The sequence below is a fragment of the Delftia sp. PE138 genome (assembly GCF_018320755.1).
Taxonomy (GTDB): Bacteria; Pseudomonadota; Gammaproteobacteria; order Burkholderiales; family Burkholderiaceae_C; genus Comamonas; species Comamonas tsuruhatensis.
On the sequence record NZ_JABEPN010000001.1, the window covers coordinates 507,258 to 564,928 of the forward strand.

Annotated in this window: 48 protein-coding genes (2 of these 48 cut by a window edge); 36 read left to right on the forward strand and 12 right to left on the reverse strand. The window is 66.4% G+C overall.

The genetic code is table 11. The features are described 5' to 3' along the window. Positions 1-1,717 carry the 3' portion of a glutamate synthase-related protein gene (locus HFGMBDPB_RS02215; RefSeq protein ID WP_016445556.1) on the forward strand. It extends 3,014 nt beyond the left edge of the window, so 1,717 of the gene's 4,731 nt are visible here — the last part of the coding sequence; the start codon falls outside the window, past its left edge; the stop codon is at positions 1,715-1,717. Positions 1,718-1,786: 69 nt separating this feature from the next. After that, a complete protein-coding gene (locus HFGMBDPB_RS02220) occupies positions 1,787-3,262 on the forward strand; it encodes a glutamate synthase subunit beta (RefSeq protein WP_016445557.1) in 1,476 nt (491 codons plus the stop codon). A 210-nt stretch (positions 3,263-3,472) separates the two neighbouring features. On the opposite strand, the gene tatC is transcribed toward HFGMBDPB_RS02220, so the two are convergent. From tatC to galE, 10 genes are all read right to left on the reverse strand, one after another. Further along, the gene (tatC, locus tag HFGMBDPB_RS02225; protein ID WP_016445558.1) at positions 3,473-4,297 is read right to left on the reverse strand and encodes a twin-arginine translocase subunit TatC; all 825 of its coding nucleotides are present in this window, start codon (positions 4,295-4,297) and stop codon (positions 3,473-3,475) included. A gap of 150 nt (positions 4,298-4,447) precedes the next feature. Next, positions 4,448-4,945: a Sec-independent protein translocase protein TatB gene (tatB, locus tag HFGMBDPB_RS02230; protein ID WP_016445559.1), complete on the reverse strand. Its 498-nt coding sequence runs from the start codon at positions 4,943-4,945 to the stop codon at positions 4,448-4,450. 21 nt (positions 4,946-4,966) lie between these two features. Continuing rightward, positions 4,967-5,206, reverse strand: a complete 240-nt coding sequence (gene tatA, locus HFGMBDPB_RS02235) for a Sec-independent protein translocase subunit TatA (RefSeq protein ID WP_016445560.1) — start codon at positions 5,204-5,206, stop codon at positions 4,967-4,969. A gap of 155 nt (positions 5,207-5,361) precedes the next feature. Further along, positions 5,362-5,724 carry a histidine triad nucleotide-binding protein gene (locus tag HFGMBDPB_RS02240; protein ID WP_016445561.1) on the reverse strand — a complete coding sequence of 121 codons (363 nt, stop codon included), beginning with the start codon at positions 5,722-5,724 and terminating at the stop codon, positions 5,362-5,364. 42 nt (positions 5,725-5,766) lie between these two features. Then, entirely contained in the window at positions 5,767-6,798 is a 1,032-nt protein-coding gene (locus HFGMBDPB_RS02245; protein WP_016445562.1) for a patatin-like phospholipase family protein, read from the reverse strand. Positions 6,799-6,817: 19 nt separating this feature from the next. Next, positions 6,818-7,210 (reverse strand): DUF4870 family protein, encoded by a 393-nt coding sequence (locus tag HFGMBDPB_RS02250; RefSeq protein ID WP_013800783.1) that lies wholly within the window; start codon positions 7,208-7,210, stop codon positions 6,818-6,820. Continuing rightward, positions 7,207-7,620, reverse strand: a complete 414-nt coding sequence (locus HFGMBDPB_RS02255) for a phosphoribosyl-ATP diphosphatase (protein WP_016445563.1) — start codon at positions 7,618-7,620, stop codon at positions 7,207-7,209. The genes HFGMBDPB_RS02250 and HFGMBDPB_RS02255 overlap by 4 nt, the downstream gene beginning before the upstream one ends. Further along, positions 7,617-8,015 (reverse strand): phosphoribosyl-AMP cyclohydrolase, encoded by a 399-nt coding sequence (gene hisI, locus HFGMBDPB_RS02260; protein WP_174538852.1) that lies wholly within the window; start codon positions 8,013-8,015, stop codon positions 7,617-7,619. Before hisI ends, HFGMBDPB_RS02255 begins: the two co-directional genes overlap by 4 nt. 244 nt (positions 8,016-8,259) lie before the next feature. Beyond that, positions 8,260-9,060 (reverse strand): imidazole glycerol phosphate synthase subunit HisF, encoded by an 801-nt coding sequence (hisF, locus tag HFGMBDPB_RS02265; protein WP_013800786.1) that lies wholly within the window; start codon positions 9,058-9,060, stop codon positions 8,260-8,262. A gap of 76 nt (positions 9,061-9,136) precedes the next feature. Further along, positions 9,137-10,147, reverse strand: a complete 1,011-nt coding sequence (gene galE / locus HFGMBDPB_RS02270) for a UDP-glucose 4-epimerase GalE (RefSeq protein ID WP_212644833.1) — start codon at positions 10,145-10,147, stop codon at positions 9,137-9,139. A 234-nt stretch (positions 10,148-10,381) separates the two neighbouring features. Here galE and HFGMBDPB_RS02275 point away from each other — a divergent pair, with 234 nt between their 5' ends. From HFGMBDPB_RS02275 to hisA, 28 genes are all read left to right on the forward strand, one after another. Continuing rightward, on the forward strand, positions 10,382-13,201 hold the full coding sequence (locus HFGMBDPB_RS02275; protein WP_212644834.1) for a bifunctional glycoside hydrolase/polysaccharide deacetylase family protein: 2,820 nt from the start codon (positions 10,382-10,384) through the stop codon (positions 13,199-13,201). Further along, positions 13,167-17,015: a tetratricopeptide repeat protein gene (locus HFGMBDPB_RS02280; protein ID WP_212644835.1), complete on the forward strand. Its 3,849-nt coding sequence runs from the start codon at positions 13,167-13,169 to the stop codon at positions 17,013-17,015. The genes HFGMBDPB_RS02275 and HFGMBDPB_RS02280 overlap by 35 nt, the downstream gene beginning before the upstream one ends. Before the next feature lie 25 nt (positions 17,016-17,040). Further along, complete coding sequence (locus HFGMBDPB_RS02285; RefSeq protein WP_212644836.1) at positions 17,041-17,592, forward strand: penicillin-binding protein activator LpoB; 552 nt, start codon at positions 17,041-17,043, stop codon at positions 17,590-17,592. A 22-nt stretch (positions 17,593-17,614) separates the two neighbouring features. Next, a complete protein-coding gene (locus HFGMBDPB_RS02290; RefSeq protein ID WP_016445569.1) occupies positions 17,615-18,994 on the forward strand; it encodes a PelD GGDEF domain-containing protein in 1,380 nt (459 codons plus the stop codon). Then, a complete protein-coding gene (locus HFGMBDPB_RS02295) occupies positions 18,987-20,009 on the forward strand; it encodes a hypothetical protein (RefSeq protein ID WP_016445570.1) in 1,023 nt (340 codons plus the stop codon). Before HFGMBDPB_RS02290 ends, HFGMBDPB_RS02295 begins: the two co-directional genes overlap by 8 nt. Further along, complete coding sequence (pelF, locus tag HFGMBDPB_RS02300) at positions 20,006-21,562, forward strand: GT4 family glycosyltransferase PelF (RefSeq protein ID WP_016445571.1); 1,557 nt, start codon at positions 20,006-20,008, stop codon at positions 21,560-21,562. Before HFGMBDPB_RS02295 ends, pelF begins: the two co-directional genes overlap by 4 nt. Further along, positions 21,562-22,935, forward strand: a complete 1,374-nt coding sequence (pelG, locus tag HFGMBDPB_RS02305; protein ID WP_016445572.1) for an exopolysaccharide Pel transporter PelG — start codon at positions 21,562-21,564, stop codon at positions 22,933-22,935. The genes pelF and pelG overlap by 1 nt, the downstream gene beginning before the upstream one ends. Before the next feature lie 208 nt (positions 22,936-23,143). Beyond that, the gene (locus HFGMBDPB_RS02310) at positions 23,144-23,950 is read left to right on the forward strand and encodes an amino acid ABC transporter substrate-binding protein (protein ID WP_016445573.1); all 807 of its coding nucleotides are present in this window, start codon (positions 23,144-23,146) and stop codon (positions 23,948-23,950) included. A 131-nt stretch (positions 23,951-24,081) separates the two neighbouring features. Beyond that, the gene (locus tag HFGMBDPB_RS02315; protein ID WP_012207336.1) at positions 24,082-24,735 is read left to right on the forward strand and encodes an amino acid ABC transporter permease; all 654 of its coding nucleotides are present in this window, start codon (positions 24,082-24,084) and stop codon (positions 24,733-24,735) included. After that, positions 24,716-25,504, forward strand: a complete 789-nt coding sequence (locus tag HFGMBDPB_RS02320; RefSeq protein ID WP_279494349.1) for an amino acid ABC transporter ATP-binding protein — start codon at positions 24,716-24,718, stop codon at positions 25,502-25,504. Before HFGMBDPB_RS02315 ends, HFGMBDPB_RS02320 begins: the two co-directional genes overlap by 20 nt. Before the next feature lie 218 nt (positions 25,505-25,722). Beyond that, complete coding sequence (locus tag HFGMBDPB_RS02325) at positions 25,723-26,562, forward strand: ABC transporter ATP-binding protein (protein ID WP_154833601.1); 840 nt, start codon at positions 25,723-25,725, stop codon at positions 26,560-26,562. Continuing rightward, positions 26,559-27,341: a lipid asymmetry maintenance ABC transporter permease subunit MlaE gene (gene mlaE, locus HFGMBDPB_RS02330; protein ID WP_016445576.1), complete on the forward strand. Its 783-nt coding sequence runs from the start codon at positions 26,559-26,561 to the stop codon at positions 27,339-27,341. The genes HFGMBDPB_RS02325 and mlaE overlap by 4 nt, the downstream gene beginning before the upstream one ends. Positions 27,342-27,384: 43 nt before the next feature. Beyond that, positions 27,385-27,870 carry an outer membrane lipid asymmetry maintenance protein MlaD gene (gene mlaD / locus HFGMBDPB_RS02335; protein WP_016445577.1) on the forward strand — a complete coding sequence of 162 codons (486 nt, stop codon included), beginning with the start codon at positions 27,385-27,387 and terminating at the stop codon, positions 27,868-27,870. Further along, a complete protein-coding gene (locus HFGMBDPB_RS02340) occupies positions 27,867-28,667 on the forward strand; it encodes an MlaA family lipoprotein (RefSeq protein WP_212644837.1) in 801 nt (266 codons plus the stop codon). Before mlaD ends, HFGMBDPB_RS02340 begins: the two co-directional genes overlap by 4 nt. Positions 28,668-28,782: 115 nt before the next feature. Continuing rightward, a complete protein-coding gene (locus tag HFGMBDPB_RS02345; protein ID WP_016445579.1) occupies positions 28,783-29,424 on the forward strand; it encodes an MlaC/ttg2D family ABC transporter substrate-binding protein in 642 nt (213 codons plus the stop codon). Next, positions 29,421-29,732, forward strand: coding sequence for an STAS domain-containing protein (locus HFGMBDPB_RS02350; RefSeq protein WP_490057433.1), 312 nt, complete (start codon positions 29,421-29,423; stop codon positions 29,730-29,732). Before HFGMBDPB_RS02345 ends, HFGMBDPB_RS02350 begins: the two co-directional genes overlap by 4 nt. Positions 29,733-29,805: 73 nt before the next feature. Continuing rightward, positions 29,806-30,735, forward strand: coding sequence for an ABC transporter ATP-binding protein (locus tag HFGMBDPB_RS02355; RefSeq protein ID WP_013800798.1), 930 nt, complete (start codon positions 29,806-29,808; stop codon positions 30,733-30,735). Then, entirely contained in the window at positions 30,732-31,487 is a 756-nt protein-coding gene (locus HFGMBDPB_RS02360; protein WP_016445581.1) for an ABC transporter permease, read from the forward strand. The genes HFGMBDPB_RS02355 and HFGMBDPB_RS02360 overlap by 4 nt, the downstream gene beginning before the upstream one ends. 126 nt (positions 31,488-31,613) lie before the next feature. Further along, positions 31,614-31,862 (forward strand): BolA family protein, encoded by a 249-nt coding sequence (locus HFGMBDPB_RS02365; protein WP_012207326.1) that lies wholly within the window; start codon positions 31,614-31,616, stop codon positions 31,860-31,862. Between the two features lie 104 nt (positions 31,863-31,966). Continuing rightward, on the forward strand, positions 31,967-33,235 hold the full coding sequence (murA, locus tag HFGMBDPB_RS02370) for a UDP-N-acetylglucosamine 1-carboxyvinyltransferase (protein ID WP_016445582.1): 1,269 nt from the start codon (positions 31,967-31,969) through the stop codon (positions 33,233-33,235). After that, a complete protein-coding gene (hisG, locus tag HFGMBDPB_RS02375) occupies positions 33,232-33,876 on the forward strand; it encodes an ATP phosphoribosyltransferase (RefSeq protein ID WP_016445583.1) in 645 nt (214 codons plus the stop codon). The genes murA and hisG overlap by 4 nt, the downstream gene beginning before the upstream one ends. Before the next feature lie 13 nt (positions 33,877-33,889). After that, positions 33,890-35,206, forward strand: coding sequence for a histidinol dehydrogenase (gene hisD / locus HFGMBDPB_RS02380; RefSeq protein WP_034364866.1), 1,317 nt, complete (start codon positions 33,890-33,892; stop codon positions 35,204-35,206). 77 nt (positions 35,207-35,283) lie between these two features. Next, complete coding sequence (locus HFGMBDPB_RS02385; protein ID WP_174538854.1) at positions 35,284-35,589, forward strand: hypothetical protein; 306 nt, start codon at positions 35,284-35,286, stop codon at positions 35,587-35,589. Further along, positions 35,586-36,023, forward strand: coding sequence for a PIN domain-containing protein (locus HFGMBDPB_RS02390; protein ID WP_016445586.1), 438 nt, complete (start codon positions 35,586-35,588; stop codon positions 36,021-36,023). The genes HFGMBDPB_RS02385 and HFGMBDPB_RS02390 overlap by 4 nt, the downstream gene beginning before the upstream one ends. A gap of 53 nt (positions 36,024-36,076) precedes the next feature. Further along, positions 36,077-37,201, forward strand: a complete 1,125-nt coding sequence (gene hisC / locus HFGMBDPB_RS02395) for a histidinol-phosphate transaminase (RefSeq protein ID WP_017405474.1) — start codon at positions 36,077-36,079, stop codon at positions 37,199-37,201. Beyond that, entirely contained in the window at positions 37,198-37,803 is a 606-nt protein-coding gene (hisB, locus tag HFGMBDPB_RS02400; RefSeq protein ID WP_212644838.1) for an imidazoleglycerol-phosphate dehydratase HisB, read from the forward strand. Before hisC ends, hisB begins: the two co-directional genes overlap by 4 nt. 81 nt (positions 37,804-37,884) lie before the next feature. Next, positions 37,885-38,553, forward strand: a complete 669-nt coding sequence (gene hisH, locus HFGMBDPB_RS02405; RefSeq protein ID WP_017405475.1) for an imidazole glycerol phosphate synthase subunit HisH — start codon at positions 37,885-37,887, stop codon at positions 38,551-38,553. A 61-nt stretch (positions 38,554-38,614) separates the two neighbouring features. Further along, positions 38,615-39,355: a 1-(5-phosphoribosyl)-5-[(5-phosphoribosylamino)methylideneamino]imidazole-4-carboxamide isomerase gene (gene hisA, locus HFGMBDPB_RS02410; RefSeq protein ID WP_016445590.1), complete on the forward strand. Its 741-nt coding sequence runs from the start codon at positions 38,615-38,617 to the stop codon at positions 39,353-39,355. 85 nt (positions 39,356-39,440) lie between these two features. Here hisA and HFGMBDPB_RS02415 read toward each other — a convergent pair whose 3' ends face one another. Continuing rightward, entirely contained in the window at positions 39,441-40,625 is a 1,185-nt protein-coding gene (locus tag HFGMBDPB_RS02415; RefSeq protein ID WP_212644839.1) for a spherulation-specific family 4 protein, read from the reverse strand. Between the two features lie 85 nt (positions 40,626-40,710). Between HFGMBDPB_RS02415 and HFGMBDPB_RS02420 the strand changes: the two genes are divergently transcribed. Next, a complete protein-coding gene (locus HFGMBDPB_RS02420; RefSeq protein WP_227469489.1) occupies positions 40,711-41,613 on the forward strand; it encodes a D-hexose-6-phosphate mutarotase in 903 nt (300 codons plus the stop codon). Between the two features lie 71 nt (positions 41,614-41,684). Here HFGMBDPB_RS02420 and HFGMBDPB_RS02425 read toward each other — a convergent pair whose 3' ends face one another. Beyond that, entirely contained in the window at positions 41,685-42,836 is a 1,152-nt protein-coding gene (locus HFGMBDPB_RS02425) for a S1C family serine protease (RefSeq protein ID WP_016451015.1), read from the reverse strand. 359 nt (positions 42,837-43,195) lie between these two features. Between HFGMBDPB_RS02425 and HFGMBDPB_RS02430 the strand changes: the two genes are divergently transcribed. The 5 genes from HFGMBDPB_RS02430 to HFGMBDPB_RS02445 all read left to right on the forward strand — a co-directional run. Next, complete coding sequence (locus HFGMBDPB_RS02430) at positions 43,196-47,668, forward strand: IPTL-CTERM sorting domain-containing protein (protein ID WP_212644840.1); 4,473 nt, start codon at positions 43,196-43,198, stop codon at positions 47,666-47,668. 260 nt (positions 47,669-47,928) lie between these two features. Then, positions 47,929-48,612 carry a hypothetical protein gene (locus HFGMBDPB_RS02435; RefSeq protein ID WP_046239376.1) on the forward strand — a complete coding sequence of 228 codons (684 nt, stop codon included), beginning with the start codon at positions 47,929-47,931 and terminating at the stop codon, positions 48,610-48,612. Positions 48,613-48,754: 142 nt separating this feature from the next. Beyond that, positions 48,755-52,087 carry a beta-helix domain-containing protein gene (locus tag HFGMBDPB_RS29990; protein ID WP_502757459.1) on the forward strand — a complete coding sequence of 1,111 codons (3,333 nt, stop codon included), beginning with the start codon at positions 48,755-48,757 and terminating at the stop codon, positions 52,085-52,087. Between the two features lie 13 nt (positions 52,088-52,100). Then, on the forward strand, positions 52,101-56,381 hold the full coding sequence (locus HFGMBDPB_RS02440; RefSeq protein ID WP_212644841.1) for an Ig-like domain-containing protein: 4,281 nt from the start codon (positions 52,101-52,103) through the stop codon (positions 56,379-56,381). Between the two features lie 107 nt (positions 56,382-56,488). Then, on the forward strand, positions 56,489-57,671 hold the 5' end (the start) of the coding sequence (locus tag HFGMBDPB_RS02445) for an RHS repeat-associated core domain-containing protein (RefSeq protein ID WP_212644842.1). 2,939 nt of this gene lie beyond the right edge of the window; only the first 1,183 of its 4,122 coding nucleotides appear in the window; it begins with the start codon at positions 56,489-56,491; its stop codon lies off the right edge, out of view.

The window sequence follows — 57,671 nt, forward strand, 5'->3', positions numbered from 1 at the left end:
GGGCGGCCAGCTTCCCGGCGGCAAGGTGTCCGACTACATCGGCAAGCTGCGCCACTCCGTGCCCGGCGTCGGACTGATCTCGCCCCCGCCCCACCACGACATCTACTCCATCGAGGATCTGGCCCAGCTGATCCATGACCTGAAGAACGTGGCGCCGCACGCCGACATCTCGGTCAAGCTCGTGTCCGAAGTGGGCGTGGGCACCATCGCGGCCGGCGTGGCCAAATGCAAGAGCGACCACGTGGTCATCGCAGGCCATGACGGCGGCACGGGCGCATCGCCCTGGTCGTCCATCAAGCATGCGGGCTCGCCCTGGGAAATCGGCCTGGCCGAGACCCAGCAGACCCTGGTGCTCAACCGCCTGCGCGGCCGCATCCGCGTGCAGGCCGACGGCCAGATGAAGACCGGCCGCGACGTCGTCATCGGCGCGCTGCTGGGCGCCGACGAGTTCGGCTTCGCCACGGCGCCCCTGGTCGTCGAGGGCTGCATCATGATGCGCAAGTGCCACCTGAACACCTGCCCCGTGGGCGTGGCCACGCAGGACCCGGTGCTGCGCGCCAAGTTCTCGGGCAAGCCCGAGCATGTGGTGAACTACTTCTTCTTCATCGCCGAGGAAGTGCGCCAGATCATGGCCCAGCTCGGCGTGGCGAAGTTCGACGACCTGATCGGCCGCTCCGACCTGCTGGACACCCGCAAGGGCCTGCAGCACTGGAAGGCCCAGGGCCTGGACTTCTCGCGCCTGTTCGCCCAGCCCGAAGTGCCCGCCGACGTGGCGCGCTTCCATGTCGAAAAGCAGGACCACCTGCTGGACAAGGCGCTGGACGTGAAGCTCATCGAGCGCTGCAAGCCCGCCATCGAGAACGGCGAGCGCGTGCGCATCATGGAAGTGGCGCGCAACGTCAACCGCTCCGTGGGCGCCATGCTCTCCGGTGCCGTGACGCGCGTGCATCCCGAAGGACTGCCCGATGACACCATCCGCATCCACTTCGAGGGAACTGGCGGCCAGTCCTTCGGCGCCTTCCTGTGCAACGGCATCACGCTGAACCTGCGCGGTGACGCCAACGACTACACGGGCAAGGGCCTGTCCGGCGGCCGCGTGGTGGTGCACGCCAGCCATGAGTTCCGTGGCGATACCACCAGCAACACCATCGTGGGCAACACCGTGATGTTCGGTGCCACCAGCGGCGAGGCCTTCTTCGGCGGCGTGGCCGGCGAGCGTTTCGCGGTCCGCCTGTCTGGCGCCACCGCCGTGGTCGAAGGCGTGGGCGACCACGGCTGCGAATACATGACCGGCGGCACCGTGGTGGTGCTGGGCAAGACCGGCCGCAACTTCGCCGCCGGCATGAGCGGCGGCGTGGCCTATGTCTACGACGAGGATGGCCGCTTCGCCGAGCGCTGCAACAAGGCGTCCGTCTCGCTGGACCAGGTGTTGCCCCACGACGAGCACCTGGCCCAGGTCTCGCCCGCCGTCTGGCACCGCCGCGAAACCGACGAGCGCCAGCTGCGCGCGCTGATCGAGGCGCACAGCCGCTGGACGGGCTCCAAGCGCGCCCGCGATCTGCTGGACAACTGGGCGGCAGCCCGCTCCAAGTTCGTCAAGGTCTTCCCCAGCGAGTACAAGCGTGCCCTGTCCGAGATGTACGAGCGCCAGGTGATGGAAGAGCCCGCCACGCCCGAGGTCGAGGAACACGCCAAGGAGGCGGTGGCCGCCAAATAACAAGGAAGCGAAGGATGCGGGCAGCAGCCCGCATCCATCCCTGCACCCCACACATCAGGACAACGAATCATGGGAAAGACCACCGGCTTCATGGAATATGAGCGCCTCGAGGAGGGCTATGCGCCCGTCGCCGAGCGCGTGAAGCACTACAAGGAATTCGTCATCGGCCTCGATGACAGCCAGGCCAAGATCCAGGGCGCGCGCTGCATGGACTGCGGCACGCCGTTCTGCAACAACGGCTGCCCGGTCAACAACATCATTCCGGACTTCAACGACCTGGTCTTCCACGGCGGCTGGAAGAGCGCCAGCGCCGTGCTGCACAGCACCAACAACTTCCCCGAGTTCACCGGCCGCATCTGCCCCGCCCCCTGCGAGGCCGCCTGCACCCTGAACATCAACGACGACGCCGTGGGCATCAAGTCCATCGAGCACGCCATCATCGACCGTGCCTGGGCCGAAGGCTGGGTCAAGCCGCTGCCCAGCAGCCGCAAGACCGGCAAGAAGGTGGCCGTGGTCGGCGCCGGCCCCGCAGGCCTGGCGGCCTCGCAGCAGCTGGCCCGCGCCGGCCACGATGTGACGCTGTTCGAGAAGAACGACCGCGTGGGCGGCCTGCTGCGCTACGGCATTCCCGACTTCAAGATGGAGAAGTCGCACATCGACCGCCGCGTCGAGCAGCTCGTGGCCGAAGGCGTCAAGATCCGTACCGGCGTGCTGGTGGCGGGCAAGGACGGCCTGGGCGAAGACTCCAAGGTCACCAACTGGGCCAAGGAAACCGTCAGCCCCGAGCAGCTCATGGCCGAGTTCGACGCCGTGCTGCTGACCGGCGGTGCCGAGCAGTCGCGCGACCTGCCCGTGCCCGGCCGCGAACTCAAGGGCATCCATTTCGCCATGGAGTTCCTGCCGCAGCAAAACAAGGTCAACGCCGGCGACAAGCTCAAGGGCCAGCTGCGGGCCGATGGCAAGCATGTCATCGTCATCGGCGGCGGCGACACCGGCTCCGACTGCGTGGGCACCAGCAACCGCCATGGCGCCGTCAGCGTGACCCAGTTCGAGCTGATGCCCATGCCGCCCGAGCAGGAGAACAAGCCCCTGGTCTGGCCCTACTGGCCGATCAAGCTGCGCACCAGCTCCAGCCACGAGGAAGGCTGCGAGCGCGAGTTCGCCATCGCCACCAAGGAGTTCATCGGCGAGAAGGGCCAGGTCACGGCCGTCAAGACCGTGCGCATCGAAATGAAGGATGGCAAGATGGTCGAGGTGCCCGGCAGCGAGCAGGTGCTCAAGGCCGACCTGGTGCTGCTGGCCATGGGCTTCGTCAGCCCCGTGCAGGCCGTGCTCGATGCCTTTGGCGTGGACAAGGACGCACGCGGCAACGCCAAGGCCACCACCGACTTCACGGGCGGCTACGCCACCAGCGTGCCCAAGCTCTTCGCCGCCGGCGACGTGCGCCGCGGCCAGTCCCTGGTGGTCTGGGCCATCCGCGAAGGCCGCCAGGCCGCTCGCTCCATTGACGAGTTCCTCATGGGCACGTCCGACCTGCCTCGGTGAGATGCCAACCCCGGAAGGGGCTTGGCCATGGACAAAGAAAAAGCCCTTGGTGATGAACCAAGGGCTTTTTATTACAGATTCCTCGTGTTTCAGCGTAGGCCCTTGAAACTGGCGCGCCCTAAAGCGAGGGACACCGAGGAAGGGCCTGGGCCGGCCGCGCCGCCCCGCACCGAGGGTGTCGTCCCCCTCTGGGGGAAGGCGCGAAGCGACTCAGGGGGAGGGTTTATCCTCTGCGGGCTTGTCCACTGCGGTGCCGGGTTCGGCTTCTTCTTCCGGCGCCTTGGAGACGCGGCTGAACCAGCCGGCGCCCAGGATGCCGATCTCGTAAAGAATGCACATGGGCACGGCCAGGGCCAGCTGGGAGATCACGTCGGGCGGCGTGACCACGGCGGCGATGATGAAGGCCACCACGATGAAATAGCCGCGGAAGGACTTGAGCTTGGCGATGTCCACCAGGCCGAAGCGCACCAGCAGCATGACCACGATGGGCACCTGGAAGGCCAGGCCAAAGGCCAGGTACAGCGACAGGATGGCCTCCACATACGATGCAATGTCCGGCGTGGCCGCCACGCTGTCCGGGGTGAAGCCCTGGATGAAGGCGAACATCTTGTCGAGCACGAAGAACTGCACGAAGGCGATGCCGATATAGGCCAGCAGGCTGCCGAAGATGATCAGCGGCAGCGCAAAGCGCTTTTCATGGCTGTACAGGCCGGGCGCCACGAAGGCCCACATCTGGTACATGATCCAGGGCAGCACGGCCAAGATGCCCACCATCATCAGTACCTTGAGCGGCACGAAGAAGGGGGTGAACACGCCGACTGCGATGAGCTTGGCATCGGGCGGCATGTGGGCCTTGATCGGGTGGGCGATGAAGTCGATCAGCCCGTTGGGGCCAGGCCATACGGCCAGCACGGCGATCGCCAGACCGATGCCGTAGATGCAGTAGAGCAGGCGGTCGCGCAGCTCCATCAGGTGCTGGACGAAAGGCTGCTCGGTGCCTGCCAGCTCGTCGTCTTTAGGTGGAATGTCGGACATGGTGCGAAACCGCGGCGGGCCGCAAGGGCGTCCACGGACCTGGTATGAAAAGCAGAAAGCCCGACGGATCGGGCAGGGTGGGGCGATGGCGGGTGCCCGGGTGGCAGAGGCTGGGCCGGTTGCCTCGTGGCCCGCTGCGCGCCAGCATCTTCAGCGGGACTTCTGGGGACGAAAGCGCGCCACGCGCGCCGCGCCCGACTGCGCCTTGGTGCGCACGCCGGCACGGGCCTTGTACCACTGGGGCACGGCGGCACGCTTGAGGCGCCAGTTCTTGCCCGGGTGGCGGTAGGCCGGTGCCACGGCGCTGTACGTATCGCTGCCTGAATCGTAGGAAGAGGAGTCGTACGAGGAAGACGTGCCGTTGAGCGATGCCGTGGACTCGTTCCAGTCCTTCTCGAAATTGGCGGCCGAAGTGTGGATGGACTGCTCGACGTCGCGCGCCGCGCCTTCCACCGTGTCCTTCATCTTGCGCAACTCGTCGAGTTCCATCGAACGGTTGACCTCGGCCTTCACATCGGAGACGTAGCGCTGGGCCTTGCCCAGCAGGGTACCGACGGTGCGCGCCACGCGCGGCAGCTTCTCGGGGCCGATGACCACGAGAGCCACGGCGCCGATCAGCGCCATCTTGGACAGACCGATATCAAACATGGAGGCTTGGCGTGCGGAGCATCAGCTCTTTTGCTTGGCTTCGACGTCGATGGTGGCCTTGTCGGTGGCTGTCTGGCCTGCAACCTGGCCAGGGGCAGCTGCGGGGGTGTCGGTGGAGGTCGAGCCGTCCTTCACACCGTCCTTGAAGCCCTTGACTGCACCGCCAAGGTCGGAACCGATGTTCTTCAGCTTCTTGGTTCCGAACACCAGAACCACGATGGCCAGGACGATCAGCCAATGCCAGATGGAAAACGAGCCCATGAGAATCTCTCCTAAGAATTGCAGATCATTTTAGACGCCGGGCCATGGCGGCAGTTCGCAAGGCCCCACAAAAGCCGTTCGGCCGGCGCATGTACGCACAAGTCGCAAGCAAGAGGCGGGCCATCTTGCGCGCAAGCCTGCGTCCAGCAAAGGCTTCAGCCCTTCAGCCAGGGGCGGGGGCCGCCCATGACATGGATGTGCAGATGGTGGACTTCCTGTCCGCCCTCGGTGCCGGTGTTGACCACCAGACGGAAACCGCCATCGGGATACGGATTGCAGCCTTGCTCGGCGGCCAGGCGGGGCGCCAGCACCATCATGCGGCCCAGCAGCGCAGCGTCGTCGGCCTGGACCTGGGCCATGGAGGGGATGTGCTTCTTGGGCACCATCAGAAAGTGGATGGGCGCGCCGGGATGGATGTCGTGGAAGGCGAAGACTTCATCGTCCTCATAGACCTTGCGGGAAGGGATCTCGCCTTTGATGATGCGGCAAAACAGGCAGTTCGGGTCGTGGTCGTGCATGGCGCTACGGGAGTCCTGGGAAGCTGGCGGTGGATCGAAAAATCAGGGTGAATTGTCGTTGATGTGCAGTGTCTGGCGCACGCCGATGTCGCTGCGGTGCTGCTGGAGCCAGTGCTGTCCCTGCTCGCGCCCCAGTTCGAACAGCTCGCGCACGAAACGCATGTCGGAGCGCGTCTTGGTCGAGGCGCCGTAGCCCTTGAGCACCGCGCCGCCGTCCACGCGGTGCAGCAGCACCTTTTTGTAGCGTGCCGGGTCCAGCTTGCCCTGCTCCAGCAGGCGCTTGACGAATTCGATGGCGCGCAGCTCGGACAGCAGGCCGGCGTTGAAGGTGACCTCGTTCATGCGGTCCATGATGTCGGCCGCCGTGTTGGGCAGGTCGGTGTGCTCGATGGGATTGATCTGCACCAGCAGGATGTCGCTGGACGCCGTGCCGTAGATCAGGGGATACAGGGCGGGATTGCCCGAGAAACCGCCGTCCCAGTAAGGCTCGCCATCGATTTCCACGGCCTTGAACAGCTGGGGCAGGCAGGCCGAGGCCATGACCGCGTCGGCACTGAGCCTTCTGCCCGAGAAGATGCTTCCCCGGCCCGTGCGCACATTGGTGGCGCAGACAAAGACCTTGGGCACCACGCCCTCCACGGGCGGACGCGTCAGCGCCTCGAAATCCACGACCCGTTCGAGCAGCTTGCGCAGCGGGTTGATGTCCAGCGGGTTGGTCTGGTAGGGCGAGAAGAACTGGTTGAGCACGCCCATGAAGGGGCTGCCCGGCAATGGCGCGCCCCACATCAGGCTGCCCATGGTGCCCACGCCTTCCCACAGTTCGGTCAGCGAGGCGCGGGCCAATTGGGCGCCCAGCGCCTGGGCGGCCACAGGATCGCTTTCCTGGCGCGCGGCCTGGGCAAAGCCCTGTGCCAGGGCCACGGCATTCATGGCGCCGGCGCTGGTGCCGCTGATGCCGTCGAAGACAAGGCTGCCGTCTTCCAGCAGTGCGTCCAGCACGCCCCAGGTCAGGGCGCCGTGCGAGCCCCCGCCCTGCAGGGCGAGGTTGATCTTGCAGGTCGGGGTGGAGGACATGGCGGGCGGGCCGGCGGCTTCAGCGGTCCACGGCCTGGTTGCGGTTCATGGCGACCATGCCGCGCACGATGCGGTACAGGAACCAGATGGAGATCACCGTCCAGGCGATCCAGCCGGGCACGAAGAACAGCAGCCACAGCGGTGCCGTGACCAGGTACAGGATGCCGGCCCAGATCACGCTGCGGATGCGCCACGAGAAATGGTTGGCCATCCAGCTGCCTTCGGCGTCGCCGCGCTTGACCAGGTCGATGATCAGGGCGATCACCAGCAGCGCGATGCTGGGCTGGGCGCCGGGCACGACGGCGGCCACGGCCACCACCAGGTGCAGCAGGTAGCTGACCCAGCCCCAGGCCTTGAGGCCTTCGATGCGGGACTGGTCCAGGGCACGGACTTCGATGTAATCGTCATTCATGGCAGCGGTCCTTTCTCGTTCACATCACGTTCCTGGGCCTTGCGCAGCGCCTTTTCCTCGATGCCGCTGGTGCCTTCGCGGCGCTCCAGCTCGGCGACGACCTGGGCGGGCGTCAGGCCATAGTGGGCCAGGGCGATCATGCTATGGAACCACAGATCGGCCACTTCGTAGAGGATTTTGCCGGCGTCCCCGCCATGGTCTGCGTCCTTGGCGGCCATGACGACTTCGGTGGCCTCTTCGCCGATCTTCTTCAAAAAGGCATCCGGGCCCTTGTGCAGCAGGCGGGCGACGTAGCTTTTGTCGGGGTCGCCGCCGTTGGCGGGCTTGCGGCTTTCGATGACGGCGGCCAGGCGCGCCAGGGCGTCCTGCGAGGAAGTGCTTGCGGTGTCGTTCATGTTCGTGGAATTCATTTGTAGATCGATTCGGGGTCTTTCAAGACCGGATCGACGGCCTGCCACTGGCCATCGCGCAGCACGCTGTAGAAGCAGCTGTGGCGCCCCGTGTGGCAGGCAATGCCGGGCTCGTGGCCGGTCTGGGTGATCTTGAGCAGGACCACGTCGTTGTCGCAGTCGATGCGCACCTCGTGCACGGTCTGCACGTGGCCCGATTCCTCGCCCTTGAACCACAGCTTGTTGCGCGAGCGGCTGAAGTAGACGGCGCGGCCCAGCTCGGCCGTCTTGGCCAGGGCCTCGCGGTTCATCCAGGCGAACATCAGCACGTCGCCCGTGTCCTTTTCCTGCGCGATCACGGGCACCAGGCCCTGCGCATCCCATTTGACTTGATCTAGCCAGTTCATTGCCTGCATTGTGAATATCCTGGGTTGGAATCCCTGTGACAGCATTGTCAGGAATTGCCTGGATTGAAAATACACCCCTTGAGTCGCTTCCCGCCTTCCCCCTCTCTCGCTGCGCGGGAGGGAGACGACAGCCTTGCTGCGGGGCGGCCCTTGCTCGCTGTCCCTGGTCCCTTGGGCCGCGCCGGTTTCATGGGTTGTGGGCGGCGCGAGCGCCATGGAAAACTGAAATGAAGGAGTCCGCCGACGCGCCGTATCAGAGGCGCACGGGCACGCCGCGCTCGGCCATGCGCTGCTTGGCCTGGCCCACGGTGAATTCGCCATAGTGGAAGATGCTGGCGGCCAGCACGGCGTCGGCGCCGCCCAGAGTCACGCCATCGGCCAGGTCGTCCAGCGAGCCCACGCCGCCGGAGGCGATCACGGGCACGGGCACGGCGTCGCTGACGGCGCGCGTGAGCTTCAGGTCGAACCCGGACTTGGTGCCGTCGCGGTCCATGCTGGTCAGCAGGATCTCGCCCGCGCCGCGGCGCGCCATTTCTGCGGCCCACTGCACGGCGTCCAGGCCGGTGTTCTTGCGTCCGCCGTGGCTGTAGACATCCCAGCCGGGGCCGGCGGCGCGGCCGTCGGCGCCGATGCGCTGCTCGTCTTCGGCGGTGCGGCGCTTGGCGTCGATGGCCACGACGATGCACTGCGCGCCGTACTTGTCGGAGGCGGCATTGATCACATCGGGATTGGCGATGGCGGCCGAGTTGAAGCTGGTCTTGTCGGCGCCCGCGTTGAGCAGGCGGCGCACGTCCTCGACGGTGCGCACGCCACCGCCCACGGTCAGCGGAATGAAGACCTGGCTGGCCACCGATTCGATGATGGGCAGGATCAGGTCTCGGCCATCGCTGGTGGCCGTGATGTCCAGGAAGGTCAGCTCGTCCGCGCCCTGGGCGTTGTAGCGCGCGGCGATCTCCACCGGGTCGCCCGCATCGCGCAGCTCCACGAAGTTCACGCCTTTGACGACGCGCCCTCCCGTGACGTCAAGACAGGGGATGATGCGTTTGGCAAGCATGGGCAGACTCGTGGCTAGGGCGTGAAACAAGGGCGAAAAGATACCACGCCCTCGGCGCCCGCAGGCGCTGCGGGGTTCAGCGCTTGAGACCTGCGGCCTGGCTTTGCCAGCGCCATGCGTCCTCGCACATGCGGTCCAGGTCCAGCATGGCCTTCCAGCCCAGCAGGCGCTCGGCCTCGGCGGGGTCGGCCCAGCACTGGGCCACGTCGCCGGGGCGGCGCGCCACGATCTGGTAGGGCACGGGCCGGCCGCTGGCGCGCTCGAAGGCCTTGACCATCTCCAGCACCGAGACCGGGCGCCCCGTGCCCAGGTTCACCGTCAGCAGGCCTTGCTGTTCACGCAGATGGCGCAGCGCCGCCAAGTGGCCGCGCGCCAGGTCGGTGACGTGGATGTAGTCGCGCACGCCCGTGCCGTCCGGCGTGGCGTAGTCATCCCCATAGACACTGAGCTGCTGGCGCTGGCCGATGGCGACCTGCGAGACGTAGGGCATGAGGTTGTTGGGGATGTCGCGCGGGTCCTCGCCGATCAGGCCGCTTTCATGGGCGCCCACGGGATTGAAGTAGCGCAGCCGTGCCAGGCGCCACTGGCCGGGCTCGGCGCGGTCCAGGTCGGCCAGCATTTCCTCGATCCACAGCTTGCTGCGGCCGTAGGGGTTGGTGGCAGACAGCGGGAAATCCTCGCGGATCGGCAGGCTGGCCGGGTCGCCGTAGACCGTGGCCGAGGAGGAGAACACCAGGCTGTGCACGCCCGCCGCCTGCATGGCCTGCAGCAGGGCGACCGTGCCGCCCACGTTGTGTTCGTAGTAGCGCAGTGGCTGGGCCACGGATTCGCCCACGGCCTTGAGTGCGGCGAAGTGGATCACCTCGCGGATGGAGTGCTCGGCAAACAGCCGGTCCAGCGCGGCGCGGTCGCGCACATCGCCTTCCACGCACAGTGGGCGCCGGCCCGTGATGCGTTCCATGCGGTCGAGCACGTCGGCGCTGCTGTTGCTGAAGTTGTCGTAGATCAGGTAGTGCTCGCCTGCGGCGGCCAGCTCCACGCAGGTGTGGGAGCCGATGAAGCCGGCGCCGCCTGTGACCAGGATCATGAATACCTCTCATTGGTGATTTTTTGGCGTGCCTAGTATCGCAATAACCCAGCTTCTCCCCGGGTTCAAGTGGGCTGAGCACAAAAGTAGGGAGAAAACACATTTGTAGACAAACAACGTTATGCTCGGCCCGCTTTTCGTCGGATTGACGATAGCTTTCATCAAATTGTTAAGAAATTTGATGCATAAAAACTATGAATTGATGGGGCATCACCACGCCCTGAGGAGAAGGCCATGAACGGTTTCCTGCGAAGCTGCCTGGTCTGCTGGGGGTTGCTGTGCGGCTGGGTGGTGCAGGCTGCCGAACCCGCGGTGGCTGTCTATTACGGGAACAAGGCATCGCTCAGTGAATTGAGCCTCTACGACATTGCCGTCGTGGAGCCGGGCCATGGCTATGACCCGGTCCGGTTTCGCAAGCAGGCCCCGGGCAGCGAGCTGTATGCCTACGCTTCCGTGGCCGAGGTGCTGCCCGAGCGCGCCTACTTCGGCAAGATTCCCGAGGCCTGGAAGATGGCGCGCAACGGCGCCTGGCAGTCCATCGTCCTGGATCAGACACCCGCGCAGTGGCCCGCCTTCTTTGCTGACGAGGTGATCGCGCCGCTGTGGAAGCAGGGCTTTCGCGGCTTTTTCCTGGACACGCTGGACTCCTACCGCCTGGCCACGAATTTCGACGAAAAGGCCCAGCAGGACGGCCTGGTGCGCGTCATCGAGACGCTGCACCAGCGCTATCCCGGCATCCGCCTGATCCTGAACCGGGGCTTCGAGATCGTGCCGCGCGTGAAGGACAAGGTACAGATGGTGGCGGCCGAGTCGCTGTTGCGGGGCTGGGATGCCAGCCTCAAGCGCTATGTGAACGTGCCCGAGAAAGACCGCGAATGGCTACTGCAGCAACTGCAGACCATCCGCGAGCGCGACCGCCTGCCGGTGCTGTCCATCGACTACGTGGCCCCGCATGACCGCGACGCCACGCGCGAGACCGCCCGCCGCATTGCGCAGCTGGGCATCATCCCCTGGGTTTCCGATGCCGGGCTGCAGACCCTGGGCATAGGCCAGGTGGAGGCGGTGGCGCGCAGGGTGTTGATTCTCTACAACGGTGCCGACTATCCGTCCATCAACGGCGCATCGGCGCACCGCTTCCTGGAAATGCCCCTGAACTACATGGGCTACGTCGCCGACTACGCCGATGTGCGCGAGCCCCTGCCCGAAGGCGTGGCGCGTGACCGCTATGCCGGCGTGGTGAGCTGGTTCGGCGGCGCGGTGCCCGAGATGCGGGCCAAAAGCGTGCGGCAGTGGCTGGCCAACCAGGTGCAGCAGGGCATGCCGCTGCTGGTGCTCAATACGCTGGGCCTGTCACAGGACCGCACCATGTCGGCCGCCCTGGGCACGCGCAGCACGGAAGCGGCACCCGTGTTCCCGCTGCGGCGCGCCGAAAAGGCGCCGGTCATGGGTTTCGAGATACAGCCGGCCGAGCCAGCGCATGATTACGAGGGCTGGGAGTTCACGCCGCAGATGGCCAGGGGCAGCCGCGAGTTGCTGTCCTTTGACGACAAGCGGGGGCGCCGCTTCGTGTCGGCCGCCATCACGCCCTGGGGCGGCTTTGCACTCATGCCCTATGTGGTGGTGGGCATGCCGGGCACCGACCAGTCGCGCTGGGTGATCGACCCCTTCGCGCTGTTGCGCGAGGCGCTGCGCCTGCAGGACTTTCCGGTGCCCGACGTCACCACCGAGAACGGCCGCCGCCTGCTGCTGGCCCATGTGGACGGGGACGGCTTTCCTTCCAAGGCCGAGCTGCCGGGCACGCCCTTCGCGGGCGAAGTGCTGCGCCGCGAGATCCTGGAGCGCTACAGGATTCCGCACACCATCTCGGTCATCGAGGCCGAAGTCTCGCCGCAGGGCCTGTATCCGCAGTGGGCTGACCAGCTGGAGGGCATTGCCAAGCGCATCTTCGCCATGCCCCATGTCGAGATCGCCAGCCATTCCTATTCCCATCCCTTCTTCTGGGAGCCCGGGGCAGCGCCCGACGGGGATGACAGCAAGGAAGTGAACCTCAACCTCCACATCCCCGGCTACCAGATGGACATGAACCGGGAGATCAATGGCTCGGTCGACTACATCCGCAAGCGCCTGGCGCCGCCCGGCAAGCCGGTGGACGTGTTCCTGTGGACCGGCAACACGGCGCCCAGCGCCGAGGCCCTGGCCATCTCCGACGCGGCGGGACTGCTCAACATGAATGGCGGCGACACGGCCATCACGCGCAGCAATCCCTCGCTGACGGAGGTGCGCAGCTGGGGCCTGCGCAAGGGCGGCCATCTGCAGATCTATGCGCCCGTCACCAACGAGAACATCTACACCAACCTCTGGCACGGGCCGTTCTACGGCTTCGAGCGCGTCATCGAAACCTTCGAGATGACCGACGCGCCCCGGCGCATGAAGGCCGTGGACATCTACTACCACTCCTACTCCGCCAGCAAGCAGGCCAGCATCAAGGCCCTGCACAAGGTCTACCAGTGGGCGCTGGCGCAGCGGCTGAACCCGGTCTACAGCTCCGAGTACATCCGCAAGGTGCAGGATTTCTACGAATTCGCCATCGGCCGCGACGCGCAGGGCTGGCGCCTGCGGGGCCCGGGCCAGTTGCGCACGCTGCGCATGCCGCCCGGCATGGCCCTGCCGTCCATGGCTGCCAGCCGCGGCATCGCCGGCTATGCCAAGGGCACGGACGGCAACTACCTTCACCTGGCCGGCGGCGCCGGATACCTGGTGCAGCAGGATGCCGCAGGCGCGGCCGCCTCCGCGGCGCGCCCCTATCTGGTGGATGCCAATGCCCGGCTCACGCAATGGCTGCCCCAGGCCGATGGCGGCGTGCGCTTGACCCTGCAGGGCCATGTGCCGCTGGAGCTGCGCATGCACCTGCCGTCCGGCTGTGCGCTGAGTTCCCTGAACGCCGCCAATCCCCTCATTGCCGTGGCGGGTGCCGATACGGGCAGCTCCAACCTCCGTTCCTTCAGAAGTACCCAAAACAGTGTTGAACTCCAAGCGCAATGCCGGGGGCTCTGAGCGCCCCGTCACGGTTCCCTTCTGGCTGATCGTGCTGCTGGCGGTACTGATCGGCGGTGCCCTGTGGATGCTGTTTCCCAAGCAGGATCTGGAGCGCCGGCTCTCCGTCACCGGAGATGATTCCGAGCTGTCCTACAACTACCTGAGCAACCTGCTCAAGAGCGACCCGGGCAATGAAAACCTGCGCGCCCTGCTCAAGGCCAAGGAGGAGCGCCTGAAAGCCATCAAGCTGGCGCGTGAAGAGGCAGCCAAGCAGGCGCTGCCCAGCGCCGCCGTCCAGGCCTGGGAGCGCTGGCAGGCCACCTACCAGAACTATCTGGAGGCGCAAAAGCAGGACCATCGCGCCGGAGGGCAGGCCGATGCCCTGGCGCTCCAGGTGATGCAGGCGCTCAAGGAGGTCCCGCTGGCGGGTCTGACCCAGGAGCAGGCGCTGTACCTGGCCTCTTCGGCGCTGGTACTCAAGGACGCACCGCTGGCCCTGGGCATCTACGACGACGTGGCAGAGCGCCAGGCCGATCCCGCGCGCAAGGCGCAGGTCTATGAGTCCGCTGCGCGGCAGGCGCTGGGCATGTCCCTGTACGAGGAATCGGCCCGGCTGCTGCGTCAGGCCAGCGCCACGACCGAGGACGTCCAGCAGTCGCGCGCCTATCTCTGGCAGGCCCTGCAGGTGCTGCAGTCCGGCAACCGTGCCAGCGAAGCGCTGGCGCTGGCGCGCCAGCAGGAAGAACTGTTGGGCAGCGACCCGGAAACGCTGCGAAGGCTCATCGGCCTGGCGCGTGCGGCCGGCAACCGGGCCGAGGCCGAGCGCTATGCCAAGCGGCTGCTGCAGCTGTCCCTGCTGCAGCAATGGCAGGTGCAGGTGGCAGGCGCTTCGGGAGCCGGCCCGGCCGTAGCGTCCACAGTGGCCGATGACGGCGCCTGGGCACTGCAGCCCGTGGCCTGGACCGCCCCGGGCTGGCGCATGCTGCGCACGGCCGACCCCGCGCGCAAGCCGCCGCCGGGCCTGCCCTTTGACGACAAGACCTACCAGCTGGGCTACGAGGTGTTCCTCGAAAACCGCAACCTGGAAGATGCCTGGCGCGTGGCCACGGCCGCCGTGCGCCAGGCGCCGCAGGACATGGCCTGGCGCGAGCGCCTGGCCCAGGTGTCCGAATGGATGGGGCAGCAGCAGCAGGCCCTGGACAACTGGCTGGTCATTGCGCAGAACACGGGCCGTGAAGATGCCTGGAAGACGGTGATGCGCCTGGCGCCGGGCCTGTTCGACGACCGCGCCCTGATTGCCGGTCTGCGCCACCAGTTGAGCCGCCGTCCCCAGGATGCCGCGCTGCTGCAGGCGCTGGTCCAGGCCTATGAGCGCCAGGCCGAGCCGGGCGCGGCCATCGACTATCTGCAAAAGCACGGCAGCACGCCGCAGTCGCAGATTCTGCTGGCCCAGCTGGCCGAGCGCGCAGGCCGTTCGCCGCTGGCGCTGCAGGCATGGAAGCGCGTGCTCAGCGATCCCGAGCAGCGCACGCCGGCCCATGTCATGCCCGCCGCCGTGCTCGCGCTGCTGCAGGGCGAGCCGGCGCTGGGCCTGCGCTGGCTGGAAGACGCACAGACGCGCGTTCCGGCCGGCATGCAGGACGAAGGCGAGTACTGGCGCCTGCTGGGCGACCTGGCCCAGGACCAGCGCCAGGAGGCGCTGACGCTCAAGGCCTACCGCCGCCTGCTGCAGACGCCGCACGCCGGCATCAGCGACTACGACGAAGTGATCCGCCTGCTGCAGCGCACCGACCGGCGCGAGGCGGCCCAGATGTCCCTGCATGCCTGGGAGCAGTTCCAGGACGTGCGCCATCTGACACAGGCCTTCTACCTGCTGGAGGACCAGGAGGACTGGACGCAGATCGGCCGCCAGGTCGAGCGCATCATGGCCGACCCGGCCTTGCTCAAGCGCCTGATGGGCCAGCCCACCTTCTTCCAGATCCTGGGCGCCTACTACCAGCGCACTGCGCAGCTGAAAAAGGCCATGGAAGCCTTCGAGAAGGGCCTGGCGCTGGACCCCGGCTCCACGCCGCTGCGCCAGGGCCTGATGTGGCTGCTGATCGACACGCAGAACGCGGCGGCCCTCAAGCTGCTGCTGGCGGCGGCCGAGCCCGTGTGGGCACGTGATGCCGACATGCACGGCGCCCTGGCGGCGGCCTACATGACGCTGTCGCGCCCGGCCGTTGCGCTGGAGCGGTATCTGAAGCCGCACCGCACGGAGCATGCCGACGACTTCCTGTGGATGATGCAGTACGCGGATGCGCTGGAGCAGAACCAGCAGGCGGACCAGGCCTGGAACCTGAGGCAGCAGCTGTGGCAGCGCGAGAAGGCGCGCACGCGTGCGCAGCAGGGCCCTTCGGCCGATGCGGCCCGCCGCTGGCTGACCGCCGAGGGCCTGGACGAGGTCCAGCGCCAGGCACGCAGCCGGCTCATGCTCTTTCATACCCAGGGAGATGCCGAATTCGCCCTGATGCGCGAGCTGCTGCGCATGGACCTGGAAGGCGGGCGCCGCGAGCATTCCGCCGCTGCGGCCGAGCTGGCCATCGCCTGGCTGCAGGAGCGCGGCGAATACCAGGCCGAGCGCGGCTACCTTTGGCAGCAGTACGCGCGCAGCCGCAGCAAGAGTGCCAGCGCACCGCTGTGGGCCGAGATCACGGTGGCCCTGGCGGAAAAGGATGTGGCCCAGGCCGGGCAACTGCTGCAGCGCCATGACGAGGCACTGCCGCGCTACGACCGCATCAACGCGGCGGCCATGGTGGGCGATGTGCGGCTGGCGCAGACCGCGGGCTTCGAGAGCATGGCCTACCAGCCCGACGACGATCCCCTGCACCTGGGGCTGACCGAGCAGTTGCTGGCCTTCAGCGACTACGGCGGCCTGCAGTTGCGCAATCGCCGCATGGACGCCATCGACGAGCAGGTCTCGCGGCTGCGCTGGCATGTGGGTCTCAACCCCCGCTGGGCGCTGGACCTGGATGCCGAGGACGTGCGCCGCACGGTCAACAAAAGCACCCTGGTGCGCGGACCCTCCCAGGAGCGGGGCATCGGCCTGCGCCTGACGCGCAAGACGCAGTCGGCCTCCAGCGAGTTCATGCTGGGCCGGCGCGAAAGCCTGGAGAGCTACACGCCGATGCAGTTCACGCAGACCTACAACGTGGACAGCCGCTGGAGCCTGCAGGCATCGCTGGGCCGGCACCTGGCCACGCAGGAAACGCTGGCCATGCGCATGGGCGGCATGAAGGACCGCGTGTCGCTGGGCAGCAGCTACCAGCTCTCGCGCCTGGACCAGATCACGCTGGAGCTGGCATCGGAGCGCTACCGCGTGCAAAGCGGCGCCCGCGTGGGCTCCGGCAACCATGCGATGCTGCAATACCTGCACACCTATCGCAGCGAGGCACCCACCCTGCAGTTCGGCGCCTTCACCTCCTGGCACCGCTACAGCCGCACCGACCCGGCGCTGCTGCAGGGCAGGGATGCGGCCATCCTGGGCTACCTGCCTGCGTTCAACGATCCCACCATCGACTATCTGTTGCCGCGCAGCTTCCGCTTCTCGGGCCTGCAGATGATGTTCAACACGGGCTACGAGCAGCAATACACGCGCGCGCTGCGGCCCTATGCCAGCCTGGCCCTGACGCACCACAGCATCAACGGTGCGGGCTACGAGCTGGGCATGGGCCTGGCCACCAGCCTGTTCGGCGCGGACCACCTCGCGCTGGGCCTGAACCTGTCCAAGTCGGGCATCAACACCGTGGGCAATACCCGCGAGCTGTTGCTCACCTACCGCCTCCACTACTGATCCGAAGACTTCAAGGAGCCTTTCCATGACACACCGCACTTCTTTTGCCTCCCGCCTTCGCGTGCTCACGGGTATGGCCCTTGTCGGCCTGCTGTCTGCCTGCTCGACCATCGACCGGGGCACGGCGCCCGCGCTGGAGACGAACGCCAGCTGGGCCGTGCTGCCCTTCGAGAACCACACCGAGACACCCATGGCCGGCAACCGCGCCGCCGCCATCGCCACGGCGCTGATCAATGCGCGCGGCATGGGCCAGGTCAAGCGCTACACGGGCGATGCGCTGCAGGAGACGCTGTTCGACGGCCGCGACGCCAAGCGCCGCGAGGACGCCCTGGCCTGGGCGCGCGGCGAAGGCGTGCGCTATGCGCTGACGGGCGCGGTGGACGAATGGCGCTACAAGGTCGGAGTGGATGGCGAACCGGCCGTGGGCGTGACGCTGGAGATCGTGGACGTGGGCACCGGCGCCACCGTGTGGAGCGGCGCGGGCGCGCAAAGCGGCTGGAGCCGCGAGGCCCTGGCCGCCGTGGGCCAGAAGCTGATCCGCAATCTGCTGGGCACGGGCCTGGCCAACGCCCGATAAGCGCATCGAGGAACGATTTTCCATGCCAGACCAAGCCACCACGCCCAAGGCGGCACCGCATCCCGATGCACCGCGCCGAGCCGGCATTGCCGCGGAATTCAGGGGTTCGCCCCTGGGCCTGCTTGTGCAGACAAGCGCCAAGCCCTGGGTGGTGGTGGGAGAGACGCTGCTTTTGCCGTTGCTGGCCCTGTTGGTCGGCATGTGGGCCAACCCCGCCAACCCCCTGTGGGTGGAGGCGGAGTTTCCCTGGGCCTGGCTGGCGCCCGTGGTCGTGGCCCTGCGCTACGGGCCCGTTGCCGGCCTGTCGGCGTCCGGTGTGCTGCTGCTGGCATGGCTGGGCGTCAACCAGCGGGATCTGTCGCTGTTTCCCGAACAGTATTTCCTGGGCGGCCTGATCCTGGTCATGGTCGTGGGCGAGATCTCCAGCCTGTGGCGCGCGCGCATACGCCGTGCGCGCACGGCGCAGAATTACATGGACCAGCGCACCGAGCAGTTGATCCGCCAGCATTACCTGCTGCGCCTGTCGCATGACCGCCTCGAGCAGGAGCTCATAGGCCGTCCCGTGTCCATGCGCGACGCCATCAACGTGCTCAGCGGCCTCAGCGGCGCCGAGGGCGATGCGCAAAGCCTGCTCAACCTGCTGGCGCGCTTCAGCCAGATCAGCGTGGCCAGCCTGGTGCCCGTGCGCAACGATGTGCTGGACCCCACGCCCATTGCCCAGCTGGGCGGCGAGCGGCCCATCCATGTCCATGACCCGCTGGTGCGCCAGGCGCTGGACAGCCATGTGCTGTGCCATATCTCGCAAAGCATGGCGCAAGGCCAGCAGACGCAGTACATCGTCGTGGCGCCCATGCTGGACCTGGAAGGCGAGATCTACGGCCTGCTGCTGGTCGAGGAAATGCCTTTCTTCGCACTGCAGGAAGAAGCGCTGCAGACCATCAACCTGCTGCTGGGCTACTACACCGACAGCGTGGCCGCCAACAGCCTGGCCGCACCGCTGCTGCAGGCCTATCCCGACTGCCCGCCGCACTTCGCTTTCGAGGTGCAGCGCATGGAGCATGTGAACCGCAGCGCGCGCCTGAGCAGCGTGGTGGTGGCGCTGGAGCTGTCGCCATCGGCCGTCCAGGCGCAGATGGCCCAGCAGATCATGCGGCTGGAGCGCATGCTGGACCGCTCCTGGCTGCAGGAGCGCGATGGCCGGCAGCTGCTGGCCATCTTCATGCCGCTGGGCACCAACGCCACGGCCGAGGGCTACCTGAACCGCATCGAGGCCTGGCTGGCCCAGCGCGGCGTGGCCTCGCTGGCCGATGCGGGCATCTTCCCGCGCACCATCTTGCTGGACCGCTGCTCGGCCATCAGCGTGCTGGAGCGGCTGCACCAGATGGGGCAAGGCCATGCTTAACCTCAAGCTGGCCCTGGGCGCGCTGGCCGCGGAAATCGCCTCCTGGAGCAGCCTGTGGCTGCTGCGCAGCCAGTCGGACGCCGCCCTGCTGGGCTATCTCATGGCCCATGGATTGGCCAGCGGCCTGCTGGCGCTCTGCCTGGCGCCGTTCCTGGCCACCTCGGCCAGGTCGGTGCGCCAGCGCCTGGCCCTGGTGGCGCTGATGGGGCTGTTTGCCTATGCCGTGCCGGTGGCCGGCATCCTGGGCGCCGTCGTGGCCACCATTGCGCTGCATACGCAGCGCGGCCCGCGCGGTGGCCAGCGCTTTCCGGTGATGCCCCTGCCCGATTTCGACCCGCACCAGCAGTCCGGAACCAGCCGCCGCCAGGCGGGCCTGCAGTCCTTCCTGGCCAATCCCAATGTGCCCGTCGCCTCGCGCATGCGGGCCATGGTGGCGCTGGGCAGCGTGCCGGGGCGCATTGCCTCGCCCATGCTGCGCACGGCGCTGGGCGATTCCAGCGAGGACCTGCGCCTGCTGGCCTACAGCATGCTGGACGCCAAGGAGCGCGAGATCAGCAAGACCATCCACCAGGAGCTGCAGCTGTTCGAGCATGCCCGTCAGTCCGAGGGCGATGCGCCCTGCGGGCCGCGCGGACTGCAGGCGGCTCGGGCGCTCACCGACCTGTATGCGGAGCTGGTCTACCAGGGCGTGGCGCAGGGCGATGTGCGTGACCACGCCATCCAGCAATCCCTGCACTACTGCGACCTGGTGCTGGCCCAGCGGCCTGACAACGCGCTGCTGCTGTTGCGCCGTGGCCGGCTGTTGCATCTTCAGGGCAGGCAGGTGGAGTCGCTGGCCTGCTACGAGCGCTCGCTGGCGCTGGGCATGGAGCCCGCGCGCGTCGTGCCCTACCAGGCCGAGCTGCTGTTCGAGCGGCGCGAGTTCGCCAAGGCGCAGGCGCTGATGCGATCGCTGGACATCGAGCATGCCCTGCCGCGCCTGAAGCCCAGCATCCGCTACTGGAGTGCCTCATGAGCCGTGCGAGCCAGTTCCCCACGGCGGCCAGTGCGGACATCGCGCTGCTGCTGGAGGGCACGTTTCCCTATGTCAGCGGCGGCGTGTCCAGCTGGGTCAACCAGATCCTGCAGGCCTATCCCGAGCATCGCTTCGCCATCGTCTTCCTGGGAAGCCGGCGCGAGGACTATGGCGATTTCCGGTACGCGCTGCCGCCCAACGTGGTGCACTTCGAGCAGCATTTCCTCTTTGACGCCCTGCACTCCAACATCCAGCCTGCGCCCTCGCGCGGCCATCCCGAAGCCCTGGCCAAGGCCCGGGAGTTCCTGCAAGCGCTGGAGGCACATGACGGCAGTGCCGAAAGCCGGGCCAAGGTGCTGGCGGCCATGCGCTCGATTGCGCTGGAACTGCAGCCCGGCGGCAGCCTGCCGCTGGAGGATTTCCTGCACAGCGAATTCGCCTGGGACCTGATCCGCGACAGCTACCGGCGCCACTGCACCGATCCATCGTTCGTGGACTTCTTCTGGACCGTGCGCATCATGCTGCAGCCGCTGTGGCTGATGGCGCGCATCGCCCACGGGCTGATTCCGGTGCGCGTGCTGCATACGGTCTCCACGGGCTATGCGGGGTTTCTGGGGGGGCTGCTGCACCATTCGCGCGGCCTGCCGCTGGTGCTGTCCGAGCATGGCATCTATACCAAGGAGCGGCAGATCGACCTGCTGCAGAGCACCTGGATCCGCGACAACCGCAACATCTTCCAGCGCGACCCCATGGAGGTGTCGTTCTTCCGGCAGATGTGGATACGGTTTTTCGACTGGATGGGACGCTTTTGCTATGGCGCGGCCGACCCCATCATTGCGCTGTACGAGAACAACCGCCTGCGCCAGGTGGCCGATGGCGCGGCGGCAGAGCGCACGGTCAGCATTCCCAACGGCATCCGCATAGAGCGCTTTGCGCCGCTGCGCGCCCAGCGGCCGGCCGAGACGCCGCCCGTGCTGTGCCTGATCGGCCGCGTGGTGCCCATCAAGGACATCAAGACCTTCATCCGCGCTATGCGCCGCGTGGTCAACCGGATGCCCCAGGCCCAGGCCTGGGTGGCCGGCCCCACGGCCGAAGACCCGGCCTATGCCGATGAATGCCAGAACCTCGTGGACAGCCTGGGCCTGCAGGCCAACGTCCGCTTTCTGGGCATGCAGAAGGTGGAGGAGTTGCTGCCCAAGGTGGGCGTGGTCGTGCTGTCGTCCATCAGCGAGGCGCTGCCCCTGGTGATTCTCGAAGCACAGGCCGCCGGCGTGCCCGTGGTCAGCACCGACGTGGGCTCGTGCCGCCAGCTCATCGACGGGCTGGGGCCCGAGGACCAGGCCCTGGGCTCGTGCGGGCGCGTGGTCGGCATTGCCAACCCCGAGGCACTGGCCGATGCCTGCCTGGAGCTGCTGGCATCGCCCGGGCAATGGCAGGCCGCCAGCGCGGCCGGGATTGCGCGCGTGGAACGCTACTACTCCGACCGGCTGCTGTTCGAGCGCTACAGGCAGGTCTATGACAGGGCGCTGCAACAGTCCGAGGAAAAACACTGATGGCCGGCATTGGATTCGAACTGCGCCACCTGCTGCGCAAGAACACGCTGACCAGCGTGCTCCAGGCCTACGCCTATGCGGGCGTGATCGGCTCGGGGCCGTGGGTGTTCTCCATCATCGGCATCCTGCTGGTGGGGGTGTTCAGCGTCAGCGTAGTGGCGCCGCCGCTGCTGGTCACGCAGTTCCAGACCTCGGTCACCTACCTGGTGGCCAGCAGCCTGATCCTGACCGGGGCGGCGCAGCTGGCATTCACGCGCTTTGTCTCGGACCAGCTGTTCCTCAAGAAGGACGAAAGCATCCTGCCCAACCTGCATGGCCTGCTGCTGGTGGTCGTGGCCACGGCCAGCGCGCTGGGCACGCTGGCGCTGTTCGTGGTGCTGCCGGGCCAGGGCCTGCTGTACCGCGTGCTGATGCTGGCCGGCTTCACGCTGATGTGCGTGGTCTGGGTCATGACCGTGCTGCTGTCGGGCCTCAAGCACTACCGGGCCATTGCCGGGCTGTTCGGCGCCACCTACCTGCTCATCGTGCTGCTGGCGCTGCCGCTGCGGTACTGGGGGCTGGAAGGGCTGCTGGCCAGCTTCGTGATCGGCCACGTGCTGCTGCTGGCCGGCATGTGGCTGATCGTGCTGCGCAGCTTTCCGCTGCAAAAGCGCTGGATCGCCTTCGACTTCACGCAGCGCTCGCTGATCTTTCCGGCGCTGATCGCCATCGGCGTGCTCTACAACCTGGGCATCTGGATCGACAAGTTCATGTTCTGGTACTACCCGCCGACCTCGCAGCAGATCATCGGCGGGCTCAGGGCCTCGCTGATCTACGACCTGCCGGTGTTCCTGTCCTACCTGTCCATCATCCCGGGCATGGCGGTCTTTCTGGTGCGCATCGAGACCGACTTCGTCGAGTACTACGACAAGTTCTTCGATGCCGTGCGCGGCGGCGGATCGCTCGAGTACATCGAGTCCATGCGCAACGAAATGGTCTACGCCATCCAGGCGGGCCTGGGCGAGATCGCCAAGGTGCAGACGCTGGCCGTTCTCGTCACCCTGGTGGCCGGACCGGCCATCCTGCAGTTGCTGGGCATCTCCCAGCTGTACCTGCCGCTGCTGCATGTGCAGGTGGTCGGCGCCGGGCTGCAGGTGGGCGTGATGGCCGTGCTCAACGTGTTCTTCTATCTGGACGAGCGGCGCATCGTCTTCATGCTGTGCCTGCTGCTGGTGGTGCTGAACATCGCCTTCACGGGCATTTCGCTGGCGCTGGGCGCCGCGTTCTATGGCTACGGCTTTTGCCTGGCCATGCTGGTGACGCTGTGCGTGGGCCTGTTCATGCTCTCGCGCGAACTCAACCGGCTCGAGTACAAGACCTTCATGCTGCAGTGACCGGCAGGCATCTCTCGCCCTTTGCCTATTTGCACGGTCTTGATCCAGCGTGTTGGCGGGGGGCGCCGGTCTGCGCGACAATACGGGATTCGGCGCCGGCACCCAACCGAGACAAAGGTTCCGCCAAGGAACCATTCATTACAACGATTGCGCATCTTGCGTGCAGCGGCCGCCGCCTTTCGCTTTTTCCACTCCAAAGCTTTAAGCCATGAAAAAACGCACCCTCTTGGCCATGGTGGCCCTGTCTGCACTGCTGGCAGCCTGCGGCAAGAACGAGTCCGCATCGACCGCCGCCGCGCCGGTTGCCGCCCCCGTGCCGGCAGCCATGACCAAGTTGGTGATCGGCCTGGACGACAACTTCCCGCCCATGGGCTTTCGTGACGACAAGAACGAGATCGTCGGCTTCGACATCGACATGGCGCGTGAAGCCGCCAAGCGCATGAACGTGGAGGTGGACTTCAAGCCTATCGACTGGAGCGCCAAGGAGGCCGAGCTGGTCGGCAAGCGCGTCGACGCGCTGTGGAACGGCCTGACCATCACCGAAGAGCGCAAGAAGAACATCGCCTTCACCGCGCCCTACATGGAGAACCACCAGATCATCATCGTGCGCGCCGACTCCGACATCAAGGACAAGGCCGGCCTGGCCGGCAAGGTCGTGGGTGCGCAGGATGGCAGCTCGGCCGTGGACGCCATCAAGAAGGACGCCGCCGTGGCCGCCAGCTTCAAGGACCTGAAGACCTTCGGCGACAACATCACCGCGCTGATGGACCTGTCGGCCGGCCGCCTGGACGCCGTCGTGGTCGACGAGGTCGTGGGGCGCTTCCACGTGGCCAAGAAGGCTGGCGAGTACCTGGTGCTCGAGGACAACTTCGGCACCGAGGACTACGGCGTGGGCCTGCGCAAGGAAGACACCGAAGTTCTGGGCAAGCTCGAAGCCGCGCTGGCCGAGATGAAGAAGGACGGCAAGGCCGCCGAAATCGCCTCCAAGTGGTTCGGCAAGGACATCATCAAGTAAATCCGGCACACCATGCGACCGGCAAGGCCAGCCTGGCATTGCCGGTCTTTTGCGTTCTGGGACGCACGCGCCCGTGGCTGCCCGGATCCTGCCGATGCCGGCGGGGCCGCGCACCGCACTGAGGCCATTCGATGGAATATGTAATCTCGCTCATGGGGCCGCTGTCCGCCGGCGCCCTGGTCACCCTCAAGCTCTTCGTCATCACCCTGGCGCTGTCCATTCCCCTGGGACTGTCGCTGGCGCTGATGCGCATCTCCCGCTTTCCCGCCCTGAGCCGGCTGGTCGGCGGCTACATCTGGCTGATGCGCGGCACGCCGCTGATGCTGCAGATGCTGTTCATCTACTTCGCGCTGCCCTTCGTGCCCGTGATCGGCGTGCGCCTGCCCGATTTCCCGGCCGCCGTGGTCGCCTTCGCGCTGAACTACGCCGCCTACTTCGCCGAAATCTTCCGCGCGGGCATCCAGTCCGTGGACCGCGGCCAGTACGAGGGCGCCAAGGTGCTGGGCATGAGCTACGGCCAGACCATGCGCCGCATCATCCTGCCGCAGATGTGGGCGCGCATCATCCCGCCTGTGAGCAACGAGACCATCACCCTGGTCAAGGACACCTCGCTCATCTACGTGCTGGCCCTGAACGATCTGCTGCGCGCGGCGCGCGGCATCGTGCAGCGCGATTTCACCATCACGCCCTTCGTGGTGGCCGCAGGCTTCTATCTGGTCATGACTCTCGTGTTGACCTGGATCTTCCAATACCTAGAAAAACGCCATGCCAAATACGACGCGTGATAGCGCGCCCGAGACCATGATCTCGGCGCAGAACATCTGCAAGGGCTTTGGCGGCGTGCCGGTGCTGCGCGGCGTTTCGCTGGAGCTGGCGCGTGGCGAGGTGGTGGCCATCATCGGTCCCTCGGGATCGGGCAAGAGCACCTTTTTGCGCTGCCTCAACCACCTGGAAACCATTGACAGCGGCCGTGTCGCCGTCGAGGGCGAGGTGCTGGTGGACAGTGGCGCGGACGGCCGCGCCCACTACGTGCCCGAGGCGCAGATCCGCCAGATCGGCCGCAAGATGGGCATGGTGTTCCAGTCCTTCAACCTGTTCCCGCACCTCACGGTGCTGGAGAACGTCATCGAGGCGCCCATCATCGTCAAGGGCCTCAGGCGCGAGCAGATCGTGCCCAAGGCCGAGGCGCTGCTGCACAAGGTGGGCCTGCTGGAAAAGCGCGATGCCTATCCCAACCGTCTGTCGGGCGGGCAAAAGCAGCGCGTGGCCATTGCCCGGGCCCTGGCCATGGAGCCCGACATCCTGCTGTTCGACGAGCCCACCTCCGCGCTGGACCCCGAGCTGACCGGCGAGGTGCTGCGCACCATGCGCGAGCTGGCGCAGGAGCACATGACCATGCTGGTCGTGACCCACGAGATGGGCTTTGCCCGTGAAGTGGCCAATCGCGTGATCTTCATGGACAAGGGGGAGATCGTCGAGCAAGGCCCTGCGGAAGCATTCTTTGCGGCGCCGCAGCACACACGGACCCAGGCATTCCTGCAGAACATGTTGTAAAAAAACATCTGTCCAGTCCGGATTTTCCCCAGGTCCAGAGAGCGTGCAACGCTTGTGTAGCAAGCAAAGCATGCTCTTTTTTTTATGGCGGTTTCTGCCATGACTTTTTGAGAAACATACACGGATGTATGTTTATCTCAGGGGGTGGTGAGCAAGCAGCGGCACCTGTCTGCACAATAGCGGGCTTGCCTGCGAACATTTATCGACCGCACCACAGCATGATCCCAACCGCCTCTTTCGTGGAGTTGCGCAACGTCACCTTCGGCTATGGCGAGCGTGTGATCCTGCGCGACCTGTCGCTGCAGGTGCCGCGCGGCAAAGTCACGGCCCTGATGGGCGCATCGGGCGGGGGCAAGACCACCGTGCTGCGCCTGATCGGCGGCCAGCAGCATGCCCAGCAGGGGCAGGTGCTGTTCGATGGCAAGGACGTCACCACCATGGACGCCGCGGGCCTGTACGCTGCGCGCCGGCGCATGGGCATGCTGTTCCAGTTCGGCGCCCTGTTCACCGACATGAGCGTGTTCGACAACGTGGCCTTCCCACTGCGCGAGCACACCGACCTTCCCGACGAACTGGTGCGCGACATCGTGCTCATGAAGCTGCATGCCGTGGGTCTGCGCGGTGCGCGCGACCTCATGCCCAGCGAGATATCGGGCGGCATGGCCCGCCGCGTGGCGCTGGCGCGGGCCATTGCACTGGACCCCGAACTGGTCATGTACGACGAGCCCTTCGCCGGGCTGGATCCCATTTCCCTGGGCACCGCTGCCCAACTGATCCGAGAACTCAACGACGCCATGGGCCTGACCTCCATCCTGGTGTCCCATGACGTGGAGGAAACCTTCCATGTGGCCGACCATGTGGTCATCCTGGGCAACGGCGGTGTCGCCGCCCAGGGCTCGCCCGAGGAAGTCAAGGCCAATCCCGATCCGCTGGTGCAGCAGTTCATCCACGCACGCGCCACCGGCCCCGTACCCTTCCATTACCCCGGCGTGAGTGCCGAAGAGGATTTCGGCACGCCTGAAAGCCCGGTCAAGGCCAGCGGCCGGAGGCGCGCATGAACCGGCTGCATCCCGCTCGCATCGGCGCGGCAGTGCGCCACCAGTTGACCCAGCTGGGCATGGGCACCCGCCTGTTCGGCCGCCTGCTCGCGCTGATGGGGCCGGCGCTGGGCAGGCCGCGACTGATTGGCGACCAGATCCATTTCCTGGGCAACTATTCGCTGGCCATCATCGGCGTGTCCGGCCTGTTCGTCGGTTTCGTGCTGGGCCTGCAGGGCTACTACACCCTGCAGCGCTACGGCTCGGCCGAGGCGCTGGGCCTGCTGGTGGCGCTGTCCCTGGTGCGCGAGCTCGGCCCCGTCGTCACGGCGCTGCTGTTTGCCGGCCGTGCCGGCACGGCGCTGACGGCCGAGATCGGCCTCATGAAGGCCGGCGAGCAGTTGTCGGCCATGGAAATGATGGCTGTGGACCCCGTGCGCCGCATCCTGGCGCCGCGCTTCGTGGCCGGCCTGATCGCCATGCCGCTGCTGGCCGCTGTCTTCAGCGCCGTCGGCGTGATCGGCGGCTGGCTGGTGGGCGTGGTCATGATCGGCGTCGATGGCGGTGCCTTCTGGGGCCAGATGCAAAACGGCGTGGACTGGTGGTATGACCTGGGCAACGGCGTTCTCAAGAGCCTGGTGTTCGGCGTGGCGGTGACCTTCATCGCGCTGCTGCAGGGCTATGCAGCCAAGCCCACGCCCGAAGGCGTGTCCCGCGCGACCACGCGCACGGTGGTGATGGCCTCGCTGGCCGTGCTGGGGCTGGACTTCCTGCTCACGGCCACGATGTTCAGCCTTTGACCCGGCACCGAAGCCACCCCCGCAAAACAAGGAAAAACAAACCATGCAGCAATCCAAGAGTGATGTCTGGGTCGGACTGTTCGTGCTGATCGGCGCTGCGGCGCTGGTGTTCCTGGCGCTGCAGTCGGCCAACCTGCTGAGCCTGAGCTTCCAGAAAACCTACACGCTGACCGCGCGCTTCGACAACATCGGCGGACTCAAGCCCAAGGCGGCCGTGCGCAGCGCGGGCGTCGTCGTGGGCCGCGTGGAATCCATCACCTTCGACGATCAGGTCTTTCAGGCCAGCGTGACCATGGCCATGGAAAACCGCTACGCGTTTCCCAAGGACAGTTCCCTGAAGATCCTGACCAGCGGCCTGCTCGGCGACCAGTACATCGGCATCGAAGCCGGCGCAGATGACCACAACCTCAAGGATGGCGACCGCGTCGTCGCAACCCAGTCGGCCGTTGTGCTGGAAAATCTGATCGGACAGTTCCTCTACGGCAAGGCCGAGCAGGGTGGCAGCTCCGGTGCAGGAGGCAAAGAATGACAACCAACCATGAACAGGCGACCGCGGGTCGCCCTGCAGTCCAGGCAGTATCCTGGCAGCGCGCAGCCATGCTGGGCACATTGGCCGCCGCTTCGCTGCTCAGCGGCTGCGCCACCGCGCCGGGCGAGGCCCGCAATCCCCAGGACCCGTTCGAGCCGTTCAACCGCAGCGTCTACTCGTTCAACGACGGCCTGGACCGTGCCGTCCTGAAGCCGGTGGCCACGGTCTACCGCGACGTCACTCCGCGTCTGGCCCGCGATGGCGTGAGCAATTTCTTCTCCAACCTCAGCGATGTCTGGTCCTTCGTGAACAACGCGCTGCAGGGCCAGGCCGAAGGCGCCTACAACTCCGTCGTGCGGTTCTCGGTGAATACGGTCTTCGGCCTGGGCGGCTTGCTCGACATCGCCAGCGAGGCCGGCATCGAGCGCCAAAAGCAGGACTTCGGCCAGACCCTGGGTCGCTGGGGCGTGCCCACCGGGCCGTACCTGGTGCTGCCGCTGCTGGGCCCGTCCACGGTGCGTGACACTGCGGCTCTTCCGGTGGATGCCTGGGGCAACCCCATGTCGGCGATCAACGACATCCCGGTTCGCAACAGCCTGTATGTGCTGCGACTGGTGGATACACGTGCCCGCCTGCTCAATGCCTCCGACACGCTGGACTCCGTCGCGCTCGACCGCTACAGCCTGACGCGCGATGTCTACCTGAACCTGCGGCGTGGCAAGTCGGGTGATGACGGTCGCATCGAGGATTACGACGACGATGCCGGCAAGCTGCCGCCCGAAGACGGCGCGAAGTAAGCAGTTCGTAACATCCCGAGATGAAAAACGGCCGCTGCCTGACATGGCGCGGCCGGAAAAATGTGCAATATCAACCCGGTTCGGGGCATGAGGCCCTGCTGGGAAAGGAAGAGTGATGATCAATCGACGTGCCTGGAGCGCTGCCGCTGCAGCCATGCTGGCCATGGGAACCCTTGGCGCGGCACTGCCGGCCCGCGCAGCCGGCGAGACCCCCGATGCGCTGATCAAGCGTGTCTCCACCGACGTGCTGGAAACCATCAAGAAGGACCCCTCTCTGCGCGAGGGCGATGTCTCCAAGGTCAATGCGCTGGTCAATGACAAGGTCATGCCGTATGTGAATTTCCGCCGCATGACCTCCGCCTCGGTGGGGCCGGCCTGGCGCCAGGCCACGCCTGCGCAGCGCGAGAAGCTGGAGACCGAGTTCAAGGCCCTGCTGATCCGCACCTATTCGGGCGCGCTGACGCAGGTCAGCAACCAGACCATCAACGTCAAGCCCCTGCGCGCGGCAGCCGGCGACACCGATGTGCTGGTGCGCACCGAAGTGCTGGGCCGCGGCGAGCCCGTGCAGCTGGACTACCGGCTCGAGAAGTCCGGCGACGGCTGGAAGATCTACAACCTGAACGTGCTGGGCGTGTGGCTGGTGGAAACCTACCGCAACCAGTTCAGCCAGGAAATCAATGCCCGCGGCATCGACGGCCTGATCGAGACCCTGGCCACGCGCAGCAAGATGCCGGCCACGCCGCCCTCCAAGGGCTGACAGCCGCGGACGCACGCGCCATGCTGCAGCTCCCCCGTGAACTGACCTACCGCCAGGCGCGCAGCTGTCTCGTGCAGCTGCGGCCCCAGGTGCAGGCCTTCGACGGCGCCCAGGTGCGTGTCGATGCCAGCGGTGTCGAGGTCTTCGACTCGTCCGCACTGGCCGTGCTGCTGGCCTGCCGCCGCACCGCGAAGGCGGCAGACAAGCAATTGGTGGTCGTGGGCCTGCCGCAGGGCCTGCAGTCCATGGCGGCGCTGTATGGCGTCGACGGGCTGCTGGCCGACATGGCCGCATCCTCCCCCTCCTGAGCCGGCGCAGCGCGCCGCTGCAAAGAGCCCTGCAAGGCAGGTTTGGCTGCAAGGGCCTAGAATCGCGCCTCGCATGTCTGCCGTCTCATTCCAATCCATCTCCAAGACCTACCAGACCCCCAAGGGGGCCTTCCAGGCGCTCAACCACGTGAGTCTGGACATTGAGGAGGGCGAGTTCTTCGGCCTGCTCGGTCCCAATGGCGCTGGCAAGACCACGATGATCAGCATCCTGGCCGGCCTGTCGCGCGCCACCAGCGGCCGCGTGCTGGTCCAGGGCAGCGACGTGCATGCCGACTACTCGGCTGCCCGGCGCAAGCTGGGCATCGTGCCGCAGGAGCTGGTCTTCGATCCCTTCTTCAATGTGCGCGAGGCGCTGCGCTTTCAGTCCGGCTATTTCGGCGTCAGGAACAATGACGACTGGATCGACGAACTGCTGCACAGCCTGGGGCTGACCGACAAGGCCAATTCCAACATGCGCCAGCTGTCCGGCGGCATGAAGCGCCGCGTGCTGGTGGCCCAGGCGCTGGTGCACAAGCCGCCCATCATCGTGCTCGACGAGCCCACGGCCGGCGTGGACGTGGAGCTGCGCCAGACGCTGTGGCACTTCATCGCACGCCTGAACCGCGAAGGCCATACCGTGCTGCTCACCACCCACTACCTGGAAGAGGCCGAGGCGCTGTGCAGCCGCGTGGCCATGCTCAAGCAGGGCAACATCGTCAAGCTCTCGACCATGTCGGATCTGCTCAAGTCCGCCTCCTCCAACGTGCTGCAGTTCAAGACCGATACCGCCTTGCCGCCGGCCCTGGCCGCGCGTGCGCGGGTGACCGGCCGCATCGTGCAGATACCCGCCAACGACGCCAGCGATGTGGAGCGCCTGCTCGCCGCGCTGCGCGAGGGCTCCGTCGTGCCCGAGGACGTGGAAATCCGCCGCGCCGATCTGGAGGACGTCTTCATCCATGTGATGAATGAGCAGGGACAGACTTCGCAGGGAGCTTCGGCATGAACGGCTGGCAGACTCTGCTCAAGAAGGAAGTGCTGCGTTTCTGGAAGGTCAGCTTCCAGACCGTGGCCGCACCCGTGCTCACGGCCGTGCTCTATCTGCTGATCTTCGGCCATGTGCTCGAAGGCCGGGTGCTGGTGTACGACCGCATCAGCTACACGGCCTTCCTGATCCCTGGCCTGGTGATGATGAGCGTGCTGCAGAACGCCTTCGCCAACAGCTCCTCCAGCCTGGTGCAGAGCAAGATCATGGGCTCCATGGTCTTCGTGCTGCTCACGCCGCTGTCGCACTGGGCCTGGTTCGGGGCCTATGTGGGAGCGTCGGTGCTGCGCGGGCTGCTGGTGGGCGCGGGCGTGTTCGTCGTCACGCTGTACTTCGCCATTCCCGAGTTCACGGCACCGCTGTGGATTCTGGTCTTCGGCCTGCTGGGCGCGGCGCTGCTGGGCACGCTGGGCGTGATCGCCGGCCTGTGGGCCGACAAGTTCGACCAGATGGCGGCCTTTCAGAACTTCCTGATCATGCCCATGACGTTCCTGTCGGGCGTGTTCTATTCGATCCAGTCCCTGCCGCCTTTTTGGCAAAAAGTCAGCCATCTGAACCCGTTTTTCTACATGATCGACGGTTTCCGCTACGGCTTCTTCGGCCAGAGCGACGTATCGCCCTGGGTCAGCCTGGCCATCGTCGGCTCGGCCTGGCTGGCAGTGAGTGCCCTGGCCGTGCATCTGCTGCGCATCGGCTACAAGATCCGCGGCTGAGGTTTTTTCTCAGGCTGCGGCGGGCGCTGTGCCGGCATTTTCGAACCCACCCATGAACAGGCGGCCGGCGCCCGGCGCCGCCGCCAACCAAGGCCATGCCGCGATGCATGGCAGGAAAGCTTCCCCATGACTGCAGACCAACTCAAGGAACTGATCGCCACCGGCCTGCCTTGCGAACACATTGCGCTGGAAGGCGACGGACGGCACTGGTTTGCCACCATCGTCTCGGCCCAATTCGAGGGCCAGCGCCTGCTGCAGCGCCAGCGCCTGGTCTACGCCACGCTGGGCCAGCGCATGCATACCGACGAGGTCCATGCCCTGTCCATGAAGACCTACACGCCCGCCGAGTGGGCTGCCCAGGCCGGCCAGGCCTGAGCGCACAGCCCGGTCACGACGCCTCAGACTTTCTGCCGCAACTGGTCGATACGGCCCGTGCGGCATCTCCTTTTTCCCGATTTCCAGATTCAAGTCTGTCAGCCATGGACAAACTCCTGATTCGCGGTGGCCGAGCGCTGCATGGCGAGGTGACGGTCTCCGGCGCCAAGAATGCCGCCCTGCCCGAGCTGTGCGCCGCGCTGCTGTCGTCCGAGCCCGTCACCCTGCGCAATGTGCCGCGCCTGCAGGACGTGGCCACCATGCTCAAGCTCATCCGCAACATGGGTGTCGGCGCCGAGCACGATGACAGCGGCACCGTGCGCATCCACGCCGGCTCGCTGTCCAACCCCGAGGCACCCTACGAACTGGTCAAGACCATGCGCGCCTCGGTCCTGGCCCTGGGCCCGCTGCTGGCCCGATTCGGCCAGGCCCGCGTGTCGCTGCCCGGCGGCTGCGCCATCGGCTCGCGCCCCGTGGACCAGCACATCAAGGGCCTGCAGGCCATGGGTGCCGAGATCGTTGTCGAGAACGGCTACATGCACGCGTGCCTGCCCGGGCATCTCAAGCGCCTGCAGGGCGCCCGCATCACCACCGACATGGTGACGGTCACGGGCACCGAGAACTTCCTGATGGCCGCCGTGCTGGCCGAAGGCGAGACGGTGCTGGAAAACGCCGCCATGGAGCCCGAGATCGGCGATCTGGCCGAAATGCTCATCAAGATGGGCGCAAGGATCGAAGGGCACGGCACCAGCCGCATCGTCATCCAGGGTGTGGAGCGGCTGAGCGGCTGCGAGCACCAGGTGGTGGCCGACCGCATCGAGGCCGGCACCTTCCTGTGCGCCGTGGCGGCCACGGGCGGCGAGGCGCTGCTGCGCAATGGCCGTGCCGACCACCTGGGCGCGGTCATCGACAAGCTCAAGGACGCTGGGGCCGAAGTGTCCGCCGAGGAGGGCGGCATCCGCGTGCGCGCTGCCGGCAAGCTCAAGGCCCAGAGTTTCCGCACCACCGAGTACCCGGGCTTTCCCACCGACATGCAGGCGCAGTTCATGGCGCTGAACTTGGTGGCCGAAGGCTGCAGCATGGTCACCGAGACCATCTTCGAGAACCGCTTCATGCACGTCGACGAGATGCTGCGCCTGGGCGCGCAGATCACCACCGACGGACGCGTGGCCACCATCACCGGCAGCCAGTCGCTGTCGGGCGCGGCCGTCATGGCCACCGACCTGCGCGCTTCGGCCAGCCTGGTCATCGCCGGCCTCGTGGCCAAGGGCGAGACCCTGGTCGATCGCATCTATCATCTGGACCGCGGCTACGATCGCATGGAAGACAAGCTGCGCGGCCTGGGTGCCGACATCGAAAGAGTTTCCCAATGACCATCACGATTGCCCTGTCCAAGGGCCGCATCTACGACGAAACCGTGCCGCTGCTGGCCGCTGCCGGCATCTCGGTCACCGAAGACATTGAAAAGTCGCGCAAGCTGATCTTCGAGACCAACCAGAGCCACGTGCGCGTGGTGCTGGTGCGCGCCTCTGACGTGCCGGTCTACGTGCAGTACGGCGGCGCCGACCTCGGCGTGGCCGGCCTGGACTCCCTGATCGAGCATGGTGCCCAGGGCCTGTACCAGCCCCTGGACCTGAAGATCGCGCGCTGCCGCGTCAGCGTCGCCGTGCGCAACGGCTTCGACTACGCGCTGGCCGTCAAGCAGGGCGCCCGTCTGCGCATCGCCACCAAGTATCCTGAGATCGCGCGCAACTTCTTCGCCACCAAGGGCGTGCACGTGGACATGGTCAAGCTCTACGGCTCCATGGAACTGGCCCCGCTGACCGGCATGGCCGACGCCATCGTCGACCTGGTGTCCACCGGCAACACGCTCAAGGCCAATGACCTGGTCGAGGTCGAGCCCATCATGGAGATCAGCTCGCGCCTGGTGGTCAACCAGGCCTCGCTCAAGCTCAAGCAGGCCCCTCTGCGCAAGATCATCGATGCCTTCGCATCGGCCATTCCCCAAGACTGAAGCCCTCTGCACCATGGAATACCAAGCCGCTCCCGCCCGCCTGTCCACGCTTGACGCCAACTTCGAACACGATTTTGCGCAGCGCCTGCATTGGTCGGCAGACACGGACGCGGCCATCGAGCAGCGCGTGGCCGACATCCTGGCCGATGTGCAAAAGCGCGGCGATGCGGCCGTGCTGGAGTACACGGCGCGTTTTGACGGATTGCAGGTGGACGGCATGGCAGCGCTGGAGCTGACGCAGGCCGAGCTCAAGGCCGCCTTCGACAGTCTGGGCGACGAGCAGCGCGATGCGCTGACGGCCGCTGCCCAGCGCGTGCGCACCTACCACGAGGCCCAAAAGCGCGCCAGCGGCGAGAGCTGGAGCTACCGTGACGCCGATGGCACCCTGCTGGGCCAGAAGGTCACGCCGCTGGACCGCGTGGGCATTTATGTGCCCGGCGGCAAGGCGGCCTATCCGTCCAGCGTGCTGATGAATGCCATTCCCGCCCATGTGGCTGGCGTGCAGGAAATCATCATGGTCGTGCCCACGCCGCGCGGCGAGAAGAATGCCCTGGTGCTGGCCGCCGCCTATGTGGCCGGCGTCACGCGCGGCTTCACCATCGGCGGCGCCCAGGCCGTGGCGGCCCTGGCCTACGGCACGGCCACCATCCCCAAGGTGGACAAGATCACCGGCCCCGGCAATGCCTATGTGGCCAGCGCCAAGAAGCGGGTGTTCGGCACCGTGGGCATCGACATGATTGCCGGCCCCAGTGAAATCCTGGTGCTGGCCGACGGCAGCACGCCGCCCGACTGGGTGGCCATGGACCTGTTCAGCCAGGCCGAGCATGACGAGCTGGCGCAAAGCATTCTGCTGTGCCCCGATGCCGACTACATCGCCGCCGTCCAGCGCGAGATCGACCGCCTGCTGCCCGAGATGCCGCGGCGCGCCATCATCGCCAAGAGCCTGAGCGACCGAGGTGCCCTCATCCTCACGCGCGACATGCAGGAGGCCTGCGCCATCAGCAACCGCATCGCGCCCGAGCACCTGGAAGTCTCCAGCAACGATCCCCACCAGTGGGAGCCGCTGCTGCGCCATGCAGGCGCCATCTTCCTGGGGGCCTACACCAGCGAGAGCCTGGGCGACTACTGTGCCGGCCCCAACCATGTGCTGCCCACCAGCGGCACGGCGCGCTTTTCCTCGCCGCTGGGGGTCTATGACTTCCAGAAGCGGTCCAGCCTCATCGAGGTCAGCGAGCAGGGCGCCCAGACCCTGGGCCGCATCGCCTCGGTGCTGGCGCATGGCGAAGGCCTGCAAGGCCATGCGCGCGCTGCCGAAATGCGCCTGAAGTAGACACTCGCTTCCTGCTGGACGAAGGCGCCGTCACCGAAAGGGGCGGCGCTTTTTGCTGCCTGAACGCTAGAGCAAGTATGTCAAGAATCGACACGAAATCAGTGGAGCACGAATTTCGTGTAGACTTGCACCCTGTGAAGAACCTCACCATCACCGTCGAAGACAGCGTGCTCGAATGGGCGCGCATCGAGGCCGCGCGCCGCGGCACCAGCGTCTCGCGCATGGTGGGCGACTTCATGGCCGAGATGCAGCGCCGCGAGGACGCCTACGAGCGCGCCTACCTGGCCTGGCGCACCGACGAGCGCGGCTGGGACGGCGGCCAGCCGTCATCCACGCAGCCCGCCCAGCGCAGTGCCGCGCTGCGCCGCGAGGGCCAGGCATGAACACCGTCTTCGTCGATACCTCCGTGCTGGTCGCTGCCGAAGACACGGGGCAGGGCGCCTTGCATGCCGCCGTGCTGCAGTGGCTGGACCTGCTGTGGCGCACGCGCAGCGGGCGCACCGGCAGTCAGTCGCTGTGCGAGTTCTATGAACAGGTCACCACGGCCGCCCAGCCTTTGCCGCAGGGCGATGCGCGCGCCGCCATCCGCCGCTACCAGACCTGGACGCCCTGGAAGACCGATGCCGCCACGCTGGAGACCGCCTGGGCCGTGCAATCTCGCCACCAGCTGGCCTTTGGCGACTGCCTGGCCGTGGCCTGCGCCCAGCACAGCGGCTGCGAGCAGATGCTGACCCTGCACCTGCCGCACGGCGCCCAGTTTGGCGGCGTCGCCATGGTGCACCCGCTGCACCAGGCGCCGCCGCAGCAGCAGGCCTGAGCGGCTTCGCTGATAGATTTCTTCCCCCACTGACTCGTGAAAGTGTGCATGCCATGACAGCTTCCATTCCGCAGGTTCAGGCCCTGGCCCTGGAGCGCATCCGCGCCGATGTCCGCTCCATGCATGCCTACCATGTGCAGCCCTCGCAAGGCCTGCTCAAGATGGACACGATGGAGAACCCCTTCCGACTGCCACCCGAGCTGCAGGCCGCGCTGGGCGAGCGCCTGGGCCGGCTGGAGATCAACCGCTACCCTGGCGAGCGCCAGGAAGTGCTTAAGGACATGCTGGCCCGCTACGCGCAGGCGCCGGCCGGAAGCGCCGTACTGCTGGGCAATGGCTCGGACGAGATCATCACGCTGCTGGCCCTGGCCTGTGCCCAGCCCCACGCCGAGGGCCGCGCCACCATGCTGGCGCCCATGCCGGGCTTCGTCATGTATCCCATGAGCGCCAGGCTGCAGGGCCTGGACTTTGTGGGGGTCGACCTGACGGCCGACTTCGAGCTGGACGTGCCCGCCATGCGCGCCGCCATTGCCGAGCACCGCCCCGCCATCACCTATATCGCCTATCCCAACAATCCCACGGCCACGCTCTGGGCCGAGGCCGATGTGCAGGCCGTGATCGACGCGGTCGGCGCCATCGGCGGCCTGGTCGTCATGGACGAGGCCTACCAGCCCTTCGCCCGCCGCAGCTGGGCAGAGAACATGCGCGCCGACCCGGCCCGCAACGCCCATGTGCTGCTGATGCGCACGCTCAGCAAGTTCGGCCTGGCCGGCGCGCGCCTGGGCTATCTGATCGGCCCGGCCGCCATCGTCGGCGAGATCGACAAGGTGCGCCCGCCCTACAACATCAGCGTGCTCAACTGCGAGACGGCCATCTTCGCGCTGGAGCACGAGGCGCTGTATGCGCAGCAGGCCGTGGCCATCCGCGCCGAGCGCCAGCCGCTGATCGACGCGCTGACCGCGCTGCCGGGTGTGGAAAAGATCTGGCCATCCGAGGCCAACATGGTTTTGCTGCGCGTGCGCGATGCCGCGCGTGCCCAGGCCGAGATGAAGGCCCGGGGCGTGCTGGTGAAGAACGTCAGTGCCATGCACCCGCTGCTGGCCAATTGCCTGCGCCTGACCGTGGGCACCCACGAAGAAAACGCCCAGATGCTGGCGGCCCTGAAGGAATCCCTATGAGCAATGCAGTCCCCGCACGTACCGCCGAAGTGCAGCGCAACACCGCCGAGACCCGGATCAAGGTCGCCATCAACCTGGACGGCACGGGCAGGGCCAGCCTGCACTCGGGCATCGGCTTTCTGGACCACATGCTCGACCAGATCGCGCGCCATGGCCTGATCGACCTGGACATCGAGTGCGAGGGCGACCTGCACATCGACGGCCACCACACGGTGGAGGACATCGGCATCACCCTGGGCCAAGCCTTTGCCAAGGCCGTGGGCGACAAGAAGGGCATCCGCCGCTACGGCCACGCCTATGTGCCGCTGGACGAGGCCCTGAGCCGCGTGGTCATCGATTTCTCGGGCCGTCCCGGGCTGCACATGGACGTGAAATTCACGGCCGGCAGCATCGGCCAGCTCGACACCCAGCTGGTCTACGAATTCTTCCAGGGCTTCGTCAACCATGCGGGCGTGACCCTGCACATCGACAACCTCAAGGGCTTCAATGCCCACCACCAGTGCGAGACCATCTTCAAGGCCTTCGCACGCGCCCTGCGCTTTGCGCTGGAGCATGACGAGCGCATGGCCGGCGTCATCCCCTCGACCAAGGGCGCTCTGTAAAGAGAAGCGATTGGCATCGGCCAGAACTTGATCTGACCGGGCAATCCCGCCGAAAATCCGACAGAACACGCGCCACACGCTATGAGTTTGACTGACAACACCGTCGCCGTCGTCGATTACGGCATGGGCAATCTGCGCTCGGTTTCACAGGCCGTGCGCACGGCCGCCGCCGATTCCGGCTGGCAGGTCGTTGTGACCTCCGATCCCGAGGTGGTCCTGGCCGCCGACCGCGTCGTGCTGCCGGGCCAGGGCGCCATGCCCGACTGCATGCGCGAGCTGCGCGAATCCGGCCTGCAGGAAGCCGTGCTGCATGCCGCTGCCAACAAGCCCCTGTTCGGCGTCTGCGTGGGCATGCAGATGCTGCTGGACCACAGCGACGAAGGTGACGTGCCCGGCCTGGGCCTCATCCCCGGCAACGTGCGAAAGTTCGATCTGGCGGGCCGCACCCAGGCCGATGGCAGCCGCTTCAAGGTTCCGCAGATGGGCTGGAACCGCGTGCACCAGACGCACAACGCCGGCCATGCCCACCCGCTGTGGCGTGGAATTCCCGAAGACAGCTTCTACTACTTCGTGCACAGTTTCTATGCCGTGGTGCAGCAGCCGCAGCATTGCGCTGCTCAGGCCGACTACGGCGGGCGCTTTGCCTGCGCCATCGCGCGCGATAATATTTTCGCCACGCAGTTTCACCCCGAAAAAAGCGCTGACCAGGGCCTGGCCCTGTTCCGCAACTTTCTGGGCTGGAAGCCCTGAATCCCCTTTTCTTCCCCGCACCGGCCGCTGAATCCCAGGCCTTCATTGCTCGCAAACCATCATGCTGCTCATTCCTGCCATCGACCTCAAGGACGGCCACTGCGTACGCCTCATCCAGGGTGATATGGACCAGTCGACCACGTTCGGCGAAGACCCGGCCATCATCGCCCGCCGCTGGCTCGACGCCGGCGCGCGCCGCCTGCACCTGGTGGACCTCAATGGCGCGTTTGCGGGCCAGCCCAAGAACCTTGCGGCCATCAAGGCCATCCTCAAAGAGGTGGACGGCCGGATTCCGGTGCAGCTCGGCGGAGGCATCCGCGATCTGGACACCATCGAGAAATACATAGATGCCGGCATCAGCTACGTGATCATCGGCACCGCTGCCGTGAAGAATCCCGGCTTTCTGCAGGATGCCTGCAGCGCCTTCGGCGGCCATGTGATCGTCGGGCTCGACGCCAAGGACGGCAAGGTCGCCATCGACGGCTGGAGCAAGCTCACGGGCCAGGACGTGCATTCGGTGGCCAAGCGCTTCGAGGACTGGGGTGTGGAGTCCATCATCTACACCGACATCGGCCGCGACGGCATGCTCACGGGCATCAACATCGATGCCACCGTCAATCTTGCCCAATCGCTGAAGATCCCCGTCATCGCCTCGGGTGGCCTGGCGGGCATGGCCGACATCGAGGCGCTGTGCAAGGTCGAGGACGAAGGCATCGAGGGCGTGATCTGCGGTCGCGCCATCTACTCGGGCGATCTCGACTTCGCCGCAGCGCAGGCTCGCGCCGACGAACTCACGGCCTGAGCGGCCTGCGCCTTCTCGATATTCGCGGGCGCCTGTCCCTGACAGGCGCCCGCGCTGCATTCAGCGCCGGGGTTTCAAGCGGCCTCTACGAGCAGGCGGGAAGGGCCTGCCCGGCATTCGTGGCACGCACGGTCTGCACAAAGGCATCCCAGTAATTCGGCAACCCGGCCCAGGGGTTGCCCACGCCGGTGCTGGGCTCGAACTCCAGCTGGGTCACATAGATCCATCCCGCCTGGTAGCGTGCCGAGGCGGCCGACTGCACGGCCGTCTGCATGGCCGCGCAGCCCGACACGTTGTGCACCAGCGAGGCCTGGTGGCTATTGGCCAGCCCGTACAGCCAATCGAAACTGGTCGTGCGCGGATCGTAGGTGGCGTACGTGGAGCCCTTGCCCTCGAACGTGGTCAGCACATCGGCCACATCGGCATAACCGGCCACGGGCACGAGGCCTGGGTTGCCGATCACGATCAGGTCGGGATTCTTGGCCTTGATGTACTGGTAGATGCTGCGGTAGAAGTCCAGCCGGTTGGCGGTGGCCGCCATCTCGTCAATGAAGAAGCCCTTGACCAGGCCTGCGCCGTAGTGCGTGAAATAGTTGTCGATATTGGCCTGGATGCTGGCCAGCGATCGCGTGCCCGTGCCATAGCTGGAGCTCACATAGCCCACCAACTGCCCGCCCGCGTTGGCAAAAGCGGTTGCGGCGCGCGTGATGTTCGCATCCGGGCCACTGAAAATGCCGTTGGCCGGGTTCAGGATGGCCGTCATCTGCACGGTCGGATTTGCCTGGGCGCTGGCTGCCAGCGCATTCCAGGCCGTGGCCCCCGCGCCCGTGGGATAGAAATACGCAGGCACCAGCACCCGCAGCGGCGCAGGAGCCGGGCGCAGATAGAAGGTCTGCGAAGCGCTGCCCGTGCGGCTTCCCACGGTGGCGCTGGCCTGCACCTGCTGGCGGCCCGGCGTGGCGCCGGTCAGGGAGGCAGTTGCCACGCCGGAGCTGGTCAGCGCCGAGGTGCTGACGCCTGTGGCTGCGCTGAAGCTCACCACGGTTCCATCGGCGGCATTCACGCCATCTGCGAGAACACCTGCGCGCAGGGTCAGTGCCGAGCCTGCAGTCACCACATCCCTGGCGGCCGGGGCCGTCCATTGCACGGTGACCGAGGTCACTCCGGGCTGGCCGGTGCCGCCGCCATCGCCCCCGGTGCCGCCGCCAGCGCTGCTGTCACCACCACCGCCTCCGCCGCAGGAAGCCAAGGAGACGGCCAGGGCGAGCATGCCGAGTCGCAGGACAAGAGGAGAGGGAGCGTGGGAGCGTTGCATGACAGAGGAAGGCTGGGCGGGGGAAAGGCTATATTCAAGCATGAAAGTTACATCTTCCTTTCCCGCAGTAACAGCTTTACCTGCGGCCGCGCAAGCTCCCGGCGCCTGCGCTGATGCATGGCAGGGCCTGCCCGCCATCCGCCTGCGCCTGGCCTGCGGCGATGCTGCCCTGGTGGCCTTGCAGGGGGCGCAACTGCTTTCCTGGCAGGCAGGTGGCGAGGAGCAACTGTTCCTGAGTCCCCTGGCGGCCCATGACGGCCACACACCCATACGCGGCGGTATTCCGGTCTGCTTTCCCCAATTCAACCAACGCGGCCCGCTGGTCAAGCACGGCTTTGCGCGCACCCTGCCGTGGCAGGCTGATGCAGCACAGGCCGAGGTTCTTGCCGGCGATGGCTTGTTCCTGCGGCTCAGGCTGGCCGACACGCCGCAGACGCGCGCCGTCTGGCCGTATTCCTTCGAGACCTGGCTGGAGGTGACGCTGTTGCCCGGCCGGCTTGACGTGGAGCTGGTAGTGCACAACCGGGGCGACACGCCTTTGGCTTTCACTGCCGCCTTGCACAGCTACCTGCGCGTGGCGGACGTGGAGCAATGCCGGCTGCAAGGCCTTGACGGCCTGCCTTACTGGGATGCCGTGGCCGACACCCATCCCACGCAGCACGGTGACGTGCGCTTTGGCGAAGAGCTCGATCGCGTCTACCCCCGGCCCGGGAACGCCATGGAGCTGGCCGCACCTGGCGGCGGCTTGCGGATCTCGCAGGATGCCGCCTGGACCGAGACCGTGGTCTGGAACCCCGGCCCCGCGCTGTGTGAACGTCTGCCCGACATGCCGCCGCAGGGGTGGCGGCAGATGCTGTGCGTGGAGGCCGCCGCCATCGATGCGCCCGTGCATGTGGCGCCCGGCGCGCAATGGCGCGCGGCCCAGCGCCTGCACAAGCTGTAGCTCAGCACCGGCCCTGCAATGGAAAAAGCGCCTGTGAACAGGCGCTTTTTTCGTTGGGGCGGGGGGCCGGGTCAGCGGCGCTGCATGCGCTGTGCCGACTGCGAAGGGCGCAGGCCCGGGGTGATCTGCAGCTCCACGGGGCCTTCGCCCCGGCGCACATCGAATTTCGCGGCCTCGCCGGGCTTGAGCGCGGCCACGGCGGTCAGCAGCTCGGACACATTGCGGATGGGCTTGTCGCCCACCTGCACGATCACATCGCCCGGGCGCATGCCGGCCTGGGCAGCGGGGCCTGCCTGCAGCACGCCGGTGATGATCACGCCGGAGTCGGCCTTCACGCCAAAGGTCTCTGCCAGCTCCGGCGACAGCTCATTGGGCTCCACGCCGATCCAGCCGCGCACCACGCGGCCGTCCTTGACGATGCCGTCCAGCACCAGCTTGGCCGTGGACACGGGAATCGCAAAGCCGATGCCCATGCTGCCGCCCGAGCGCGAATAGATGGCGGTATTGATGCCCAGCAGATTGCCGCTGGCATCCACCAGCGCGCCGCCCGAATTGCCGGGGTTGATGGCCGCATCGGTCTGGATGAAGTTCTCGAAGGTATTGATGCCCAGCTGGCTGCGGCCCAGGGCACTGACGATGCCGCTGGTCACCGTCTGGCCCACGCCGAAGGGGTTGCCGATGGCCAGCACGCGGTCGCCCACGTCGATCTGGTCGGAATTGCCCAGAACGATGACGGGCAGCTTGTCCAGGGCGATCTTGAGCACGGCCAGGTCGGTCTCGGGATCGGTACCGATCACCTGGGCCTTGGCCTGGCGGCTGTCGGTCAGCGTGACCTCGATGTCATCGGCGCCCTCGACCACGTGGTTGTTGGTCAGGATGTAGCCGTCGGTGCTGATGATCACGCCGCTGCCCAGGCCTGCCTGCTCCTGCGTGCCCTGGTCGCCGAAGAAGAACTGGAACCACGGATCGTTGCTGCGCGGATGCCGTACCGCCTTGCTGGTGTTGATGCTCACCACGGCCGGCGCCGCCTTCTTGGCCGCAGGTGCAAAGCTGCCCGGGCTGACTTCTCCGACGGGCGTGGCCGGCGCCTCCAGCAACGCAATGCCCGCGTTGCTGCGCACGGCGCCGCGGCGCAGCCAGTCCGGCTGCAGGGTGGCAACGACGAAGTAGGCAGCCACCAGGATGGTGACAGCCTGCGAAAACAGCAGCCAGGTGCGTTTCATGAAGTGTGGTGTTCTGTGCGGGAGGACAAGGCCCCATTGTGAGGCATGTCGTACACAGGGCGGTGGTGGGCGCGTTCGCTGGGGCGCTGGGTGATCGATGAATCACCGGACAACCGACATTGCTATATCGGGATGTGCCGATTTTTTCCTTTTACTGAGGCGCTGATGGGCGTGTCAAATTTTTTGTTGCGCCATTTGAAAATGGGACAAGTCTTATTTAAATTGGCTTGCTAATTATTTTTCAAGTCACGATTTGATACGGATGAGGAAATTCAATACAATCGCGGCCCAATGAATAGAGCGGGGACGGAGGGGCTATGGAGTGGAAAGACTCGGGGAGGATTGCGCCCAGATGGCTGATGCTATTGGTTGGCGCGGTGTTTGCGATTGCAGGAACCATCGGCATTGCCTTTGCACAGGCCGCCGATGCAGTATGTGCCGAAGTCAAGATTGTCATAGAGCAAAAACTCTCGCTGGAGCGCCAGGCATTTGACGCCAAGATGGTGATCACCAATGGCCTGGCGGACCAAAAGCTGGAGAACGTCAGCATCACGCTGCAGTTCCTGGATGCGAACAACCAGACGGTGATCGCCACCACGGATCCCGCAGCCTCCGGAGCCCGCTTTTTCTACCGCACGGATGGGGTCGAGGGCATCACTTCCCTGCAGGGCGGCACCATCGCTCCCAAGGCCGTCGCCAATGTCCGATGGCTGATCATTCCCGCAGCCGGCACGGGCGGCCGCGATTCCCAGGGTGCGGTCTACTACATAGGCGCCAAGGTCACCTACACGCTGGATGGCAAGACCGACACCGTGGAGGTGGCACCAGAGTCCATCGTCGTGCGGCCCCAGCCTGAACTGGTGCTTGACTACTTCCTGCCCCGTGATGTTCCGGGTGACGATGCCTTCACACCCGAGGTCGAGCCTTCCGACCCCTTCACGCTGGGCGTGCGCATCAAGAACAGTGGTGGCGGCACTTCGTACAAGACCAAGATCGATACCGCGCAGCCCCGCATTGTCGAAAACCGGCAAGGGCTGCTTGTCAATTTCCAGATTCTGAGCGGCTATGTCAACGATGCGCCAGCAGGCAAAAGCCTGCTGCTCGACTTTGGCGACATCACGCCGGGATCGTCCCTGCATGGGCGCTGGAACATGGTGTCCAGCCTGGCCGGCAAATTTGTCGAATTCACGGCCGGATTCACCCATGCGGATTCGCTGGGCGGTGCCCTGACGTCCCTGATCAAGACCGTCAATACCCATCAATTGGTCCAGGATGTGCGTGTCGATCTTCCAGGGCGCGACAAGGTTCGCGATTTTCTGGCCCTGGATGGAGATGTCTACCGCGTCTATGAATCCGATGGCGTGGATACCGAGGTCAGCGATCAAAGCCGATCCGCCCAATTCGTGCCCTCCGGTGCCACCGCCAGCCTGCAGTTCAATCCCGTGGCCAATGGCATGGCCTATGCGCGCGTGCCCGATCCCTCCAGGGGCACCCGTCTTCCCCTGCAGGTGGTCCGCTCCGACGGCTACGTCGTTCCTGGCGAAAACGTCTGGCTGTCCAGGCAGCGCAACGAGGACCTGAGCTGGAGCTATTACCTGAACCTGTTCGACGTGAACACCACGGGCCGCTACACCATCGGCCTGGTCGCTGGCGAGGCACAGGCCAGCATTGCCGGCGCGGCCTTCGAGGACCGCAATGCCAACGGGCTGCGCGATGCAGGCGAGCCCGCCATCCCCGTGCTCGAAATCAAGCTCACCGGCACGCGGGCAGGCACCGGGGAGTCGGTGCTGGCCACTGCCCACACCGATGCCCAGGGCCAATTCCGATTCGATGGACTGCTGCAGGGCAGCTATGCGCTGTCGGCTGCCGTCAGCGAGGGGCTGGTCGATGGCGCTGCGCTTGCGGGCACGGCGGGCGGTCAGTCCGCACCGGGACGCATATCGGGCATTGATCTGGCCGCCGGTACGGCGGCTGCGGGCTATCTGTTTGCAAAGCGCTCCGCCAAGGCGACCGGGCCAGATCCCGAACCGGAAGCGGACACTGGCATCAGCGTGACGGCGGCACCGGCCACCATGGCGCGCGACGGTGGCTCCACGGTCACCATCACGGCACGCAATGCCGGGCCGGCCATGGCAGCGGCCACCGTCGTCCATGTGGACCTGCCCCAGGGGCTGGAGATCGCCAGCCAGTCGGCATCGGCGGGCAGCTATTCGCAGGGCCGCTGGACCCTGGGCGACATGGCCAAGGACTCCGCCCCCACCCTGGTGCTGCAGGTGCGTCCTGCAGCAGGCTCCACGGCCAGGGAATTCCTGCTGGCCGCACGCATCGGCGCGGCCACCCGCGACCCCGTCACCGGCAACAACGCGGCCAGTACCCTGCTCAGGCGCGAGCAGGAGGCCTTCGTGGCCGCTTCGCAGACCCTGGACCAGGGCCTGCGTGTGCTGGCCTATGCCGCATGCGGCGCCGATACCGCTTGCACGGACGGCAAGCGCCAGGCTCTGCAGGATCTGCTGGCGCAGGCCGATGGCTCGGTGCAGTTGGCGGTCACGCCAGGTGAGCTCCGCAAGGCCTTGCGTGCCGGCGACTTCAGCGTGCTCTGGCTCCATGGATCGGTGGACGACCTGGCCGCTTCCCAGATGGAGGAAGTGCGGGCCGCCGTCTACCGCGGTGCCTCGCTGGTCATCGATGGCGCACCGGGCGCGTTGCCGGACACCTTGGCCGACGTCTGGGGCGGCAGCCGCTCAGGCCAGCCATTGCCTGCGGGCGTCTCTGTGCACCTGGGCGATGCAGGCTTGGGCGATGCGGCGCTGGCGCTGCAAGGCCAGGCGTGGGCTTTGCAGAACGAGGGCGCAGGCTCGGAACTGGCCCGCTATGGCACAGGGCAGACCGCTGCGTTGGGCGTGGCCCACGGCAAGGGCCAGGTTCTGGTGATCGGCTTCGATGCCCTGGCGCAAGGCGCGGTTGCTGCTTCGTGGAAAGACTGGACCAAGACGCGCTTCACTGCCCTGGTTCCGCCTGTGTCCGAGCCCATGCTGGCGCAATCCGCCGTGCGCGTCAGAACCAGCATTGCCAACCGCAGCACGCAAGCCGTTGCGCTGGAGCAGGCCATGACCCTGGCCAGTGGCATGAAGCTGCGTTCCTCCTCGCCGCAGGCCGTGGTCGACGGTGATCGGGTCAGGTGGACCCTGGAGCCCGCCTCCCAGGCCGAGTTGCAGGTGCAGGCCTGGCTGGACCTGCCCGGCACCTCGCTGGCCACCACGGTCGAGACGCAGTTGCGCAAGGCCGGCGACAAGTCGCTGGTGGACAGCTGGTCGCAGCCGGTCACCGTCATCGCAGAACCTCAAGCTGCCGCTAACACCCGGGCTGCAGTGGCTGCGCTGGCGCAGGCCACGGCAGACCAGCGGCAGGCCGTCGAGGCATTGCTGGGCCAGGCTCGGGTCGCCATGGAGCAGCAAAAGCCGGCCCAGGCCCTCTCGGCCCTGGTGCAGGCCCAGCCCCTGTTGAGGGCGCTGCCATCCCACGGTACCCGGAATATGGCCCTGCAATCGCTGGCGCAGTGGATAGGCCTGGTCGCTGCCCAGTGGCAGGAGGAGGCCGCGCGGGATTGGACGCTTTCCATCGTGTCCGGCGACCTGCAGTCCGCCAGGCTGGAGCAGCCGTTTGCGCTGCCGCTGCAGGTGCGCCTGCAGACGGCTGACGGCAACCCGGTGGCGGGGCAGGAAGTCACATTCGACGCTCCCGCCAGCGGGGCCTCCGCACGCTTTGCCGGCGGCAGCCGCCAGGCGCGCGTGCTCACCGACGCACAGGGCCTGGCACGCAGCCCGGCGCTCACCGCCACGGGCACTGCGGGCAGCTTCACCGTATCCGCCGGCGTCGAGGCCTTGCCTGGCGGCGTGCGCTTCACGCTGGGCAACCTGGATGGCACGGCGCCCGTGCTGCGCATTGTCAAGCTGGCAGGGGACGGGCAGACGGCCACCGTGGGGACGGCCTATGCCGCACCCGTACGTGTCAAGGTCACCGATGCGAAGGGCGCCGCCGTGGCCGGCCACGCCGTGGTGTTTGCGCTGCCGGATAGCGGAGCGAGCGCCATGTTTGACGGCGGCACGCTCGCAGCGCAGGCCGTCACCGATGCAGCAGGCGTTGCCGCTTCGCCCGGGCTTCGTGCCAATGGACTGGCGGGCGCATTCGAGATGCGCGTGACGGCAGCCGGTGTGGGCGAAGCCTTGCGCGTGTCCCTGCAAAACCAGGCCGCGCCTGTGGGCGGCAAGGATGTGGCCCTGCCCACACCCAGCGGCTCCGGCACGCTGAAAGCCTCGGTGGCGGGCGGAGGCGCCAGCTGCCGCTTCAACCCGGACAAGACGGCCGTACGCAAGCCCGAGGGCTGGCTGCCGCTGTTCAACGTGCTGCTCTTCCCTCATGGTGTGTTCGACTACGAACTCACCGGCTGCGACGTCGGAAGCACGGTCACCGTCACCACCGAGTGGCCCAACCTGTTCGGCATCAGCAGCTACCTGAAGTTCGGGCCCACGCCCTATTCGAAGGGCCGCAGCATCTGGTACGCGCCCAGGAACCTGTCGATCAACGGCAACCGCATCAGCTACACCATCACCGATGGCCAGTTGGGCGACGACGACCTGCAGGCCAATGGCGTCATCAAGGACCCGGGCGGCCCCGTTATTCAGTCTGGGCCGTTGCCTGAGGATCAGTTGACGGCGGTGCCTGGCCTGGAGGCGGCGGGCCTGGCCCTGTTGTCCGCCCTCATGGCCTTGGGCGCCTGCCTGCAGCACAGGCGCCGGCGCGCCGCACGTGCAGGCGCGGGGATGGATGCATGAAGTTGCTCCGTTTTCCGGGCGCTGGCCTGGCGCATGCAATGGCGGTGTGCGCAGCCGTCCTGGTGGCTGCACCATTGCGGGCGCAGACCGATGCCGAGCCGCAGTCCTGTCGGGCAGACGCGCATGCCGTACGGGACGCAAGGGCAGCCGAGTCCCCTGTGACGTGGCCCCGACAGGTGCCGCCTCTGGCGTTGACCCCTTCCTGCTGGATGAGTCCGGCCGAGTGGCGGCAGCGCCTTGTTTCCCCTGGCGCAGCAGCCATGCTCGTTGACGTTCGGCCGGCGCAGCACAGGCGCGCTACCCCCGTCGCGCAGGCCCTGCAGATGGATTTGCCGCAGCTGCAAGGCAAGCGCTTTCTGATGCAGGAGGAAGTCATTCTGTTGGGCACCGGGCTGGACCATGCGGACCTTGACTCGGCATGCCGGCAATTGCGCAGCCAGGGCTTTGGCCGTGTGAAGGCCTTGCTGGGCGGCGCGGCGGTGGCCCTGCATCCCACGGCATCGGCCAGGCTGCAGGACCTGTCCGCCAGCGACTGGATCGCCAGCCTGGGACAAGGCATTGAATGGACGGTGCTTTCCCTCAGCAAGGCCCTGGATGCGGCGCCGGCTGTGCAGTCACCCGTTGACGAACAACAAACGCACCGTCTGCTCGCCACGCACGATCTGGCCATCCAACTGAACGCCATGGCCAGCGGCAAGGCACGAAGCGACCAGCCAGGGGGCCCCGCATCCCGGGCTTTGGTGGTCATAGCCGACGCTTCGACGGAGCCTGAGCTGCGTGCCCGATTGGCCGCGCAACGGGCCTCTTTGGGTGAGCGGCCTGACGCAGTGCCCGTGTACTGGCTGCTGGGCGGGTGGCAGGCCTATCAGGCCCAGGTGGCGAGCATGCAGGCCATCGGAACAACGGCAGGCCACCGGCTTCAGGCGGCATGCGGGCGGTTTTGAGCAAGCACAACGATTGAACGAGTCAAGTATTGGGGGAGAAGTGGCGATGCAGTACAGCGTGCGAACGGATGGGTCTGTGGGTGTGTGCAGAAGGGCGAATCCTTTGCGTTGGCAGGTCCTGGCCGTGACCGCGCTGGCCCGCATGGCAGGCGTGGTGAAGGCATGGCTGGCTGCCTGTCTTGCGCTGGCATTGCTGCTGGTCTCTCCCGCCTGGGCCCAGACCACGTTGAGCGGCACCATCTCCAGCCCAACGATATTGCGTGCCAGCCAGTCGCCTTACCTGATGCAGGGCGACGTGTTGCTCGATGGCGATGCAACGCTCACCATCGAGCCGGGTGTGACCCTGCGCATGGCCCCTGGCGCCAGTTTCCTGCTCAGGAAAGGTGCGCTGCAAGCCGTGGGCACGCCGGACAAGCCCATCCTCATCACCTCGGCCGCCACAACCCCTGCGCCCGGGGATTGGCGGCAATGGCGCATGACGGCCGGCACGCGCAGCGCCCAGACGCTGCTGGACCACGTCACCATCGAATACGGCAGCGGCGTGGTCATCGAGAACGCTGCCCCTTCCATCAACAACACGGCCTTCAATCACCACAGCGGCCCGGCCATCGGCGTTGATCTTGCGTCCTCGCCGGCCGGCAAGGGAAACTCGGCAAAGGGCAACTCGCTGAATGCCATTGCAGTCCCTTCGGGCACCATTCGCTCCCAAGTCATTTGGGGCATGGTCGGCATTCCCTACCTGGTGCAGCAGGGCCTCATTCAGATAGGTCAGGCGCCCTTGTCCATCGAACCAGCCAAGCTCCGGCTCAGTCCGGGCGTGGTGGCCATGCTGCGTGTCTCCCTCAACGCGCCTGCACCTGCCCAGGGCGTGGTGGTGGACATCATCAGCAGCGTGCCCTCGGTGGCCTCTGCCGTTGCGCGGGTCACTGTGGCGCCGGGGCAGACCAGTGCCGATCTGGAGGTACAGGCCAGCACCCTGGGCGCCACCCGCATCACCGCAAGCCACGCCACGCTGGGCTTGGCCGAAACGCAGATCGAAGTCGTCAACCTGCCCTCGCTGGGCCTTGTCCCCGGCAGCCCCACGGTCGGTGTCAACCGGCCGTATCCCATGACCGTGTCGTTGCCCGCGCCGGCACCCGTCGGTGGTGTGAACGTGCAGTTGGGCAACTCCGACGCCAACGTGCTCTCTGTCCCATCGTCCGTGCTGGTCCCGGCCGGGCAACAAGGCGCCAGCTTCGAAGTGATGGGCCTTGCCGATGGCAGCAGCCGGCTGACAGCCCAGGCCGAAGGCCATGCCAGTGCGCTGGCCACGGTCTCCGTGCGTGGCAAGGCACTGGTGCTGCCGGCCAGCGTCATCGTGGCGCCGGGCGCGCAGGCTGCCGTGACACTGGAAACCACGGAGCCCGCTCCCTCGGCAGGGCTGGCCGTCAGCCTTGCACTGGAGCAGGCAGGACTGGCACAGGTCCCGGCGTCCGTGCAGATTCCCTCTGGCCAGAGCAAGGCGGCCTTCACGGTGGCAGGCCAGAGCCTGGGCACGACCCGGATCACGGCCACGGCCAGCGGCTACCAGTCGGCGCAGGCTGCATTGCGCGTGGATGCCATCGGCCTCAACACCGATCCATCCGCCGATCTGGTCATGAACGAGGAACTGAGCAAAGTCCTGCGTGTGCAATTGAACAAAGCGGCACCGCAGGGTGGTGTCACGGTGTCTGTGGCCAGCAGAGATCCCGCTGTGGCCAGCGTGTCGCCCGCCGAGGTTTTGATTCCGCAGGGACAGATTTATGCGACGACGCCGATTACCGTGAAAGCGCTGGCCGTGGGAGAAACGGCGCTGGACATCACTTCGGCGGGGTTGATTGCCAAAGCGGTAAAAGTGAATGTGAGGGCGAAATTTGCACTGAAGCTCACTCGCTACGGAGGCGACAAGCTGATCGTGGGCAAGGGGCTGTACAGCTACTACAACGAGTTGTATGTGGAGCGCCTGATCAACGGCGTGGTCAGCAACGGGGCTGATGCGGTGACGGTGAACCTGCGCTGCGTGGCGGCGGAGATCTGNGAGACGCCGGCGACGGTGACGATTNCTGCGGGACAGAGCCGGGCCTACATCAACGTGGGNGGCCTGGAGTTGGGTTCCACGCAGATCGAGGCGACGNCTGAAGGGGCTACTGCGGCCATGCCTGTACCGGTGGAAGTCATCGCGCCGCAGGTGCGGATCGAAGGTCTGGACGGGCAGCGCTCGACATCCAGCCTGAGGGACAGCTTCTATGTGGTGCTGAGCGTGCCTGGCGCGTACTGGTCAGACAGCCAGAACGCGACCCAGCCGATGACGGTGCAGGTGAGCCTGGTGGACCAGAGTCCTGCAGGAGTGGTTGGCGGTATCTACACCGCTGCCGATGGAGGGGTTCTGGTCTCGCAGCTTGTGATCGGCAAGGATCGCAGGGATACAGGCTGGGGCTACATCGAGAGGCCCGGTGCAGCGGGAACGTACCGGGTTCTGGCACAGGTGCAAGGACTGGCTGAGGGCAAGTCGAATGTGCAGACCGTAGTGGCTGCCAACCAGGCGCTGAAGCTGACGCGGTATGGCGGTGACAAGCTGATCGTGGGCAAGGGGCTGTACAGCTACTACAACGAGTTGTATGTGGAGCGCCTGATCAACGGCGTGGTCAGCAACGGNGGTATCTACACCGCTGCCGATGGAGGGGTTCTGGTCTCGCAGCTTGTGATCGGCAAGGATCGCAGGGATACAGGCTGGGGCTACATCGAGAGGCCCGGTGCAGCGGGAACGTACCGGGTTCTGGCACAGGTGCAAGGACTGGCTGAGGGCAAGTCGAATGTGCAGACCGTAGTGGCTGCCAACCAGGCGCTGAAGCTGACGCGGTATGGCGGTGACAAGCTGATCGTGGGCAAGGGGCTGTACAGCTACTACAACGAGTTGTATGTGGAGCGCCTGATCAACGGCGTGGTCAGCAACGGNGCTGATGCGGTGACGGTGAACCTGCGCTGCGTGGCGGCGGAGATCTGTGAGACGCCGGCGACGGTGACGATTNCTGCGGGACAGAGCCGGGCCTACATCAANGTGGGNGGCCTGGAGTTGGGCTCCACGCAGATCGAAGCTTCCGCTGCGGGGATGGATTCCATCTATATCAACGTGGAAACAGTGGCACCGACGTTGCGTCTGCAGTCAGTTCCGGCTTCGTTGAAAGCCGGGCAGAAAGCGAATTCCATCTATGTGTCTGCCGAAGTACCCGGGGCCTATTGGTCAACAAGCCAATATCCGTCAAATCCCCTGACCATCATCTTCACCAGTTCCGTTCCTTCCGTAGGCAACGTCACAGACACCGTGACCTGGAACGCCAACACTGGTAGTTCTACCTACGCCACCTTCACGGCCGTCGCCCCCGGTACCACCCAGATCACGGCCAGCTCGCCCGGGTTCACGCCTGCCACCAGTGCGTCGATCACGGTGAATCCATAAGAAGGAGACGACCATGCAACGCTCCCGATTTTTCCAACATGCCCGCTCCGTCCTGTCGGAGCCCGGCTGGCTCAACCCGCTGACAGTGCTGCAGCGGCGGTCCGTGGCGGCATTGGCCGTCGTCCTGGGCATGAGCACGGCCATTGCCGCCGACACGGCGCAACTGACCATTGCCGATGGCGTGATCGTCAAGTTCGGCCAGGGTGCAGGCATCAGCGTGCGCAGCGGCCTGCAAACGGGATCTTCCGTGGTGCTGACCAGCAGCCACGACGACGCACAACTGGGCCCGGTGCAGGCGCAGGGGCCACAGTCGCGGGCGCCACAGGCCGGTGACTGGCTGGGCGTGCTGGTGGCGCCTGAAGCCGCTCCCGCCAGCCTGAAGCTGGACGGCCTGGCCGTTCGCTATGCCGGAGGCACGGACGGCTTGCCCGGCCACATGGCAGGTGGTGCCGCTCTGGTACTGGCGGGTGCAGGCTACGGCTTCGAACGGCTGCAGTTCACGGACAACGCCGTGGGAATCCGGGTGGTCGGCAGCGGCAGTCCCCGCATCATGCGTTCGCGCATCGCTGGCAACGGCGTGGGATTGCTGGCAGAGCAGGGCGCCACGCCGGCCGTTGGTGAATCAGATATCTCGGGCAACAGCCAGTTCGGCATACGCAACACCAGCCCGGCCAGCATCGTCCAGGCCCAGGGCAACTGGTGGGGCCACGCCAGTGGTCCGCGAGATGCCGTGGGCAATCCGGCAGGGCAGGGCAATGCGGTCAGCACGGGCGTGGACTATGGCGCCTACTTGACGGCCGAGCCCGTACTGGCCTGCACCATCGTTCCCACGCAAGGCTATGCCACGCGCGTGCGTGCCGTGCAGTTGCGCCTTGACTGCCCGCAGGCCGCGCAGTTCCGCCTGCAGGAAAGCGATCAGTTCGACAGTGCTGCATGGCAGAGCATGACCGGCCATCCCATGCTGGCAAGCTACACGCTGTCCATGGGGGCGGGGGACAAGATGATCCATGTGCAGTTCCGCACGGCACAGGGCGGTATCAACCAGTTCTCGCTGGCACAACCCATTGCCTATGCACCTGAAGGTCCTTTGGTGCAGTTCGCCCAGCCAGCCGCTGGTGCCGTGCTGGAGCAGGACACGACCATCGCCATCAACGTGGCCGATCCTGAAGGCGTGCAGCAGGTGGAAATCCTGGTGGATGGCCAGCGCCTGGCCCTGCTGACCGAAGCACCTTTCCAGACCACCTGGGCGCTGGCTGCCGTGCGCAACGGCAACTACACCCTGCAGGCCAGGGCCACCAATGGCATAGGCCTGAGCAACACGGCAACGCGCCCCGTGCAGGTGCAGAAAAAGGGTGGTCAAGGTCCGGCCCTCACCGCCACCTTTGCAGGCGCGGCGCTCGCGCCCAATGCGACCATCTCCGCGCCGGGCGAATTGGCCGTGTCCGCGCAAAGCCCCATCGGCATTGCCAACGTCAAGGCCACCATCAACGGCCTGCAGATCTTCGAGCGCAGCGGTGGCAACACCAGCCCCTTCAACCACAGCCAGTTCATCGACTTTGCACAACTGCCCAATGGCGCGCATCGGTTCAGCATCACCGCCACCGACTCGGACGGCATTGCGGCCGTGCTGGACATACCGTTCACGCTCAGTCTCAGCGCACCACCTGCCCCGGTCATTGCGCAGCCCGTCAACAACGCACAGGTGTCCACGCCGCAACTGGCCGTCTCCGGCACGGCCATGGCGGGCTCGCAGGTGCAGCTGTATCTGGGCGGCCAGGCCGTGGGCAGCCCGATGGCCGTGCCAGCCAATGGCAGCTTCTCCGGCAGCCTGACCCTGCCAGCCGAAGGCGCGCACCGCATCGAAGCGACGGCCAGCAATGCGCGCGGCACCAGTACCAGGAGCGCGGCGGTTGCCGTGACGTATGCCATCGCGGCTCCGACGGTGAACTTCACCGTGCCGGGCCAGGATGCCACTGTTGTCGGCAGCACGGCCGTAGGTGCCGCCGCCTCGGCACCGGACGGTATTGCCAAGGTCGATTTCTTCGGCAATGGCAGCCTGATCGGCTCGGCCACGCAGGCTCCGTTCAGCGTGCAGTGGGACACGTCGGGCGTGGCCAACGGTGCCCTCACGCTCAGGGCCGTGGCCACCAGCAAGGCAGGCAAGACCGGCGAAGCCACGCGCTCCGTCACCGTGAACAACAAGCCGCCCGAGCCCGAGCAGCCCAAGACGCCCTATACGGGCACGGTCAGCTCCGTCAGCCCGGCGGTCTCGTACGGCGCGCAACGCGTCGTCATAGCCGGTGCCGCCGTGTCACGAGCTAGCGGACAGCCCATGCCCAACGCAGCATTGCGCATGGTGCTGGACATCTCGGGCTTCAAGCGGCGCATAGGCATCGCCACCGACGACAGCGGCCAGTACCGCTACGAATTCGTGCCCACGGCCAATGACAACGGCACCTACATCGTCTCCGTCATCCACCCGGAAGAAACCCTCACCACAGAGCAGGGGCGCTTCACCATCAACCGGCTGAGCTTCGACCTGGCCAGCTACCAGCTCACCGCGCCGCGCGGCTTTGCCGCCAGCATCACGGTCAACGCGCGTGCCAGCGCGGGCACGGGCGCCACCGGCGTGCGCTGGGCCGTGGTTCCGGCACAGCAGCCCAGCGGCAGCCTGCCGCCGGGCATCAGCGTGGAGCCGGGTGCGCCAGTCAATGTGGCCGCAGGCGCCTCGGTGCCCATGGTCATCCGCTTCACGGGCAGTGCATCGGCCGGGGAGACGGGCACCGTCGTGCTCACGGCCTACGCCAGCGAGACAGGGGATACGCCCAGGGGCAGCTTCACCATCCACTACCGGCTGGTGCAGGCCCTGCCCGAGCTGTTTGCCAATCCCACCTACATAGAAACCGGGGTACAGCAGGAAAAGACGGTCACCGAAAGCATCACCATCGGCAACCGTGGCCTGGTGGCAGCTCAAGACGTGAAGGTCCAGCTGGTGGACAAGGATGGCCGGGCCGCGCCTTCCTGGATCTTCCTGTCCAGCGCCAGCCACATCGGCGCCGTGGACGTGGGCGCCCAGGTGCCCATCCAGGTCACGGCCAGCCCGGGCAAGGACGTGGCCGACGGCATCTACAACTACCGACTGCAGATCACGGCCAGCAACCAGGGCACGGGCACCATACCCGTCTCGGTGGCCGTCACGCAACGCGGGCAGGGCGGGCTGAGCTTCCATGCCACCGACCTGTTCACAGAAACGCTGGACGCGGGCGGCAAGCCCATACCGGGCGTGGCCAACGTGCGCATACGCCTGCAAAACGATGCCGTGCTCACCTATCTGCGCACCCTCACTACGGACGCGCAGGGCAAGGCCGTGCTCACCGACCTGCCGCCCGGCACCTACACCTACCGCGCCAGCGGCCCGCGCCATGCCGACAGGTCGGGCCGCATCTTCGTGCGCCCGGGCGTCACCACCTCGGAGCGCGTGCACCTGCAGTACCAGACCATCAGCATCGACTTCAGCGTGACGGAAACCACCATCAAGGACGAGTACCAGATCACCCTGGAAGCCACCTTCCAGACCCAGGTACCGGCCCCCGTGGTGCTGCTGGAGCCCCTGTCCATCAGCCTGCCCGAGCTGCAGGTGGGCGAAGAATTCACGGGCGAGCTGACGCTGACCAACTACGGCCTGATCCAGGCCGACAAGGTCGTCTTCACACCGCCGCAGTCCGACGAGTACTACCGCTACGAATTCCTGGCGGACATCCCCAAGACCCTGGCCGCCAAGCAGCGCGTGGTCATTCCCTACCGCATCACGGCCGTCAAGCTACACCCGCGCAGCATGGGCTTCAGGCAGGCACGTTCGGCGGAGATGGGTGCCGTGCAGAGCATCGTGGTGAATGCGCGCAATGCGGGCAGCTGCTCGTCCTATGCGCAGTGGGCCACGGCGGAATGTGGCTGGGTCTGTGCCAACGGAGAGGAAGAAACGCGCACGGTTTCCTCCACATTCGGGCGGCTGGTCGGCGGGGCTTGTGGCGGTGGCTCTGGTGCAACTCCTCCTTGGCAGCCCGACACCAGATGCCAGGTGATCAATGGCCGTGAGTATTGCGGCCCAGGCTACCCGGGCTGGGGCGGGGCAGGCGGCGGTGCGCAAGGAACCCCGCTGCCGCTGGCCCCCGAATGCACGCCCACCTGCCGTGGCCAGTGCTGCGCAGGCGGTGGCGCGGGCCCCGGTGGAGGAGGCTCTGGCGGAGGCGGTTCGGGCGGCGGAGGCGCAGGAGGTGGGGGCGACTTCCGCTAATGCAAAAAGCATTCACCACACATCAGCCACGACCGGGCATCACCCGGCCGTCAGCCCAAGAGATGCATTCAACAAGGCAAACGATTCGCGAGACGAGAGGGGAAGAAATGAGAAACAGAAAACATGCTGTGCACGGTTGGCTGTGCGCAGTCCTGGCAGCAGCGAGCCTGCTGCCATCGATGGCCAATGCGCAGGACTACACCAGCCCCAGCGCCTTCACCCGCCCGGGCGATCCCGGCTACTCCCTCACCACACAGGCCAGCGAACCCCAGGTGCGCTGGATCAACGGCGAATACACGGAAACCCACATCGACTTGCGCGTACAGGTCCTGGGCGGCCCGCTGGACATCGCGCGCAGCTGGAGCCAGGGCCGCTGGTGGCTCAATCCCGCCTGGGCGCCTTTGAACTTCGAACTCGACCCCCTGGGCCGTGACGCCCGGCTCATCGAACGCGCAGGCGTCCTGTACGAGCGAAGCGGTCAGGCCGACCTCTACATCGCCAAGGGCAAGAACAACGCCCCCGTCTTCATCAAGCGGCTGCCCGAAGGCGGCAGTGTCCAGAACCCGCAAGCACAGTGGCGCTGGTACGACCGCCTGGGCAACAGCATCGACTACGACGCACAGGGCCGCATCCTGGGCTACGCCAACACCAACGGCATCAACGTGCGCTTTGCCTACGACAGCGCCACGCGGGCCCGCATCCTGGACCACCACGGCGGCACCGTCTACACGGCCACGCTGGCCAATGGCCTCATCACCCGCATCGAAGACCGGGCCGGGCGCAGCGTCAGCTACCAATGGAATGGGCAGTTGCTCACCCAGGCCACCGACGTCATGGGCCAGCGCTGGAGCTACACCTACGACGGCAACGGCCAGCTCACCAGCCGCACCGACCCCCTGGGCGCCCAGGTCACGGTCCAGTACAGCCAAAGCATCCCTGCCCCCGCACCGCTGCTGACCCTGGGCGCCGCCGGCAAGGTCCTGGACCCCACGGGCACCAGCGGCACCACCAGCAAACTCGCCAACCTATGGGGCGGTGGCCGTGTCGGCAAATTCGATGGACAGGGCTGCGCTTCCACCGGCAAGAACCAGTACCTGCGTGAGAAACGCCAATTCCTCGTCACCTATCTGGACTGCCGGGGCAACACCACCGTCTACCTCTACGACCGTGAAGGCAACGAGCTCGAAAAAACCTTCAACGGCAAACCCGCAGCCAAAACCCTGTGGGACGGCAACTACCAGACCCGCGCCATCAATGCGCGGGGCCTGACCACCACCACCAGCTACGACT

Excerpts from the sequence above, each read along its gene's own strand:
- HFGMBDPB_RS02220 (WP_016445557.1), top strand. The coding sequence starts at position 1,787 with ATGGGAAAGACCACCGGCTTCATGGAATATGAGCGCCTCGAGGAGGGC.
- tatC (WP_016445558.1), bottom strand. The coding sequence starts at position 4,297 with ATGTCCGACATTCCACCTAAAGACGACGAGCTGGCAGGCACCGAGCAG.
- tatB (WP_016445559.1), bottom strand. The coding sequence starts at position 4,945 with ATGTTTGATATCGGTCTGTCCAAGATGGCGCTGATCGGCGCCGTGGCT.
- tatA (WP_016445560.1), bottom strand. The coding sequence starts at position 5,206 with ATGGGCTCGTTTTCCATCTGGCATTGGCTGATCGTCCTGGCCATCGTG.
- HFGMBDPB_RS02240 (WP_016445561.1), bottom strand. The coding sequence starts at position 5,724 with ATGCACGACCACGACCCGAACTGCCTGTTTTGCCGCATCATCAAAGGC.
- HFGMBDPB_RS02245 (WP_016445562.1), bottom strand. The coding sequence starts at position 6,798 with ATGTCCTCCACCCCGACCTGCAAGATCAACCTCGCCCTGCAGGGCGGG.
- HFGMBDPB_RS02250 (WP_013800783.1), bottom strand. The coding sequence starts at position 7,210 with ATGAATGACGATTACATCGAAGTCCGTGCCCTGGACCAGTCCCGCATC.
- HFGMBDPB_RS02255 (WP_016445563.1), bottom strand. The coding sequence starts at position 7,620 with ATGAATTCCACGAACATGAACGACACCGCAAGCACTTCCTCGCAGGAC.
- hisI (WP_174538852.1), bottom strand. The coding sequence starts at position 8,015 with ATGCAGGCAATGAACTGGCTAGATCAAGTCAAATGGGATGCGCAGGGC.
- hisF (WP_013800786.1), bottom strand. The coding sequence starts at position 9,060 with ATGCTTGCCAAACGCATCATCCCCTGTCTTGACGTCACGGGAGGGCGC.
- galE (WP_212644833.1), bottom strand. The coding sequence starts at position 10,147 with ATGATCCTGGTCACAGGCGGCGCCGGCTTCATCGGCTCCCACACCTGC.
- HFGMBDPB_RS02275 (WP_212644834.1), top strand. The coding sequence starts at position 10,382 with ATGAACGGTTTCCTGCGAAGCTGCCTGGTCTGCTGGGGGTTGCTGTGC.
- HFGMBDPB_RS02285 (WP_212644836.1), top strand. The coding sequence starts at position 17,041 with ATGACACACCGCACTTCTTTTGCCTCCCGCCTTCGCGTGCTCACGGGT.
- HFGMBDPB_RS02290 (WP_016445569.1), top strand. The coding sequence starts at position 17,615 with ATGCCAGACCAAGCCACCACGCCCAAGGCGGCACCGCATCCCGATGCA.
- HFGMBDPB_RS02295 (WP_016445570.1), top strand. The coding sequence starts at position 18,987 with ATGCTTAACCTCAAGCTGGCCCTGGGCGCGCTGGCCGCGGAAATCGCC.
- pelF (WP_016445571.1), top strand. The coding sequence starts at position 20,006 with ATGAGCCGTGCGAGCCAGTTCCCCACGGCGGCCAGTGCGGACATCGCG.
- pelG (WP_016445572.1), top strand. The coding sequence starts at position 21,562 with ATGGCCGGCATTGGATTCGAACTGCGCCACCTGCTGCGCAAGAACACG.
- HFGMBDPB_RS02310 (WP_016445573.1), top strand. The coding sequence starts at position 23,144 with ATGAAAAAACGCACCCTCTTGGCCATGGTGGCCCTGTCTGCACTGCTG.
- HFGMBDPB_RS02315 (WP_012207336.1), top strand. The coding sequence starts at position 24,082 with ATGGAATATGTAATCTCGCTCATGGGGCCGCTGTCCGCCGGCGCCCTG.
- HFGMBDPB_RS02320 (WP_279494349.1), top strand. The coding sequence starts at position 24,716 with ATGCCAAATACGACGCGTGATAGCGCGCCCGAGACCATGATCTCGGCG.
- HFGMBDPB_RS02325 (WP_154833601.1), top strand. The coding sequence starts at position 25,723 with ATGATCCCAACCGCCTCTTTCGTGGAGTTGCGCAACGTCACCTTCGGC.
- mlaE (WP_016445576.1), top strand. The coding sequence starts at position 26,559 with ATGAACCGGCTGCATCCCGCTCGCATCGGCGCGGCAGTGCGCCACCAG.
- mlaD (WP_016445577.1), top strand. The coding sequence starts at position 27,385 with ATGCAGCAATCCAAGAGTGATGTCTGGGTCGGACTGTTCGTGCTGATC.
- HFGMBDPB_RS02340 (WP_212644837.1), top strand. The coding sequence starts at position 27,867 with ATGACAACCAACCATGAACAGGCGACCGCGGGTCGCCCTGCAGTCCAG.
- HFGMBDPB_RS02345 (WP_016445579.1), top strand. The coding sequence starts at position 28,783 with ATGATCAATCGACGTGCCTGGAGCGCTGCCGCTGCAGCCATGCTGGCC.
- HFGMBDPB_RS02355 (WP_013800798.1), top strand. The coding sequence starts at position 29,806 with ATGTCTGCCGTCTCATTCCAATCCATCTCCAAGACCTACCAGACCCCC.
- HFGMBDPB_RS02360 (WP_016445581.1), top strand. The coding sequence starts at position 30,732 with ATGAACGGCTGGCAGACTCTGCTCAAGAAGGAAGTGCTGCGTTTCTGG.
- HFGMBDPB_RS02365 (WP_012207326.1), top strand. The coding sequence starts at position 31,614 with ATGACTGCAGACCAACTCAAGGAACTGATCGCCACCGGCCTGCCTTGC.
- murA (WP_016445582.1), top strand. The coding sequence starts at position 31,967 with ATGGACAAACTCCTGATTCGCGGTGGCCGAGCGCTGCATGGCGAGGTG.
- hisG (WP_016445583.1), top strand. The coding sequence starts at position 33,232 with ATGACCATCACGATTGCCCTGTCCAAGGGCCGCATCTACGACGAAACC.
- hisD (WP_034364866.1), top strand. The coding sequence starts at position 33,890 with ATGGAATACCAAGCCGCTCCCGCCCGCCTGTCCACGCTTGACGCCAAC.
- HFGMBDPB_RS02385 (WP_174538854.1), top strand. The coding sequence starts at position 35,284 with ATGTCAAGAATCGACACGAAATCAGTGGAGCACGAATTTCGTGTAGAC.
- HFGMBDPB_RS02390 (WP_016445586.1), top strand. The coding sequence starts at position 35,586 with ATGAACACCGTCTTCGTCGATACCTCCGTGCTGGTCGCTGCCGAAGAC.
- hisC (WP_017405474.1), top strand. The coding sequence starts at position 36,077 with ATGACAGCTTCCATTCCGCAGGTTCAGGCCCTGGCCCTGGAGCGCATC.
- hisB (WP_212644838.1), top strand. The coding sequence starts at position 37,198 with ATGAGCAATGCAGTCCCCGCACGTACCGCCGAAGTGCAGCGCAACACC.
- hisH (WP_017405475.1), top strand. The coding sequence starts at position 37,885 with ATGAGTTTGACTGACAACACCGTCGCCGTCGTCGATTACGGCATGGGC.
- hisA (WP_016445590.1), top strand. The coding sequence starts at position 38,615 with ATGCTGCTCATTCCTGCCATCGACCTCAAGGACGGCCACTGCGTACGC.
- HFGMBDPB_RS02415 (WP_212644839.1), bottom strand. The coding sequence starts at position 40,625 with ATGCTCGCCCTGGCCGTCTCCTTGGCTTCCTGCGGCGGAGGCGGTGGT.
- HFGMBDPB_RS02420 (WP_227469489.1), top strand. The coding sequence starts at position 40,711 with ATGAAAGTTACATCTTCCTTTCCCGCAGTAACAGCTTTACCTGCGGCC.
- HFGMBDPB_RS02425 (WP_016451015.1), bottom strand. The coding sequence starts at position 42,836 with ATGAAACGCACCTGGCTGCTGTTTTCGCAGGCTGTCACCATCCTGGTG.
- HFGMBDPB_RS02430 (WP_212644840.1), top strand. The coding sequence starts at position 43,196 with ATGCTATTGGTTGGCGCGGTGTTTGCGATTGCAGGAACCATCGGCATT.
- HFGMBDPB_RS02435 (WP_046239376.1), top strand. The coding sequence starts at position 47,929 with ATGCTCGTTGACGTTCGGCCGGCGCAGCACAGGCGCGCTACCCCCGTC.
- HFGMBDPB_RS02440 (WP_212644841.1), top strand. The coding sequence starts at position 52,101 with ATGCAACGCTCCCGATTTTTCCAACATGCCCGCTCCGTCCTGTCGGAG.